General features: G+C 43.9%; 44 protein-coding genes (1 of these 44 cut by a window edge). 7 read left to right on the top strand and 37 right to left on the bottom strand.

The features are described 5' to 3' along the window. A protein-coding gene (locus tag HMPREF9625_RS05355; protein ID WP_009534935.1) for a phosphotransferase enzyme family protein crosses the window boundary here: on the top strand, positions 1-566 show its 3' portion. Its footprint begins 532 nt before the window's first position; only the last 566 of its 1,098 coding nucleotides appear in the window; its start codon lies off the left edge, out of view; the stop codon is at positions 564-566. Positions 567-718: 152 nt separating this feature from the next. Then, positions 719-1,762 carry a threonine aldolase family protein gene (locus HMPREF9625_RS05350; RefSeq protein ID WP_009534936.1) on the top strand — a complete coding sequence of 348 codons (1,044 nt, stop codon included), beginning with the start codon at positions 719-721 and terminating at the stop codon, positions 1,760-1,762. Positions 1,763-1,945: 183 nt separating this feature from the next. On the opposite strand, the gene HMPREF9625_RS05345 is transcribed toward HMPREF9625_RS05350, so the two are convergent. From HMPREF9625_RS05345 to HMPREF9625_RS05320, 6 genes are all read right to left on the bottom strand, one after another. Continuing rightward, positions 1,946-2,767 (bottom strand): flagellin N-terminal helical domain-containing protein, encoded by an 822-nt coding sequence (locus HMPREF9625_RS05345; RefSeq protein ID WP_009534937.1) that lies wholly within the window; start codon positions 2,765-2,767, stop codon positions 1,946-1,948. A gap of 303 nt (positions 2,768-3,070) precedes the next feature. Further along, positions 3,071-4,351: an ArsB/NhaD family transporter gene (locus HMPREF9625_RS05340; RefSeq protein WP_009534938.1), complete on the bottom strand. Its 1,281-nt coding sequence runs from the start codon at positions 4,349-4,351 to the stop codon at positions 3,071-3,073. A 92-nt stretch (positions 4,352-4,443) separates the two neighbouring features. Next, a complete protein-coding gene (locus tag HMPREF9625_RS05335) occupies positions 4,444-4,899 on the bottom strand; it encodes a NanQ anomerase/TabA/YiaL family protein (RefSeq protein WP_009534939.1) in 456 nt (151 codons plus the stop codon). 96 nt (positions 4,900-4,995) lie between these two features. Continuing rightward, a complete protein-coding gene (locus HMPREF9625_RS05330) occupies positions 4,996-5,250 on the bottom strand; it encodes a Txe/YoeB family addiction module toxin (RefSeq protein ID WP_009534940.1) in 255 nt (84 codons plus the stop codon). Between the two features lies 1 nt (position 5,251). Continuing rightward, on the bottom strand, positions 5,252-5,497 hold the full coding sequence (locus tag HMPREF9625_RS05325) for a type II toxin-antitoxin system Phd/YefM family antitoxin (protein ID WP_009534941.1): 246 nt from the start codon (positions 5,495-5,497) through the stop codon (positions 5,252-5,254). A 138-nt stretch (positions 5,498-5,635) separates the two neighbouring features. After that, positions 5,636-6,313: a cupin domain-containing protein gene (locus HMPREF9625_RS05320; RefSeq protein WP_009534942.1), complete on the bottom strand. Its 678-nt coding sequence runs from the start codon at positions 6,311-6,313 to the stop codon at positions 5,636-5,638. 210 nt (positions 6,314-6,523) lie between these two features. On the opposite strand from HMPREF9625_RS05320, the gene HMPREF9625_RS05315 reads away from it, so the two are divergent. After that, positions 6,524-8,740 carry a methyl-accepting chemotaxis protein gene (locus HMPREF9625_RS05315; RefSeq protein WP_009534943.1) on the top strand — a complete coding sequence of 739 codons (2,217 nt, stop codon included), beginning with the start codon at positions 6,524-6,526 and terminating at the stop codon, positions 8,738-8,740. A 361-nt stretch (positions 8,741-9,101) separates the two neighbouring features. On the opposite strand, the gene HMPREF9625_RS05310 is transcribed toward HMPREF9625_RS05315, so the two are convergent. From HMPREF9625_RS05310 to HMPREF9625_RS05300, 3 genes are all read right to left on the bottom strand, one after another. Next, a complete protein-coding gene (locus HMPREF9625_RS05310; protein ID WP_009534944.1) occupies positions 9,102-10,736 on the bottom strand; it encodes a hypothetical protein in 1,635 nt (544 codons plus the stop codon). Positions 10,737-11,037: 301 nt separating this feature from the next. Next, entirely contained in the window at positions 11,038-11,844 is an 807-nt protein-coding gene (locus HMPREF9625_RS05305; RefSeq protein ID WP_009534945.1) for a nitroreductase family protein, read from the bottom strand. Between the two features lie 39 nt (positions 11,845-11,883). After that, positions 11,884-12,753, bottom strand: a complete 870-nt coding sequence (locus tag HMPREF9625_RS05300; protein WP_009534946.1) for a DMT family transporter — start codon at positions 12,751-12,753, stop codon at positions 11,884-11,886. 173 nt (positions 12,754-12,926) lie between these two features. Between HMPREF9625_RS05300 and HMPREF9625_RS05295 the strand changes: the two genes are divergently transcribed. After that, positions 12,927-14,603 (top strand): peptide ABC transporter substrate-binding protein, encoded by a 1,677-nt coding sequence (locus HMPREF9625_RS05295; protein ID WP_009534947.1) that lies wholly within the window; start codon positions 12,927-12,929, stop codon positions 14,601-14,603. Positions 14,604-14,608: 5 nt separating this feature from the next. On the opposite strand, the gene HMPREF9625_RS05290 is transcribed toward HMPREF9625_RS05295, so the two are convergent. The 9 genes from HMPREF9625_RS05290 to HMPREF9625_RS05250 all read right to left on the bottom strand — a co-directional run bounded on the left by HMPREF9625_RS05290 (position 14,609) and on the right by HMPREF9625_RS05250 (position 25,331). Then, positions 14,609-15,805: a Gfo/Idh/MocA family protein gene (locus HMPREF9625_RS05290; RefSeq protein ID WP_009534948.1), complete on the bottom strand. Its 1,197-nt coding sequence runs from the start codon at positions 15,803-15,805 to the stop codon at positions 14,609-14,611. A 167-nt stretch (positions 15,806-15,972) separates the two neighbouring features. After that, positions 15,973-16,860 carry a proline iminopeptidase gene (gene pepI, locus HMPREF9625_RS05285; protein ID WP_009534949.1) on the bottom strand — a complete coding sequence of 296 codons (888 nt, stop codon included), beginning with the start codon at positions 16,858-16,860 and terminating at the stop codon, positions 15,973-15,975. A gap of 245 nt (positions 16,861-17,105) precedes the next feature. After that, a complete protein-coding gene (locus HMPREF9625_RS05280) occupies positions 17,106-18,212 on the bottom strand; it encodes a M24 family metallopeptidase (RefSeq protein ID WP_009534950.1) in 1,107 nt (368 codons plus the stop codon). 227 nt (positions 18,213-18,439) lie between these two features. Continuing rightward, positions 18,440-19,462, bottom strand: a complete 1,023-nt coding sequence (locus HMPREF9625_RS05275; RefSeq protein ID WP_009534951.1) for a sugar kinase — start codon at positions 19,460-19,462, stop codon at positions 18,440-18,442. Positions 19,463-19,545: 83 nt separating this feature from the next. Beyond that, positions 19,546-20,193: a bifunctional 4-hydroxy-2-oxoglutarate aldolase/2-dehydro-3-deoxy-phosphogluconate aldolase gene (gene eda, locus HMPREF9625_RS05270; RefSeq protein ID WP_009534952.1), complete on the bottom strand. Its 648-nt coding sequence runs from the start codon at positions 20,191-20,193 to the stop codon at positions 19,546-19,548. A 383-nt stretch (positions 20,194-20,576) separates the two neighbouring features. Then, complete coding sequence (gene ygeW, locus HMPREF9625_RS05265; protein WP_009534953.1) at positions 20,577-21,788, bottom strand: knotted carbamoyltransferase YgeW; 1,212 nt, start codon at positions 21,786-21,788, stop codon at positions 20,577-20,579. 113 nt (positions 21,789-21,901) lie between these two features. Then, positions 21,902-23,230: a YgeY family selenium metabolism-linked hydrolase gene (locus HMPREF9625_RS05260; RefSeq protein ID WP_009534954.1), complete on the bottom strand. Its 1,329-nt coding sequence runs from the start codon at positions 23,228-23,230 to the stop codon at positions 21,902-21,904. A 188-nt stretch (positions 23,231-23,418) separates the two neighbouring features. Continuing rightward, complete coding sequence (dpaL, locus tag HMPREF9625_RS05255) at positions 23,419-24,612, bottom strand: diaminopropionate ammonia-lyase (protein ID WP_009534955.1); 1,194 nt, start codon at positions 24,610-24,612, stop codon at positions 23,419-23,421. 95 nt (positions 24,613-24,707) lie between these two features. Next, the gene (locus tag HMPREF9625_RS05250) at positions 24,708-25,331 is read right to left on the bottom strand and encodes a helix-turn-helix transcriptional regulator (protein WP_051019846.1); all 624 of its coding nucleotides are present in this window, start codon (positions 25,329-25,331) and stop codon (positions 24,708-24,710) included. 272 nt (positions 25,332-25,603) lie between these two features. Between HMPREF9625_RS05250 and ssnA the strand changes: the two genes are divergently transcribed. After that, positions 25,604-26,935: a putative aminohydrolase SsnA gene (gene ssnA, locus HMPREF9625_RS05245; RefSeq protein WP_009534957.1), complete on the top strand. Its 1,332-nt coding sequence runs from the start codon at positions 25,604-25,606 to the stop codon at positions 26,933-26,935. A gap of 209 nt (positions 26,936-27,144) precedes the next feature. After that, positions 27,145-30,138 carry a putative selenate reductase subunit YgfK gene (ygfK, locus tag HMPREF9625_RS05240; RefSeq protein WP_009534958.1) on the top strand — a complete coding sequence of 998 codons (2,994 nt, stop codon included), beginning with the start codon at positions 27,145-27,147 and terminating at the stop codon, positions 30,136-30,138. Between the two features lie 109 nt (positions 30,139-30,247). On the opposite strand, the gene HMPREF9625_RS05235 is transcribed toward ygfK, so the two are convergent. The 18 genes from HMPREF9625_RS05235 to HMPREF9625_RS05150 all read right to left on the bottom strand — a co-directional run bounded on the left by HMPREF9625_RS05235 (position 30,248) and on the right by HMPREF9625_RS05150 (position 54,430). Next, positions 30,248-31,123: a BRO family protein gene (locus HMPREF9625_RS05235; protein WP_009534959.1), complete on the bottom strand. Its 876-nt coding sequence runs from the start codon at positions 31,121-31,123 to the stop codon at positions 30,248-30,250. A gap of 111 nt (positions 31,124-31,234) precedes the next feature. Further along, complete coding sequence (locus HMPREF9625_RS05230; protein ID WP_009534960.1) at positions 31,235-32,518, bottom strand: polysaccharide deacetylase family protein; 1,284 nt, start codon at positions 32,516-32,518, stop codon at positions 31,235-31,237. An 827-nt stretch (positions 32,519-33,345) separates the two neighbouring features. Next, positions 33,346-34,374, bottom strand: coding sequence for an ABC transporter ATP-binding protein (locus HMPREF9625_RS05225; RefSeq protein WP_009538451.1), 1,029 nt, complete (start codon positions 34,372-34,374; stop codon positions 33,346-33,348). Between the two features lie 143 nt (positions 34,375-34,517). Next, the gene (locus tag HMPREF9625_RS05220; RefSeq protein WP_009534962.1) at positions 34,518-35,666 is read right to left on the bottom strand and encodes an ABC transporter ATP-binding protein; all 1,149 of its coding nucleotides are present in this window, start codon (positions 35,664-35,666) and stop codon (positions 34,518-34,520) included. 16 nt (positions 35,667-35,682) lie between these two features. Beyond that, on the bottom strand, positions 35,683-37,362 hold the full coding sequence (locus HMPREF9625_RS05215) for an ABC transporter permease (protein WP_009534963.1): 1,680 nt from the start codon (positions 37,360-37,362) through the stop codon (positions 35,683-35,685). Positions 37,363-37,376: 14 nt separating this feature from the next. Then, positions 37,377-38,363, bottom strand: coding sequence for an ABC transporter permease (locus HMPREF9625_RS05210; RefSeq protein ID WP_036569847.1), 987 nt, complete (start codon positions 38,361-38,363; stop codon positions 37,377-37,379). Positions 38,364-38,502: 139 nt separating this feature from the next. Further along, a complete protein-coding gene (locus tag HMPREF9625_RS05205; RefSeq protein ID WP_009534965.1) occupies positions 38,503-40,812 on the bottom strand; it encodes an ABC transporter substrate-binding protein in 2,310 nt (769 codons plus the stop codon). A gap of 137 nt (positions 40,813-40,949) precedes the next feature. Then, on the bottom strand, positions 40,950-41,516 hold the full coding sequence (locus HMPREF9625_RS05200; protein WP_009534966.1) for a hypothetical protein: 567 nt from the start codon (positions 41,514-41,516) through the stop codon (positions 40,950-40,952). Further along, a complete protein-coding gene (locus HMPREF9625_RS05195) occupies positions 41,516-43,219 on the bottom strand; it encodes a M3 family oligoendopeptidase (RefSeq protein ID WP_009534967.1) in 1,704 nt (567 codons plus the stop codon). The genes HMPREF9625_RS05200 and HMPREF9625_RS05195 overlap by 1 nt, the downstream gene beginning before the upstream one ends. A 209-nt stretch (positions 43,220-43,428) precedes the next feature. After that, positions 43,429-44,457, bottom strand: a complete 1,029-nt coding sequence (locus tag HMPREF9625_RS05190) for an ABC transporter permease subunit (protein ID WP_009534968.1) — start codon at positions 44,455-44,457, stop codon at positions 43,429-43,431. Between the two features lie 12 nt (positions 44,458-44,469). Further along, the gene (locus HMPREF9625_RS05185; RefSeq protein WP_009534969.1) at positions 44,470-45,978 is read right to left on the bottom strand and encodes a sugar ABC transporter ATP-binding protein; all 1,509 of its coding nucleotides are present in this window, start codon (positions 45,976-45,978) and stop codon (positions 44,470-44,472) included. Positions 45,979-46,400: 422 nt separating this feature from the next. Further along, positions 46,401-47,507: a galactose ABC transporter substrate-binding protein gene (locus HMPREF9625_RS05180; RefSeq protein WP_009534970.1), complete on the bottom strand. Its 1,107-nt coding sequence runs from the start codon at positions 47,505-47,507 to the stop codon at positions 46,401-46,403. 248 nt (positions 47,508-47,755) lie between these two features. Continuing rightward, the gene (locus tag HMPREF9625_RS05175) at positions 47,756-48,724 is read right to left on the bottom strand and encodes a glycosyltransferase family 2 protein (RefSeq protein ID WP_036569843.1); all 969 of its coding nucleotides are present in this window, start codon (positions 48,722-48,724) and stop codon (positions 47,756-47,758) included. A 29-nt stretch (positions 48,725-48,753) separates the two neighbouring features. Next, on the bottom strand, positions 48,754-49,575 hold the full coding sequence (locus HMPREF9625_RS05170; RefSeq protein ID WP_009534972.1) for a LicD family protein: 822 nt from the start codon (positions 49,573-49,575) through the stop codon (positions 48,754-48,756). 3 nt (positions 49,576-49,578) lie between these two features. Beyond that, the gene (gene rfbG / locus HMPREF9625_RS05165; RefSeq protein WP_009534973.1) at positions 49,579-50,808 is read right to left on the bottom strand and encodes a CDP-glucose 4,6-dehydratase; all 1,230 of its coding nucleotides are present in this window, start codon (positions 50,806-50,808) and stop codon (positions 49,579-49,581) included. A 2-nt stretch (positions 50,809-50,810) separates the two neighbouring features. Then, positions 50,811-51,581 (bottom strand): glucose-1-phosphate cytidylyltransferase, encoded by a 771-nt coding sequence (rfbF, locus tag HMPREF9625_RS05160; RefSeq protein ID WP_009534974.1) that lies wholly within the window; start codon positions 51,579-51,581, stop codon positions 50,811-50,813. 119 nt (positions 51,582-51,700) lie between these two features. After that, entirely contained in the window at positions 51,701-53,089 is a 1,389-nt protein-coding gene (gene brnQ, locus HMPREF9625_RS05155) for a branched-chain amino acid transport system II carrier protein (protein WP_036569840.1), read from the bottom strand. Positions 53,090-53,308: 219 nt separating this feature from the next. Then, positions 53,309-54,430 carry a transglutaminase-like domain-containing protein gene (locus HMPREF9625_RS05150; RefSeq protein WP_009534976.1) on the bottom strand — a complete coding sequence of 374 codons (1,122 nt, stop codon included), beginning with the start codon at positions 54,428-54,430 and terminating at the stop codon, positions 53,309-53,311. 210 nt (positions 54,431-54,640) lie between these two features. Between HMPREF9625_RS05150 and HMPREF9625_RS05145 the strand changes: the two genes are divergently transcribed. After that, complete coding sequence (locus HMPREF9625_RS05145) at positions 54,641-56,860, top strand: methyl-accepting chemotaxis protein (RefSeq protein ID WP_009534977.1); 2,220 nt, start codon at positions 54,641-54,643, stop codon at positions 56,858-56,860. A 415-nt stretch (positions 56,861-57,275) separates the two neighbouring features. Here the strand turns inward: HMPREF9625_RS05145 and HMPREF9625_RS11370 are convergent. Continuing rightward, positions 57,276-57,671: methyl-accepting chemotaxis protein (locus HMPREF9625_RS11370; RefSeq protein WP_016361591.1), on the bottom strand; the 396-nt coding region annotated here is incomplete at its 5' end.

The raw sequence follows: 57,671 nt of genomic DNA, 5'->3' as shown, positions 1-57,671 counted from the left end.
TCGGAAGAAGGAAGGACTGCGAAGAAGAGGTACAGTTCTTTTTAAATCATGAGAAAGACCTCTCCTATGCTATGGATCTTCTCGCAAAAAAAGAGCTCCCACTTCGTGTCAGCCACAACGATACCAAGTTAAACAATGTCCTTTTTGATGCGGAAACGGAAAAGGCACTTTGCATCATTGACTTAGATACCGTGATGCCCGGTCTTTCCATCTTCGACTTCGGGGATGCCATTCGCTTCGGCGCAAATACTGCAGAAGAGGATGAAAAAGATCTTTCCAAGGTTTCTCTTTCTCTTCCCCTTTTCTCCACCTATGTAAAAGGATTTTTAGAGGGAGCAGGAGGAAAGCTTACAAAAAAAGAAATCGAATCTCTTCCGGAGGGTGCGAAGATTATGACCTTGGAATGCGGTATGCGCTTCTTAACGGACTATCTTGAGGGAGATGTTTATTTCCATACAGCGCGTCCCGGGCATAATCTGGACCGCGCAAGAACCCAGATTGCCTTAGTAAAGGACATGGAAACGAAATGGGATGAGATGAAGAAGGAAGTAAAGAAGTATCTCTAAAAAATAAAATAATTTCATTTATAAAGAGAGATAATCATTCCATTTATAAGGAAAGAAAATAGAAGTCTAGACCATAAACAAAGATAATTTATAGTAAGAAAAGACAGATTGTTAAAATCAAGTAATAAGAGATGATGAAGGAGAAAACGGCAATGGAAGAAAGAGAGGATAAACTCTATTTTAATTCTGATTATTTGGCAGGCTGTCATGAAAAAATATTAAATAGACTTTATGAAACAAACCTCATCAAAGCACCGGGATACGGAACAGACTCATTTACCTTATCTGCCAAAAAGAAGGTTTTAGAAGCCTGCGGACTCACGGAAGGGGATGTCTATTTTCTTGTCGGAGGAACCCAGACGAACGACACCGTCATTTCTACAATATTACGCCCGTATGAAGGAGTAATTGCAGCCGATACCGCGCACATTGCTACCCACGAGGCGGGAATTATCGAAGTACATGGCCACAAGGTTCTGACTCTTCCCCATATCGAGGGAAAGATTTATCCCGCACAGATTCGCGAGTATATGGTGCACTTCCATGCCGACGGAAACAACGCACACATGGTGCAACCAAGGCTCGTTTACCTCTCTCAGCCCACGGAATTCGGCACGCTCTATTCTTTGGAAGAACTGGAGGATATTCGGGATATTTGCAATGAATATAAGCTTTCTCTTTATATCGACGGAGCACGCCTTGCCTATGCCCTCGCCTGTCCCAAAAACGATGTCAGCCTTTCCGATCTTGCAAGACTCTGTGATGTCTTTTATATCGGCGGAACAAAGTGCGGTGCCCTGTTCGGAGAAGCGGTAGTCATCCCGCAAAAGGGAAACTTTTCTTTCTCTCCGACAATCATAAAACAGCATGGCGCACTACTTGCCAAGGGGAAAGCGCTCGGTGTACAATTTGATACACTTTTCACGGATGATTTATACTTTCAAATCGGAGAACACGGGATAAAGATGGCGGAGAAAATCCGCTCCGGCTTAAAGGAAAAGGGCTATCCCTTTGCAATCGGCTCTCCGACAAATCAGATTTTTATCTTAATGAAAAAAGAGGATGTGGAACGAATCCAAGACAGAGTGGAGCTCACACACTGGGATAATCCTGATGAAACCCACTCCATTATGCGAATCTGTACCGGTTGGGCAACCACGGAAGAAGACGTAAAAAAGCTTCTTATGATTCTATAAGCATAAAAAGTTGCCGGGCCCCTACCTAGCCCGGCAACTTTTCATTTTTAACGGGTATGCTCGCATAACGCGCAGCATCTCGTTTCGTTCATTTCACGTTCGTTTACAGAACCTGCAATATACCATCGAGACTCCATAAACCGCATAACAGGTTAAATCAACGATTTACTCCATGCGATAAGATTATCTGAGTAACTGTAAGATACCCTGCGGAGTCTGGTTAGCCTGTGCAAGCATAGCCTGAGAAGCCTGAACAAGAATATTGTTCTTTGTAAATGCAGACATCTCCTTAGCCATATCTGTATCACGGATTCTGGACTCAGCTGCAGTCATGTTCTCGGAAGTAACCTTTAAGTTGTTAATGGTATGCTCCAAACGGTTCTGTGCTGCACCAAGCTGAGCTCTGTAAGTAGAAACCTTAGTGATGGCAGCATTGATTTTGGTAATTGCACCATTTGCATCATTAATAGACGTTACAGTCAGCGTACCTATAGCTAAACCGGAGTTAGTTGTAGTCATCTGTGCCGGAACAACCCTCAAGGTCTCAGCTGCAGAAGGTCCAATCTGGAATTGCAATGGGGTAGCAGTACTAGCAATTAACGGCTTCACACCATTAAATTCTGTATTATTTGCAATTCTATCGATTTCAGCATTAAGAGCAGAAATCTCAGACTGAATTGCAGTACGTGCAGTGGAATTATAAGTTCCGTTAGCAGACTGTGTAGCCAGAGTTACCATACGCTGTAACATAGCGTGAGTCTCGGTAAGAGCACCTTCAGCGGTCTGGATTAATCCGATTGCATCCTGTGCGTTTACTGTAGCCTGATCAATACCACGGATTCTGGAACGCATATCCTCGGAAATAGCAAGACCTGCTGCATCATCTGCAGAACGGTTGATTCTATAACCGGAAGAAAGCTTCTCAATATTCTTCTGAACTTCCCAGTTGTTATTGAATAAATTTCTGTGTGCGTTGATAGCTCCGATATTGTGTTGAATAATCATAAATAAATTTCCTCCTATTAGGCACTTTTTTTGATACGATTCGTATTGTTTTTGGATTTGGCAATACGCTCTGTATCTGTCCTATTCAGAGAACCTCCCTGTCCTCACTCCATACTCTCCTTTGCCGGCTTTGGAAAGATGAATTTTTTTGCCTATACTATGTTTTCGTCAGGGATAAATTTTATATAAGCTATTTTTATAGAATATTTATTTATGTTTTTAATAAATATATTTTATGTATTGCTCTGTTTCTATATCTCTCTATTTCTATAAATGCGATAGCTCTTTCTCTAACCGTCCATTTTAATGCCAAGTAAACCAAATGAAGAGATACCCTGCCATCACGGCCACAAGGGTAAAGGGGAGGCCAATCTTCATAAAGTCGGAAAACTTTACGGTATAACCGTTTTGCTTAAGCATCCCTACTGCGGTAATATTCGCGCTGGCACCGATTGGAGTGATATTCCCCCCAAGGGTCGCACCGCTTAAGAGCCCGAAATAAAGAAGATAAGGTTCCATCCCCAGTAACTGTGAGATTCCCGTAATAATCGGAAGCATAGTCGCCACATAGGGGATATTATCGACAAAAGCCGAGAAAAGCACGGAACCCCAAACAATAATTGTATAAAGAAGGAAAATGTTTTTCCCGCCGACCTTCGCAATTCCATTTGCCACCATATCAATGATGCCGACATCGGTAATGCCTTGAATAACCAAGAATAAGCCGGTTAAGATACAAAGTGTTTCAAAGTCTATAGAGAGAATCGCCTTCCTGATGTTTTCCGGCATTTTCTTCATTTTAAAATCAACTGCCATGCAAAGTAGAGCAATCACAACGCAGATAATACCGTTAATCGTACTCGGCGTATTCGGAATAAAGGACGCGATAATCAAGCATACTACAACTCCGCAAAGTGCAATCGTCGGGAAAATGCCTTCCACCTTCGTCTTTTCCTCCGCTTCCACGGGCTGGTTTAAATCATGGAAGAGAAAGAGCATAACCGGAACCGTAAGGAGAGCCCCAAGTTCTACCGCAAAGAATATACCGGGCTTTCCATGCATAAAGAAGAACTGCATAAAGTTCATATTCGCATAGGCACCGAGCATGATAGAGGTCGTGTCTCCCACCAAGGTTGCCGCTCCCTGTAAATTAGAAGAAACCGCTATCGCAAGGAGCATCGGTACCGGACTGATTTTCAGTTTCTTGCATATCGCAAGCCCTACAGGTGCAATCATAAGCACGGTCGCTACATTGTCAATAAAAGCGGAAACTGCACCGGCAAAGAGAGACATCAGGATAATCACCCACATCACCGTAGGACATTTTTCCAAAATAATCTCCGCTAAGCGATTCGGCATCTTAGACTCAATAAAGTAGTAGACGATAACCATGGTGCCCCCGATCATCATGATAACGTTCCAGTTGATAACCGAAAGCCAGTAAAGCGGATTTCTCTGTAAAATGCCAAAAAGCACAAAGAGCACGGCTACGCCCCAAATCGCATACAGCCTCCACTCTGTCTTCACAATCATCACAACGTACATAAGAATAAAGAGGATTATCGCAATCACTTGTAAATTCATAGCGCATCCTCCTTATTCTCGATTCTTACTTTCTTTTTATTCATTTTCTCACCATCTTCTACTCTATTTTACAAAAAATCTCATTCCCAAGATTATGCCTTAAACGGAAGCTTCAAAATAATCTTTGTATAGTTCTGCTCCTCTTTCGAGTGAGCGCCCGGTCTGTGACCGTCCCACGGAAAAGCCGCCCAGAACATCCCCTTCGTAATCTTAATCTGATGGGCAAAGTCCCCTGTATAGCGAGCTGCATCCTTTTCTTCATTATAAGAAATGCTTTCCGTAAGCTCCTCTAAAGTATCCCAAGCGATTTCTTCCGAACCCTCTTCAATAATCTGCACATCGATATACTTCTTATGAGCTTCATACGTTCCTTCCTCGAAGGACTTCGTAGTCCCATTTTCCACCTTAAAAAATCCTCCGTCAAAATCATATCTTCCCGGTGCAAACTCGCCTTTTTTCTTTAAATTGGAAATCGCTTCCAAGCCCTTCTCCAGATTCGGAAGAAGCGGTGCATAATAATGAATATTCTCCATACGATCGATAAGCATAAAAGTACCTCCTTATTTTTCAAAAATCTCTTTAATAAACTGCTTCTTAATTTCAAATCTTTGTATGCTGTTCCGAACTATAATACCACAGGAACATCATTTTTCATAATGCCCTCTACAGGAAACAATCAGCAACTCTCCTGAGACAATGGTAAAAACAAGCCTATTTTCTTTATCAATTCTTCTGCTCCAGCCATCGCGATATCTTAAGGGTTCAGATTTTCCGATTCCTTGTAAACCATTTCTCTCTATATCCTTTATTAAGGAATTAATCCTCTTTAATGTCTTTTTATCCTGTCCCTGCCAATACAGGTAATCCTCCCATGCTTCATCGGACCATATCTTTCTCATCTTAATCCTCAATTAATTCGTGTACAGTTCCTTTACCTTCCAGCAATTGTTTAAATCCTCTCTCCAGTTTATCTAAATACCGTGCATTTCGTAATTCCTTTTCCATCTCATTGAACTGTTCCAGGCTTAAAACAACTACATTTTTATCTTCTTTTCGAGTAATGATGATCGTTTCTCCATTGTCCGTAGCCAAATCGCAGTATTCCTTCAAATTATTTCTCATTGTTGTATAGTTTACCGCTATCATAAAAGCACCTCCATTTCTGTACAGTCTATTGTACAGAAATGGAGGTGCCTTATCAAGTCTTCTTTTGTGTTTTCAGAATTTTACTTGTGCAATTTGCTTTTTCAAATTAGCTTTCAGTATTGTACTCTTAGAATCAAATTATTCCAAAGTAATCAAAAGTGCCATCTTAAACTTTCCGAGTGCCTTCACACTGTGTCTTCCGCCTTTAGCAAAATGGAACTGCTCTCCGGCATGGATGGTATGATCCGTTCCTTCATAATTAATGATAGCCTCCCCTTCAAGTGCAAAGAAAATCGCCTCTCCGGGAGCTGCATGCTCACTTAAGCCCGTCCCCTCGTCAAAAGCCATCAGCACAAACTTCATTTTCTCGTTGTGCGCAACATCCATGTTGACAATCTTTCCGTCTCCGTATGGCAGCAAATCCTTTAATTGAAAAACCTCACCTGCCTTAATTACTTCATTCATGATATCTTCCCTCCTTAAATTAATTTCTGTATACACTGCACCTAACTTTGTGCACATCCCTACCGGCTCATCAATCCTACAAAGAATGGATTCCCCGGAAGACAAAACTGTCCGCCCTTTTAGATCTTCTCTCTTTTTTTCTTCTTCCCTTCCATAAATCTCCAAGTCTCCCTCATGGAGAAGCAGAAATTTATGTTCCGAGAAAATCTCCGGACTGATGTCTGTATTCTTATCCAAGGAAAAGACGATAATCGGATTGCTTCCGCCTTCTATCTCCTTAGACACCGTGCATCCTCTAAGAGGACAATTTTCTTTTGCTATGGAAAATACTTTTCCTGCATCCAGCTTCATCTTCCCTCCTTTCTTCTTGCAAGGATACTGTAACATGAAGCCAAACACAGTAGTGTTGCAAAAGTCACAGTTCTCATTTTCTTGATAAATATTTTTTATTCTTTCTTTTCTATATTTTATCTTCCGGTTGGACTTATTTTTAATAATCTCCCTTTTCTCGGACGATATAAATAAGCATTCAGATTTTGTTCGTGTGAGAGGAAGTTAAAAATGAAGAATAAAGCAGACAGCAAGCCGATTTTCCGCTGGAAAAAGATGAAGTTAAGCTCCCGGATGTCTATCATGACCGGTATATTAAGCATTCTTGTTCTGTCCGCCATCAGCATTTCCATTATCTATATGGGAAAAAATGCTCTCTACCAATCCCTGCTTGGCAATATGAACGATAAGATCAGTCTGGGCATTGCCGATCTGGAAAATGTCGTTACCCGGGAAGAAACCATAGGAAACACCATCAAAGAGGGGATGATGTATATTTTTGAGCAAAACGATCTCCCCGGCGGAATTCCCGCAAATCCATGGACCATCTATGACGACTATGGAAAGCTCTTGGAAACAGAGGATATGAGCGGCACCATGTTTCATTCCCGCATTATCAGTACTGCCATTCCTGCAAGTCGATATAATGCGGAAACCACCATTCTGGATTCTCTGTATTCCGCAATCAAGAATAACGAAGCACTCCTCGGTGCAGGAGTATTTTTGGAGCCGGAAGCTTTTTATAAGGGCGTACAAGAATATGCCCCCTATATGACAAGGGAGCAGGTCGAGAAGCGAGAAGTCACAAATGCCGCCTATGTCAACTACAAGGATCAGGACTACTATATCCGTGCCCGGGAAAATAAGGGGCTGGTACTCACGAACGCCTACCCGAACTACGGCACGAACGAATATGTTGTGTCCGTAGTTGTTCCCATATTCTATGCAGATGAGTTTAAAGGTGTGGTCATCCTGGACATGGACACATCCGCCTTCGGTATCGTAAAACAGGAGGATCAGCGTTTTAAAACCCTTTACAGCAGTGTCATCGATACGAGTGGACGAATCATGTACAGCATGAACGAGGAAGAAAATGAAAAAACCATACAGGAGGTCCTTCCGGAGAAGAGCGCAAAACTTTTAGAATCCCTATTTGCCAAAAATGAAGCCTTCTCTACCTATATTCGAAATGCAAAAGGAGAGTTGATTCAATACAATGCAAGACCGATTCGGGTGGAGGGCGTAACCTGGTGGGTTTCTATCGCTGTTTCCGAAAAAGAATATACCTCTGCCATTTCCAGTATGGTTATGGTTGCCGTCCCTCTCGCCCTTTTGGGAATCCTTGTCTTGGTTTTTGCCGGCTATTTCTTTATTCGAAAGAGTCTGGCTCCTCTACAGAAAATTGTACTTGCAGGAGACTCCCTTGCGCAGGGAGATTTTTCCCATGATATACACTATCCCTATCAGGACGAGATCGGAAGCATTTTCCTAAGTATAGAGAAGGTAGTGGAAAGAATACAAAGCATCATTCAAGACTTATCGGAAAAGCTTTCTCAGATTGCAAGAGGAAATCTCTCCGAGGACTTTCGGAATACAGAGCTCTATATCGGAGAATATGCACCCATATTGCAAAACCTGCAGGACATCTTAGCCGATTTAAACGGCACTATGGGCGAAATCAAGGGGAGCTCTTTCTCGGTCAATACCGCTGCCGGTAAGGTAAATACCTTTGCCGACTCCCTTTCTACAGGCGCTTCCAATCAGGCAAATGCCGTTCAAGAACTGAGCCTGACCATGAACGATATGTCCATAAACATAAAAGAAACGGCAGAAATGACCTTAAACGCACTTAGTCTTTCGCAGGAAGCAGAGAAAGCGGTCGGAAACAGCAATGAAAAAATGGAAGAAATGAACTCTGCTATGCTGGATATTACGGAAAAATCACATGAAATCCATAAGATCATCAAAACCATTGACGATATTGCATTTCAAACCAATATCTTATCTCTAAATGCCGCAATCGAAGCGGCAAAAGCGGGGATAGCGGGAAAGGGCTTTGCCGTCGTTGCGGATGAGGTTGGAAATTTAGCGCAAAGATCGGCAAAGGCCGCCAAAAATACTGCCTTTCTGATTGAGGAAACGATTGATGCCGTTAACAAGGGAGCACGGATTTCCGAAGAAACGAAGGAATCTTTGTCTATCGTTTCCGGGCAATCACAAAAAATCAACAATATCATTTCCTCTATATCCCTTGCCTCGGAAAAAGAAGCAAAGGGCATTGATCAGTTAAATGAGGGCTTAAACCGCATTTCCTCTGTCGTACAGAGCAACACGGAAACTGCAGAAGAATCTGCCGCAGCCTCAAAGGAGCTCTCCAAACAGTCTGAAAAAATGAATGGTCTTGTCGGAAAGTTCAGTTTGAAAGAGAAGGATAGAGAACTCAGATAGAGCTTATGTAATCTGAAGGGCTTATTTCTATACATACAAAAAAGGCTATAAAAAATCAAAACTGATTTATGCTGTGTCGACCCTTCTCGGGGCACGCTCTCGCTAACCTCGCCACGTAGGGGATACTAAGCGAAAAACTGCATTTCATTTGTTTTTCGCAAGTACCCACGGGCTCAGATTACCCCTCAAAAGGTCGGCACAGCAATAAATACGTCAGCTCTAATTTTTTTACAGCCTTTTTTGTAAGATATGCGATAGCCTACGATTCATAAGTGTTACTCTTTAATAATTAAAAAGCTTGTCCGCATCAAACAGACAAGCTTTTTTATAAGAGTTATTTTTCTTAAAGAAACTCCATTTTTTAGTTCTGCTCCTTCTTACGAAGTACTACAAATCCTGCAAGAGATGCTAAGGACAATCCGAAAAGGGAAGCCCAAAGAGCGGAGTAATTGTTGTCTCCTGTAGAAACCGTTGCACGGGTAGCTACTGCCTTAGTACTCGGACGAGTTGCACCAAGCACCTCTCCCTTTTTCTCCTCAACGCTTACTGCATTGTCAACCGAAACCGGACGGTCTACACCAAGAACCTGTCCCGGATCAGCAGGAGTATTCTCATTCGGTGTTACAACAGGAGTCACGGTTGGAATAATCGGGGTTCTGTCTCCACCACCATTTCCGCCATTGCCACCGTTACCGCCGTTTCCTCCATTGCCCGGGTTAACAGGCTGTACGGGATTAACCGGTTGTACCTTATTCTCTGTTGTCGTCATCTTTACAGTAAGATCCACGGTGTTAATGCCGTTTTTTGCGCCTGCAACTCTATCACGACCTACTACAAAATCACGGCCATCAGCATTCTGAATAGCGCCCCAAGTATAGGAGGCTTTACCACTTATCCCTAAGAAGCTTACATCCGCCTTCATATAGCCCACTAAGGTTCCGCGGATTGCTCCCTCTGCAGTTGTGGTCTTTTCCGTAGGCGTCTCGTTTACTTCTGCATTAGCGGATGCGGAATTAAACTTAATCCCCTTCATAATGAGCTGAATCTTTTTAGCGGAGTTGTTAATCAGGTTGTTTAGGCTTCCAAAGGTACTGATCTGGTCCTGCGGATTGGGATATTTGCTCAAATCCAAATCCATAGCGAGTTCAACCTTGTCCTTTGCAAAATTGGAATTGCCATAGTTAATGCGATAAATCATAGGATTACCATCGTCAGATTTTAACTCATAATGCTTCTTGGCATCCTCAAGGTCCGTCGGAAGATGGAAGCTTCCATCAAGATTGTTTGCCATCTCAAATTTTGCACGAAGCCCTGTTTCCATCTTGTCTACATTCACATAGGGCATAAGAGGATGAAATTTTGCAGATGCATTAATTGCGTTGTTTACTGCATTCACATCCAATTTCGCCTTTAAAGAGTAAGTATCCTCTTTATTAACTTCATAAAGATCTGTAGTGGTTGTATCATAGTCCGTACTTCCGTCCTTTGCAATGGAAAGATCTCCTTGCATTACAACATCTTTATTTTTTAAATTAGCAATGTCAGGAATTACATTTAAAGACGGATTCTTTCCGGAAATTGGGTCCTCGCCATTTTCGTTAGCATCCGAAGCGGATATCTTTGCTTCCAGCTTTCGATTACGAATTTGAAGGCCGATATCTGTTCCTTGCTTATCATCATCAGAAACAACGGTATTCACATTATTCGGTACTGTCGTACTCGAATCTACAGGCGTCTCCTCCACGGTTACCGGTGCCGGTGCAGTTGTCGTACCCGCAGTAGCTCCTGTACCGCTTTCAGTTGTTCCGCTTACAGTTGCGCTGCTTTCTGCTGCTGCCGTGTTTGCTGCAGTCGAATTTGTTGTTTCCGTTGTCTCTGTACTTGTTGTTGCAGGTGCTACTGCGGCTTCTTCTGCTCTAACGGTCATCGGAGCCATAGCAAGGGTTCCGGACATTGCAAGTGCCGCTACTTTTACACTAAGATTCTTCTTTCTCATTTGTATTCTCCCTTTTTCATGAATTCTCCTTCATAGCAGCGCTACTCTTTTTCCTCTTCGCACTATGAAGTGTAATACGTTCATTTCTCTCGATTTCCGGAGTCCTCAAATCCTTCTGAACAACCCCTACTGAATTGTGTACAATTAAGTTGCCTTTTCACACAACGAGCTTAATCATACTACTTGGATAGAGAAAAGCAAGAAAAAAATAAAAAATAATTATAAAAACAATATAAAATCCTTGACAAATTTTGTAAGACTTCATTCGCTTCGGCTCTTTTTGCTGTCTTTTATGATGCTATCAGCCCTCCGGAGCGAACTCTGCACCGTTTCCCAGAACAAAGTGTCCGCTTCCCACACCAAGCTCAAAGTGCAGCTTGGCAATGCCTAAATCCACCATATCCATCTCAAAGTCATTTTTCACTGTCGCAGTCAAGATTCCATTATGATAATGAAAGAAGGGCTTTTGTTTGTTTAAGGCACTCGGCGCAAGAGCAACCGCCTCCATTCCCTCTTTTACCCACTTCGGATAGGGGCTGTCTCCTTCTATACAGGCTTCCCAGGGTTTCTTCTTATGAAGAAGGGATGAGAGAAGTTTTTCCCGAATTCCTCCGTCTCCGGCATAGCCGAGTAGAATCACAGCCTGTATATGCTCTTCCTCTGGATAAGAGAAGCTTTCCCGGTCGAAGGTTCCGCCCACCCAGCAGGTATCGAGGCCCAAGCTCTCCGCGAAAAGAAGAAGCTTTTCTCCATAATAGCCCATTTTCTCCCGAAAGTGGCGCATTCCCGGATTCCCTTTCAATAGGATAAGACTCCGCACATTTTTAAACAGCCCGTAGCTCTTTCCAAAGCTTGCAAAGGCTTTACTTCCGTCTTCTATGAGTTCAATATTGACATCATACTTTACATCAATCTTTCTGATTTTTTCTTCTATCTTTTGTAAAAGCGCTTCACTCAGTTGTTTTTTAGAAAATACGCGCCTCGATTTCCTCTTCTGTATCGTTTCATTCATTAAATTCTGTTTCACTTCATTTAATTGATTCTGTTTCACTTCATTTAATTGATTCTGTTTTACTTCGTTTAATTGATTCTGTTTTACTTCCTTCATTTTACTTCCTCATAGTACATGCTGTATTGTATTTCTTCCCTATCCCTTTTTCCACTTCCAAAGGGCAACGCCAAAAATTAGGGCATAGCCGATAAAGCTGAAAAGGTCCGGTACTTCCTGCAGGATAAAAAATCCCAAAAGGGCGGAAAAGAGTACCTGACTATAATCATAGACCGAGATTTCCTTTGCCGGGGCATAGGCATAAGCTTTCGTAACAAAAATCTGCCCCATAGCGGCACATATTCCGGCGCCCAGTAAAAAAAGAAGCTCTCTTCCGCTCATAGCCCTACCTTGCAGTATGCAAAAGGGCAAAACCGCAATGAGAGAGAAAAGCGAAAAATAAAAAACAATCTGCGGTCCCTTGACTCCTCTTAAGCCCAATCTTCGCACAAAGGTGTATGCCGTTCCGGCACAAAATCCGCCAAGAAGTCCTATCAAAGCCGGAATCCCGAGAAGCCCCTGACCGGGTTTTACCACAAAGGCCGCACCGCACAGGGCAAGGATTACGGAAAGAATCGCAATCTTATTCGGCCTCTCTCCTAATATGAAGATGGACATAATAATGGAAAAAAACGGAGCCATTTTCTGTAGTATACTGGCATCTCCCAGCTTAAGATAGGAAAGTGCCCAGAAATTACAAAGCAAACCGCTCGTTCCAAAGAAGCAACGCAGGAAGAGACTGCTCCTGTTTTCCTTTTCTACATAAAAGGACACCCTGCCCTGTTTCATCATAAGGAGCGCGATTATCGCGGCTACCGCATTTCTAAACATGGCTTTTTCCATAACCGGCACGTTTCCTGCCATCTTTACGAAAAATCCCATTCCTGCAAAACCGGCAGCGGAAAGAATAATAGAGAGGATTCCTTTTATGCGATTTCTGCTCTTCTCTTGATTCTCCTCTTCTCTCATCCGTATAAACCTTCATTCTTCTTTAATTTCATATAATTATTTTGTGATTTTTCGCCGAAATTGGTAGTACATCCTTAGCGATTATACAGCGTCTAAGGAAATACCGCTACAATTCTTATCAGGAAATCATCTTTGCATTTTTATAAGGAAGGAAACGATACAAGGAGGTTTATATGAAAAAAGTACTGGCGAAGATTCTCTGCCTGAGTATGATTGCTCTTTCTCTCGCATCCTGCGGCGGGAAGAAAAATAAAAGCAAGGCTTCCGCCACGGCAGAAGGAGAACAGAACTTAAACGCCGGAGAGGGGGATCCGATTGCAAAGCTCGATGTCTGCATCGGTCCGTCGCCGGAAACCATGGATCCGCAGCGTAATTCCACCTTAGATGGCGGAACGATGATTATGCACTGTTTTGAAGGTCTGGTAAAATACGGTGAAGACGGAAGCATTCTTCCCGCCATGGCGGAAAGCTGGGAAGTTTCCAAGGATAAGGTAACTTGGATCTTCACTCTTAGAGAGGGACTGAAATGGTCTGACGGAAAGGATCTCACGAGCGAAGATTTTGTTTATGCCTTTAAAAGACTGGCAGACCCGAAGACGGCAGCGCCCTATAGTTACGATATGTTAAATATGGTTGCCGGATACGAAGAAGCCAGCCATGGAAATCTCGAAGCGCTCCAAGTCAAGGCAACGGATGAAAAAACGCTGGTCATTCAACTCTACAGTCCTGTTGCTTATTTTGATAAAGTTGCCGCTTTCACTGCTCTGGTTCCTCTTAGGAAGGATATCATCGAGGAAAAGGGGGAATCTTGGTGCACAGACCCTTCCTCCTACATCTCTAACGGTGCATATCAGATGAGTGAATACGTAAACGGGGACTATATCTCTCTAAAGAAAAATCCCTACTACTACGATGCGGATAGGGTAACGGTAGAAGAGCTGGTCTTCCATCTTACGGGCGACGATAATTTCGCTTACAATGCCTATCTGGAGGGAAGTCTGGATGTTACGAACCGTATTCCGTCTGAGGAAATGGCAAATCTCCGAAACTCCGACGCTTTTAAGGCTTATCCTCTCCTGGGAACCTCCGGGATAGTCTTTAATACGGAAAAGCCTCCCTTTAATGATGTGAAGATACGGAAAGCCTTTGCTCTTGCTATTGATAAAAAGCATATCGCGGATACTATTTTTGAAGGATACCGGAGCCCTGCTGCAAGCCTTGTCTGTGAAGGTGTAAGCGATCCTGCTAACGGCAGCTCCTTTATGGAAAAGAGCTTAAAAGAATATAAGAGCCCCTTCCATATTGATGAGTATGAAAAGGATCTGGAAGAGGCAAAAAAACTCATGAAGGAAGCAGGATATCCCGGCGGAGTGGGATTTCCGCAGGTAAAATATCTGAACAACGCCGGAGGAGCCAACGACAGTATTGCGGAATACCTGCAAAGTACATTTAAAGAGCTCGGGGTTATGATGGAAATCGATACCCGAGACTGGAAGGCCGTTTCCGAAGCCCAGAAAACAGGAGACTTTGAGCTTAGCCGTTTTGCATGGGTCTATGACTACGACGAGCCTCTGCAACTACTGAACCTCTTCCGTTCCGAAGATCCAAACAACTGCGCTCATTATCATAATGATAAATATGATTCTCTCATAGAAACCGCCACAAAAGAAACGGACGGGAAGAAGCGCTCCAAAGCATTGCATAAAGCAGAGCATCTCCTCCTAAAGGACCTGCCTATGGTTCCGTTGGTATTTCCCAAGGATAACTACTTAATCCGCCCGAACCTGCGAGGAGTTCAACATCTCTCCAGTGGACATTGCTACTTTATGTATTGCACCAGGGTGGAGTAAAGCACTTATTTAATCCATTTCCCATTTGTAAAATCGGGAATAGCGACCGGCTGTCCCCCGAGGGCAATGGATTCTTCCGCAAGGGCGGAAATGCTCATCCAGCTCACCATATCATACACATCCACGGGCATCGGGCTACCTTCCTGTATTCCCTTTATAAAATCGGAAAAGACCAGATAGTCCATGCCGCCGTGTCCTTTTTTCACACCCGCCTTGAGGTAGTCCCTCCAGAGCGGGTGTTCGTATTTTTCACGAAAACGCTCCACGTTGCCCCACTGCTTTTTCCATTCAAAGTGGTCTTTCGCCCCCTCGTCATTATCTAGGAAAATAGAGGCATTGTCCTCCATATACATCCCCTTCGTGCCTTGCACGGTAAAGCCTCGGGAATAGTAGCGGGGAAGGGTGGTGTCCAAAGTCAGAAGAATCGTTTCTCCATTTGCACAGCGAATCATGGTATTGACCACATCTCCCTGCTGAAAAACCGTATTCCGAAGAACTTGGTCCTCCGGTTTTTTATCCCGGATATACTCTCGCAAGCCGCAAGCCTTGGATGCCATGGAGCTCAGAGTCAACATTCGGTTTCCTTTATTGATATGCAGGATTTTTGCGATAGGTCCAAGCTCATGCGTCGGATAATTTTCCGTATTTCGATGAATGTAGTTATCCAGGCGGTAGTGGCGCTTCTCCCGCCCGAAAGAGATCTCCTCTCTCAGATCATGGCGATAGCCTCCCTCACAATGCACAATTTCCCCAAGAACGCCTTCCTCTGCCATACGAAGAACCATCAACTCATCTCTTCCGTACACGCAGTTTTCCATAAACATCAGCGGTGTTTTCGTCTCTTCATGGCACTCCACGAGCTTCCAGCACTCCTGCAGGGAATAGGCACCGCCTACCTCACAGGCTACCGCCTTTCCTGCGCGCATGCAGTCCTTTGCCATTTCACTGTGCATTTCCCATGAGGCACAGATAAGCACTGCGTCCAATTCGGGCATCTTCAGCATCTCCCGATAGTCGGAAAACTTTTTCGGCTCTACCCTTCCCATCTCCTTTAACACCCGGGCAGTCTCCTCCACCCGGTCTTCATATACATCGCAGAGCGCAATAAACTCCACATCCGGGTGCTCCGTATAGACATTTTTCAAAAGCTCGGCGCCCCTTTGTCCTAACCCGATTACAGCAAGATTGACTTTTTTCCCCATTTTGCTTCCTTTCCGACTTTATGCCATTCCAAATTCTTTACTCTATTTTAGTCGCTTCCGATGGAGTACGAATATTATTTTATAGAAAAAAGAGAAGTCACCCGCTTTTAACAGGCAACTTCTCTATATCAACGCACTGTATCATCGGCACCTTATCTTTTTAGCGCTTAGTCGTTCTCATTTAACCACTTTAAGAGAATCTCCTTGTACTTTGGACCCTCGTCCACAAAGCACATATGTCTGGAGTAAGCAAAAAGCTCCCACTTTGCATTCGGAATCGCATCATACATCATCTTAGCGATATAGGGAGAGCAGAGGTCTTCCGCACCGTCACAGATTAAGGTCGGATAAGCAAAGCTGTGCAGCTTCTCCATGTAGTTATAATCCTTAAGCGTTCCTGTCGGTGTAAATTCATTCGGTCCCCAGCCTACTACATAAGGCTCAACTCCGGCCTTCTTCTTTCTGGTTAAGCACTCCGGAGAATCTTCGTTGATTACGCCGTAGCAATATTTCTCCATGAAAACATTGATTGCTGCAAGGTAGTCGGGATCGTCGTAATTTCCTGTATCCTCCGCCTTCTTAATAGCAGCCTGCTGCTCCGCGGTCATATAGCTAACACGACGCTTCTGCTCACTTTCCCAGATTGCATTGTAGGGAAGGGTGGAAGAAAGCACGATACTCTTTACGCCCTTCGGTGCATAGTCGCAGCCATAGATGATAGCCAGCATACCGCCCCAAGACTGTCCGAGAAGATGCACCTTATCGAGTCCCAAATGCTCACGAAGAGCCACAAGCTCATTTGCCCAAGTTTCCTTCGTCCAAAGTTCCGGATGTCCGTCTACGAAGGAGTTTCCGCATCCGATCTGGTCGTACATGATAATCTGTCTGTTATCTCTGTCGGCAAGATCATCTAACACCTCAAAATAGTTGTGTGTGGATCCCGGTCCACCATGTAATAAAAGTAAAGGTGCCTTATTCGGGTTCTTCTCTCCTACAATTCTGTAATATGTCTCATATCCCAAATAGGGCATTGTTCCTTCAGTAATTTTAGCCATTGTCTCTCTCCCTCTTATGACAAAATCTCTTTTCTATAGCATTTTGTCAAGTTTGTTAATTTTTTATCATAGATGTGACTATAGCTCCGCCTCTGCAAGTATAGTCTACTTGCTTTCCGCATCAGCTATAGTCACGCTATCCTTTTATTCTGTTTTAATCGCTTTCCAGTATACAGATTGAATCTTCCCTGACGAGTTCAATCTGTCGAATGCAATCTGTCAAGCTCATTTAAGCTCTACAGATTTTACTCTGCAACTACAAGGCTTCCGTCTTCCTTCACTACAAGAAGGTCCTTGGTGTAGTGGTTTAAAATCTTGCATCCGTCTTCTGTAATGATTACCAGGTCTTCTACACGAACACCGATATTCTCCTCCGGAATATAGATACCCGGCTCTACGGAGAAGCACTGTCCAACTTCGATGATTTCTTCATTTACGGAAGAAACGTCTCCAACTTCATGGTCTTCGATTCCTGCGGAGTGTCCGGTTCTATGCGTAAAATACTGTCCGTAACCCTTCTCTTCGATATAGTTACGGCAAGCAAGGTCTACATCGCACATTCTGTTTCCGGGCTTTGCCATAGCGATACCCTTTAAGTTCGCATCACGAACAATCTGGTAAATCTCCTTATGTCTTTCGCTAACTTCACCGATAAATACGGTTCTGGTCATATCGGAGATATAATCGTTTAACACGCCGCCGATATCAAGGATTACGCAATCTCCCTTCTTTCCCTTGCTGTCATCCGTTACATGGTGCGGATCTGCGGCACCGTGTCCATATGCGGTAATCGGGTCAAAGGATACACCGGAGCAACCGTGCTTCTTAAAGAGATCTCTGGTAACGGCATTTAATTCCTTCTCGGAAAGTCCCTTCACAACATAAGGAACAAGCTCTTCCATAACCTTATCGTTTACAAGAGAGGACTCAATCATCAGCTCCTGCTCTTTCTTACTCTTAATCTGACGAACCTTATCTACGATAACGGAACCGTTCACGAAAGAGCTTCCTGCCTTTAATTCCTGGAGGCGTAAAAGGAAACGGGACGGCCAAGTCTTATCGATACCGATCGGCTTATCCTTCTCAATCACGCCGGAGAGGATCGCTACAGGATCTTCCGTGTCGTCAAAATAAGTAATCTCAACGCCTAAGTCCTTCTCCTGCGGAAGCATACGATTTACGAAAAGGTGCTTCACGCCCTTCGTATTAATATATAAAGCGAGCATTCTTTCTCCCGGAATAATCCACTTTCCTGTTAAGTAGAAAATTGCAGGAGGGTCTGTAATAATCATCTGTGATAAATCACGCTCTTCCATCTTCTTTAAAATGCGCTGTAACTTTTCCTGATCCATAGCTTTTCCCTATTCCTTTCCTTAATATGCTTCCATCTCTTCCACGGTGCGGACAATTCGGATTTTTTAATCTTTCATGTCTCTTAGCATCAAAAAAAATGCCGCCGCACAGCTACTATGTAGAATTTTACGCCATTTTTTTCACAAAGTATAGTGCTTATTCCAAAAGCAACTATAAAAATATTAGCAAATGCTAAATACCGCCTTTTATAGTTCAAAATATCAGCTTATCTCTGTACTCTTCCGGAACTGTCTCCGCCGGCAAGCTTCTCCACTTCGGGAACCGTGACCATATTGTAGTCCCCCTCAATACTGTGCTTTAGTGCGGAAGCCGCCACGGCAAACTCGAGTGCTTTTCTGCCGGTATCTCCTTTTAAGAGAGAGTAAATAAGTCCTGCCGCAAAGCTGTCTCCTCCGCCGATACGGTCTACGATATGCACCGGATAAACCTTCGAGAAGAGACATTCCTTTCCGTCATAAAGAAGACCGGACCAATCATTGTCCGAGGCACTCTTACTCTCTCTAAGCGTAATAGCCACTTCGGAGAATCGGAACTGCTCCATGAGCTTCCGGGCTACCTCCTCGTAGCCTTCCTTGTTTAACTTTCCGGTATTGACATCCGTTTTATCCGCTTCGATTCCGAAAACAATCTTCGCATCCTCTTCATTTATAATAATCATGTCAATGTATTCGCTAAGAGCCGTCATAGCCTCTCTTGCCGCTTCTTTTGTCCACAACTTACTGCGATAATTGACGTCACAGGAAATCTTTACACCCTTTTTCTTTGCCACCTGACAGGCTTCTTTACAGATTTCCAGTACATTTTCGGAAAGGGCGGGGGTGATGCCGGTAAAATGGAACCACTCCGCACCGCTAAAGATGCTTTCCCAATCAAAATCCTCTTTCTTTGCTTCGGAAATAGCGGAATGCGCTCTGTCATAAGTACAGATGCTGGGACGCTGGGAAGCGCCCTTCTCATTGAAATAGATCCCTACTCTGTCCCCTCCACGCACAACCTTCGAGGTATCCACCCCGTATCTTCTAAGAGAGTTGATTGCCGCCTGTCCGACCATGTGAGAGGGAAGCTTCGTAACATAAGCAATATCCACTCCGAAATTCGCAAGAGAAACCGCTACATTCGCTTCCGCTCCGCCGAAGCTGAACTGCACTCTTTCCGCCTGAATAAAACGCTCATAATTATAGGGCTGCAGACGCAGCATAATTTCTCCAAAACAGACTACCTTTGACATGAATACCTCCAACTATTCTCTATCTGATTTTTCTTTAAAACTATCTAATTGCATTGAAAATGTAATACTCACCCTATATCTATTCATCTATGCATTCTTGCTTCTTTGATAATGGCAACGGATTCCTCACAAAGTCTCGTGATTTCCTCCCATTCTCCGTCTTCAATCAGTTTGTCATTTACCATATAGCTTCCGCCGCAAGCGGCAATAAGAGGAGAAGCCATATATTCTCCAAGGTTCTTCAGAGAAATACCTCCTGTGGGCATAATCTTAAACATAGGGAAGGGACCTGCAAGAGCTTTAATCATCGGAAGCCCGCCAAGCTGTTCTGCAGGGAAGAATTTCAAGAGCTTTAAATCATACTTTAAAGCCTTGTGATACTCACTTGCAGAGCTTACTCCGGGATAAATCGGAATGTTCTTCTCCTGTGCGTAACGAATCAAATCCTCATCAAAACCGGGAGATACCACGAATTTTGCACCGGCGTCTATGGCTCTGTCTATCTGCTCCGTCGTGGTAACCGTACCGGCTCCAAGGAGCATTTCCGGAACCGCCGTACTCATAAGTCGAAGCGCCGTGTCGGCTCCCTCCGCACGAAATGTTACTTCTCCAATCGGAATCCCTCCCTTACAAAGGCTCTTCGCTAAATTCACGGCATCTCTTTCCGGATTCTTCAGCTTGATTACCGGAACAATTCCGACCTCGCTGATTCTCTCTGCAATACTGTCCATTTCTACTTCTCCTTTCAACACCTATAACTATTACGAAAGGCATTGCAAAAAGCTTTTTTACAAGCCACTTCAAAAGCCATTTCAAAGCCACTTCAAAAGCCATTCCAAATAACAATACAAAGCCATCCGCAAGCTATCTCAAAGATATCCTTGATTGTACCATTTAAACAAAAAAACTTCTATTCAAATCTGAAAAAGAGAAATTATTTTCCTATTTATTTTCACAAACAAGCTGTCTCAGACTTCGCTTCGCCACTTGTTAAAAACTAAAGAAAAACAGAGCATTCCGATTACTCGGAGCGCTCTGTCTTTAATTCATCATCTCGCAATGCTTGCAATTTCTTGTTTGTAATGTGCATTGCGCTTAAAGCGTTGCTATCTTCTTACTTCTCGATATCCATGATACGATCCTGTCCGCGCTTCTCCAGCTCTTCCAGAACCTTTGCAGGATTCTTGAACTTCTCTAAAAGAATCATAGCTGCAATAACATACGGCTTGAAGGAAGCTTCCTTGTAAAGAGGATCTCTGTAACGATCGAATACGGAAGCATCTACTTCCCCTTCCTTGCAGGAAACGCCGGTGATGTCAGCCGGTAAGCAGTGCATGTAGAGAGCCTTTCCACCCTTGGTCAGTTTCATCATCTCTTCTGTACAAGCCCAATCCTTGTGCTGAGCGTTCTGTGCAAGAAGCTCCTTCTCCAGAGCCTTGATGCCCTCTGTATCGCCCTCTCCGTAGAGGTTGGTTCTCTTCTCCATCGCTGCGAACGGAGCCCAAGACTTCGGATAAACGATATCCGCATCCTTAAATGCTTCCTTCATATCGTTGGTTACCTTGAAGGAACCGCCGGACTCCTTGGCATTCTTCTTAGCAACATCCACAACATCACCCATTACATCATATCCTTCCGGATGAGCAAGAACAACTTCCATGCCGAGTCTTGTGAAAAGACCGATTACACCCTGCGGAACGGAAAGCGGCTTTCCGTAAGAGGGAGAGTAAGCCCATGTCATAGCGAGCTTCTTACCCTTTAAGTTCTCAATTCCGCCAAGCTCGTGAATCACATGTAAAGCGTCTGCCATACACTGTGTCGGGTGGTCGATATCACACTGTAAGTTAACAAGAGTCGGTCTCTGCTCGAGAACGCCGTCCTTGTTTCCTGCCTCAACAGCTTCAGCAACTTCGTGCATGTAAGCATTTCCCTTACCAATATACATATCATCACGAATACCGATCACGTCAGCCATGAAAGAAATCATGTTAGCAGTCTCTCTAACGGTCTCACCGTGCGCAACCTGAGACTTTCCTTCATCCAAGTCCTGAACCTCTAATCCGAGAAGGTTACAAGCGGAAGCGAAGGAGAAACGAGTTCTTGTGGAGTTATCACGGAATAAGGAAATGCCAAGTCCGGAATCAAAAACCTTCGTAGAGATATTTCTCTCTCTTAAGTTTCTGAGTGCGTCTGCTACATCCCATACTGCCTTTAACTCATCATCGGACTTTTCCCATGTCAGAAAGAAGTCGTTTAAGTACATGTCGTCCGTCTTCAATCCCTTAATCTCTTTTACCAGCTCTTCAAATGCTTTTTTCTTATCCATTTTTTCTCCTTTAAGGCTCAGCCTTGTTTTAGTTTTTATGATTTGGCGGGCTTTTACACCCACCATAATTACCTACTACCTACGCTCTACAATTATTTTCCTTTAGGAAAATATTAGTCACAGTAATACTGTGGAAGTGCTGCGTAGAATGCTGCACAGGTTACGAGATCCTTCTTCCAAGTAATCTCGTTCGGTGCGTGTGCCTGAGCCTCAGCTCCCGGTCCGAATCCGATAACAGGAATACCGTTTCTTCCCATGATGGAAACACCGTTTGTGGAGAAAGTCCACTTGTCAAGAAGAGGTCTCGGCTCTCTCTCTGCCACTGTGTCCACTTCACCGATTCTCTTCTCACCGAAAAGATCCTTGTATGCGGAAACGGAAGCCTTACATAACTTGTGATCCTCCGGAAGTACCCATGTCGGGAAGTAGCACTCGATCGGGTATACACATCCTGTGAAGGAGGGACGATCATAGTTGTACATGGAAACCACTACATCCTCGCCGTACTTCTTTACAGCAGGAAGCTGTCTGATTTCCTCAAGGCAAGACTCCCAAGTCTCTCCTGCGGTCATTCTTCTGTCAAGAGATACAGCGCAGCTATCCGCTACTGCACAACGAGAAGGAGAAGTGAAGAAGATCTCGGACGCGGTAACCGTTCCTCTTCCTAAGAAACGAGCCTCTTTCCACTGCTCATTGTACTTCGGATTTAACATCTTAACCAATCCGCGGATAGATGTAGACTCAGCATCGCCGTTGTTGTTTAATGCACGAACATCGGAAAGGATATCAGCCATCTTGTAGATTGCATTGTCTCCTCTTTCCGGAGCGGAACCGTGGCAGGAAACACCCTTCACGTCAATGCGAATCTCCATACGTCCTCTCTGTCCTCTATATAATCCGCCGTCTGTAGGCTCGGAAGATACAACGAACTCCGGACGAATCTTGTCTTCATTGATGATGTACTGCCAGCAAAGACCGTCACAGTCCTCTTCCTGTACTGTTCCGACTACCATAACGCGGTACTTATCGTTCAGAAGTCCCATGTCCTTCATGATTTTTGCAGCATATACTGCAGAAACGGTTCCGCCAAGCTGGTCGGAAACACCTCTTCCACCAATCTTGGTGTCATCCTCGTATCCGTCGTACGGATCGAATGTCCAGTTTGCTCTGTTACCGATTCCTACGGTATCGATATGTCCGTCGAAGCAGATCAGGGTCTTTCCGGATCCCATGAATCCCATTACGTTACCCTGCGGATCAACCTTAACCTCATCAAAGCCAACCTTCTCCATCTCATTCTTGATAGTCTCAACGTGCTTTGCCTCGTCTGCAGACTCTCCGGGGTTCTTTACGATTGCTCTTAAGAAAGCACTCATGTCCGCCTTATAGCCTTCTGCTCTCTTCTTAATCTCCTCCAATACATCCTTACTTAACTGTCCCATTTTTTTCCTCCTTATTTTTAAAAATGAACCATCTCTTTACAGGAGTCATCGTGCAATCATGCACGTTACTCGTTATGAATGCGGCATCGTGGCTTATCCACGCTACTCACTATGAATGTGGCATCATGGCCTATCCATGCTACTCGTCCTGAATAGCAACTTTACTTTCGAAAAGCCCAAACGAAAACTTATTTTTCCTTTGCCTCCCAGATGATATTCTTCCAACGTTCGGGATCCGTATCCCCCTCTGTATTGAAGCAAAGAACTTTACTGTTCTCATTCAGCTGTAACTTTTCTCTTAAATCCTTGAACTCATCTTCCAGCATGATTGCCGCCAATGCACCGAAGCCTGCTGCTCCGGACTCTCCGGAGTAGACCTGATCGTCTCCCTTTAGCGGAGCGTTCAGCATTCTCATTCCTCTTGCAGCAACGATATCTTCTGCAGAGATAAAGGCCTTTGCATGGTTCTTTAAGATATCCCAAGACGTGATGTTCGGCTCTCCACAAGCAAGACCGGCCATAATGGTAATCATATCGCCGTCAACAATGCGGATATCTCCGTCATTTGCCACAGCACCCTTGTAAAGGCAATCCGCAACAGAAGCCTCAACCACAACCATGATGGGAGGATTCTCCTTATAACGGTTAGCAAAATATCCTACAACTGCGCCGGCCAAGGAACCGACACCGGCCTGTACGAAGACGTGTGTGGGTCTTTCTCCCAGCTGATCAGCCGCCTCATCCGCCATGGTTCCGTATCCTTCCATAATCCATGCCGGAATCTTCTCGTAGCCTTCCCAAGCGGTATCCTGCACCACGATTCCGTGCTCTTCCTTCTCGGCAAGAGCCGCCGCCTGTCTTACACACTCATCATAGTTCACATCGGAGATCCATGCTTTGGCATTCTCCGCCTTAATATGATTCAGACGAGTCTCGGTGGAACCCTTCGGCATAATGATAACGCAGTTCTGCTTTAACTTGTTTGCAGCCCAAGCCACTCCTCTTCCGTGGTTTCCGTCGGTAGCGGAGAAGAAGGTTGCTGTTCCGAACTCTTCCTTCAGCTTGTCGGATGTTAAAACACTATAGGGAAGCTCGGAAATATCCTTTCCTGTTTCCTCTGCAATGTAACGCGCAATGGCATAAGAACCGCCAAGTACCTTGAAGGCATTTAAGCCGAAACGGTAAGACTCGTCCTTTACATAAACATTGCCCAATCCCAGATACTTCGCCATATGGGGAAGCTTGCACAACGGGGTCTGCGTGTACTGCGGGAAACTCTCATGGAAGGTTCTTGCCTTCTTTACTTCTTCCATCGACATAAGGGGAAGATTCTTATCCTCTGTCTTTGGCATTTCATTGATTTTCCACTTTAACTCCTGCATCTTTTTCCTCCTAAAACTACGTTAACCTTACTCTTTATGTTTATTTCTCCTCGAAAATGGATGGAGAAGAATGCTCTAAACAACTCTTTTGTGAATTAGCGCTTACTTTGGTCTATATAGCTGTACAAAGTGAATTTACTGATTCCGAAAAAACTGGAAACCTTATCCCCGGATCTTGTAATCAGAAACGCTCCTGCGTCCCGCAAAAAGTGTATTGCCTTAATCTTTTCTTCTTTATTCATGAGGGCAGGCGGTTTTCCTATTTTTTTCACACTCTCATTGATAAGATTGTCCAGAAGGTCGTTCACATTGTGCGGAATCCTGCCTTCGTTCTGCTTTTCATCCTTTTCCACTGTGGTGATGGACTGCAGGGCTGCGTCTATATTAATCAGGGCAGTTACATCGTAATTAATACCCAAAATCCAGCGATATTTCCCACTGTCATCCTTTAAAAAAATAGAAGAAGATTTCAGAATCCTACCGTCCTGTGTCTGAATCCGGTATCCCAAATGATCCACGATGCACTCGCCCTTTTCCAAAGCTTCCAAAGTTTCCAACACCACTTTGGATGCTCCGTCTCCCACACTCCGTCCTGTAACATGACCGTTAAGGATAAAGACAATCGTATGCTCTAAATCTTTTTTACTGATATCATGGATGCAAACCTCACAGTCCCTTCCAAAATGACGGGCAATTCCATGTGCAGTCGTTACCAGCATTTCCAAGCTGTTTTCCTGTTCCAATCTTCTCCTCCTTCCCTTCGTTTTTTTGATGAAGTAGACATCTCTTCATTTGTCAAGCTAAATAATTTTCATATTTATCTTAACACTTATTTTCTTCTTTGCAATGCTTTTTCCAAAATTTTTTTTAGTTTAATAAAAAATTTTCTGAATCGTCTTGCACTTGTCTAAAGTGAATGATAAAATCGCTTTATATATATAATTTCTATATAAACTGTATACAATTTATGTAGTCAAGGAGGTTTTATTCTATGCTTTTACTGGGAAATGGTCGTGTTTTTACCCGAGACGGGAACAGTTCTTCTTATGAGAACGGAGCTGTAGTGACAGAAGGAAATACCATACTGGAGGTCGGGGATTTCCATGAACTTCGAAACAAGTATAAAGATGCTGAGTTTATTGATGCAAAAGGGGGACTGATTCTTCCCGCATTCATCAATACCCATGAGCATATCTATTCCGCTTTGGCAAGAGGTCTTTCCATAAAAGGCTATAATCCGAACGGATTCTTAGAGATTTTAGATGGACTTTGGTGGACCATCGACCGGAATCTGGACAATGAACTCACCAAGATTTCCGCAGAAGCTACCTATTTAGAGTGTATTAAGAACGGAGTAACCACCATTTTCGATCACCACGCTTCCTTTGGCGAAATCAAGGGCTCTCTCTTTGCCATTGAAGAAGCCGCAAGAGAGTTCGGCGTGCGTTCCGTTCTTTGCTATGAGATTTCCGATCGTGACGGAAAAGAGAAGGCGGATGCCGCAATTAAGGAAAATGTTGATTTTGCCCGTCATGCTCTCTCCCAAACCGACGATTTCATTGCCGGCATGATGGGAATGCACGCAAGCTTTACCATATCCGATGAAACCATGGAAAAATGCCGCGCGGAGAAACCGAAGGAAATCGGCTATCACATCCATGTGGCAGAAGATATCCTGGATCTTCATCGTTGCTTAAAGGAGCACGGAAAGCGTATTGTAGATCGCCTTTATGACTGGGACGTTCTCGGCGAGAAAACGCTCCTTGCACACTGCATTTATGTCAATCCGCACGAGATGGATTTGATTCGGGATACCAACACCATGGTGGTTCATAACCCGGAATCCAATATGGGAAATGCCTGCGGTTGCCCTCCCACCATGGAGATTGTACATAAAGGAATACTTACCGGTTTAGGTACAGACGGATACACCCATGATATGGTAGAGTCTTGGAAGGTTGCAAATATCCTTCACAAGCATCATCTTTGTGATCCGGGCGCTGCTTGGGGCGAGGTTCCCGAGATGCTCTTTAACGGCAATGCCAAGATTGCAAACCGTTATTTCAAGAAGAAGCTGGGTGTTTTAGAAAAAGGAGCTTCCGCCGATGTTATCATTATGGACTACATCCCGAACACACCACTGGATAGCAGCAACTTGAACGGCCACATGCTTTTCGGAACAAACGGTCGTTTTGTAACCACCACGGTTGGAAACGGAAAAGTACTCATGAAGGACAGAGAAGTCCTCTGTGTGGATGAAGAAAAGGTACTTGCACGTAGTAGAGAAGGCGCGGCAAGACTGGCAAAGAAAATTAACGGATAAAAACTTCAAAAACAACAAAGTTATTCTATAGAAGAAAAGGGTAGCTGAGAACCCTTTTCCTTCTGGGAACTTTGTTCGCAACATTCATGGGCCATTCCCGGTCAGGCGGGAATACCCCATCAGGGAAAAGCCTTCCTGCAAAAGAAAAGATCGGGCAAAGAGGAATGCCCGACTTCCTTAGGAAGGCAGATTCCCGTAAAGGAGATTTTATGAGCGATATTATGACCCCGATTCCCTTTGACAGGCTGATGAACCGTATTTTAACGGAGCATCAGGAGGGAGCTGTTTTTGGTATGCAGAAATGCTACCAGGCAAAAAACCTTCAGCCAAACACTCTTTTTGGCAGAAAATTAGAAGGACAGATTGGACCCGCTGCAGGACCTAACACCCAGCTTGCCCAGAACATCGTAGCTTCCTACTACGGCGGAGCTCGTTTCTTCGAGTTAAAGACCGTACAGAAGATGGATGGTAGAGAGCTGGCAGCTTGTGTAGCTAAGCCCTGTATCACAGCAGAGGACGAGTGTTACAACTGTGAGTGGTCCACAGAGTTGGAAGTACCGCAGGCCTATGCAGAATATGTAAAGGCTTGGTTTGCTTGTAAGGTTATGGCGAAGGAGTACGATTTAGGAGATCCCGATGCTTTCCAGTTCAACATTTCCGTAGGATATGATCTGGAAGGAATCAAGCTTCCCAAGGTTGACCGCTTTATCAACGAAATGAAGGACGCTAAGGATACCGAAATCTTTAAGGAGTGTAAGGCATGGCTTCTTGCAAACCTTGACCGTTTTAAGAAGGTGACGAAGGAAGATGTAGAGGCGATTCAGTCTGAAATCATCAACAGCGTAACCGTTTCCACGCTTCACGGCTGTCCTCCTTCCGAGATTGAGGCGATTGCTTCTTACCTGATTCAGGAAAAGCATTTGCATACCTTCGTAAAGTGTAACCCTACTCTTTTAGGCTATGAAACCGCTCGTGCAATTCTGGATGAAATGGGCTACGATTACATCGCTTTCACAGACTTCCACTTTAAGGATGATCTTCAGTACAGCGACGCCGTACCGATGTTACAGCGTTTGCAGGAATTGGCAAAGGGCTTAAACTTAAACTTCGGTGTAAAGATTACCAACACTTTCCCGGTAGATGTGAAGAACAACGAACTTCCTTCTCAGGAAATGTACATGTCCGGAAAGTCCCTCTTTGCACTTTCCATGTCCGTAGCAAAGATGCTGACCAGAGACTTTAACGGAAGCCTTCGTATCTCCTTCTCCGGCGGTGCGGATTACTTCAATATTGAACGTATTGTAGAAGCCGGAATCTGGCCTGTAACCATGGCAACCACCCTCTTAAAGACCGGCGGGTATCTCCGCTTTATCCAGATGGCTGAGCTCTTGGAGAAAGACCTTGCAAAGCCTTGGGAAAAGGTAGACCTCTCCTTAGTAGAGAAAATGATTGCAGATGCTAAGAGAGATAAGCACATGGTTAAGCCTGTGAAGCCGCTTCCGAACAGAAAGTCCGAGAAGAAGGTTCCTTTGGTAGATTGCTTCACCATGCCTTGCCGTGACCGTTGTCCGATTCATCAGGATATCACAAGCTATGGCCGCTTGGTCAATGAAGGCAAGTTCAAGGAAGCTTTAGAGGTTATCTTAGACAAGAACCCGCTTCCTTTCATGACCGGAAACATCTGTACCCACACCTGTCAGTCTGCTTGTACCAGAAATCACTATGAAACAGATGTGCAGATTCGTAGCAACAAGTTAATCGCCGCAAGAGGCGGATATGACACGGTTCTTCCCGGATTAAAGCAGGAAGGTGCAGTGCAGAAGAAGGTTGGTGTTATCGGAGCAGGACCTGCAGGTATCTCTGCCGCTTTCTTCCTGGCAAGAGCAGGCGTAGAAGTTCATGTATACGATAAAGATGCTGTAGCCGGCGGTGTAGTAGCGAATGTTATTCCGGGCTTCCGTATCCCTGCTGAAGAGATTCAGAAGGACGTAAACCTCGCTAAGCAGTACGGCGCTCAGTTCCACCTTGGACAGGAAGTGAACGATATTGATGCTTTCCGTAAGGAAAATAACTTTGACGCTGTAATCGTTGCTATCGGTGCCCACAAGGAAGCTCCCCTTGTTCTAGAAAAGGGAGAGGCTTACAATGCCCTTCACTTCCTTGCTGACTTCAAGGCACAGGACGGCAAGGTAAACTTAGGAAAGAACGTTGTTGTAGTAGGTGCAGGAAACACCGCTATGGACGTTGCAAGAGCCGCTAAGAGAAATGCAGGTGTAGAAAATGTTTACCTGGTTTACAGAAGAACAAAGCGCTACATGCCTGCGGATCAGGAAGAATTGGAAGAGGCTATCGAAGAAGGCGTAAACTTCCAGGAGCTCCTTGCTCCATTTACTCACGAAAACGGTAAGTTGCTTTGCCACCGCATGGTACTTTCCGATGTGGATGCTTCCGGAAGACGTTCCGTTAAGGAAAGCGACGAAGTGGTTGAAATTCCCTGCGATACCGTAATCGCATCCATCGGTGAGAAGGTAGACGGTTCTTTCTATGAGAAGAACGGTATTGCCGTTACCGAGAAGGGACTTCCTGTATTAAAGAAGGAAACGAATGAGACTTCCGTTTCAGGCGTTTACGTTGCAGGAGACGGTGCTTTCGGCGCTTCCGTAATCGTAAAGGCTATTGCCGATGCGAAGCTTGCTTGCGAAGCAATCTTAAACAAGACCATCGGAACCGACCGTCCTTCCGAGACTACAGACGAGAAAATCTATGCTAAGAAGGGTAATCTTCAAGAGCCTGAGAAAGGACTTAATCCCGATAAGCGTTGTCTTGCCTGTGACCACATCTGTGAGAACTGTTGCGATGTATGTCCTAACCGTGCAAACTTCGCGATTAAGGTTCCCGGCGTAGAGATGCACCAGATCATCCACGTGGATTACATGTGTAACGAGTGCGGTAACTGTGAAACCTTCTGCCCATACAACTCCGCTCCTTACAAGGAGAAGTTCACCCTCTTCCACAGAGCCGAGGAAATGGAAGACTCCAAAAACGACGGATTTGCATTCGTTGACAATGATGGAAATGCCATTGTACGCGTAGGCGGCGAGAAGATGAACTACAAGGTAGGCGATAAGAATACAAAGCTCTTCTATCGTCTAGCAGAAATTGTGGATACCGTTTACAACGATTATTCCTACCTTTTGATTTAATAGTCAGAGAAAGATTTCAAAACAAAAGATTCTACAAAGGTACGCTGTATTCCTCGGTCACTAGAAAAAAAACGCTCAGATCTAACGATCTGGGCGCTTTCTTTCTTACTCACTGCAATTCTCCATCATTCCTTTCTCCTTCTTCTACTATTTTTGTAACATTATCCATTAACTTTCCAAAATCAATGGCATTTTTTGATGTAATGACAGGCTTGCCTGTTTCTACTTCTATTTCTTTTCTTGCATTTCCCGCAATATTCCCACCACGCCTTGCTATCTTTTTATTTTCTTCCAAACCTTTGGGATTAGCAGACTCTGCTATATCTTTTGTAGCTGTTTCCGCAAGCATATTTAATATAAGTTCAGTCGTTGACATATTGTCTCTTAGATTTTCCTTTTTTAAGCCTTTAAAGTCTTTATACTTTCTTGTGGTCATTCCAGACCAAGCCTTTGAGATTTCATTGGTAAGAATGGCATACTCCTTCCCTTCCGTAACCCCGTGTTCTTGCCATGTATCTGTCAGTTCTTTTCTTACTTGGATAGATTGTAACCTTTGATTAATCCATTCTCTTGTGTAGCCTTTTTTTAGGTAGGTCTCTAGGGCTCTATCTATTGTAATCTCGGGATCTATGGTCTCATCAATTCTTTCTTTTCCTACTTCAGCAAGCCACATTTTAAATGGCTCCGCCTTAGGCGATGGAACAGATTGGATAATACGAAAGACTCCTTGCATATCAGCAGCATCTGTTTCACGCATTTTTCCATCCGGCGCTTTTAATTTCAACTGTACGATATTTTCGTACAGTTGATCTGCTCCTTCTTCCTCTTTCATTTTTCTTTTAAGATCACTCCAATATCTTCTTGGATTTTTACTTTCGGTAAGAACCTCGATGATATCAACTATACTAAAATACCATTCTTCTTGTTTTTCATTCCAAGAAGATCGTATTTGCTTACCCTCAAATATTCTAATTTCATTACTCATAATTGCCATCTCCTTCATTGGAAATATATCAATTACATCCTATTTTTATAGATTTTATCCATGAAATTGTTTTAATGAAACTTGCGGAAATAGGCGAAAGTCTTTTTACTATTATTTCTTCGGACGGAAAGAACTGTAATTCTTCCCTGCCTCCATGGTAATCCCCCTTGCTTTTGCCAGTTCCGATACGGTCACAAGCTGGTATCCTCTCTCTTTCAACGCAGGAATAATCAGCTCTGCAGCTTCTGCACTTTGCCTGTAGATAGAATGCATCAGAACAATATCTCCATCCTTTACCTGATTCAAGACTACATTCACTGTATTTTTTGTATTCTTTGTCTTCCAATCCAAGGTGTCAATGGTCCATAAGATAGAAGGCTGTCCCGTTGCTCGTAAAGCAGGCTTTACACTCCCTGCCGTTGCACCATAGGGCGGACGAACCAAGCTTACAGACTGACCGGATTGATTTCTTAAAATCTCATTGGTCTTATTAATGGAGCTTTCTATTGCCGCCTGAGACAGCTTCGGAAGATTTTCATGCTTATAGCTGTGATTTCCAATTTCATTTCCGGCATCTGCCACACGCTTTACCGTAGACGGAAATTTCGTTGCCTGTGTACCTACATAAAAGAAAGTTGCTTTGGAATTGTATTTTTGCAAGGCTGCAACGATTCTATCCTCATAGTTTCCCGGACCGTCATCAAAGGTCAATGCCACCATCGGCTTAGCCGGATCAATCTGACTGTTTCCCACATTTGCTGCAGCTTTTTCTTCTACAGGAGCTTTCTCTTCAACCGGAGCTTCCCCCTTACTGACTACAGTAATCAGGATGCCATCGATATGCTTTCCCACTCCGACAGGATTACTGTCTTCCCCGTTCTTTGCCCATGGCTGCCACTCGCCAAGAATCAATGTACTGTAGTAAACATCATACTTATCCTTTAAGTCGCCGTTTAAGAATACACGAATCCCTTCCAGTGGCATATCCTGTCCTTCTCCAATCGACTGCCCATTTTCATAAGTATCGGACCAACCGGTTCCTGAAATATTTGCCTGATACTGAATGGTACCGGTCATCCCTTCCGGTTGATGCTTTAGACAGATCTTAATGCCCGTCGGATAGGCATCATTTCTGCTATGGCGCTGTGCGTCGTTGCTGTAATTTTGAAAACCGCTATCTCTATAATATAAGCTGTAATAGCTCTTTAATCTATGCACATTTTCTCTTGCATAGACGATTTTTCCAAAGAAAAATAGGCCAAGAACACATACAAGCAAAGATATAATAATCGGTCTTAATCTATTCCGATATAACGGATACTGTGCTGTTAAGCCGTTCCTTTCCTTTATACTTCCGGAAATATTCCGAAGGATTTCATTTCTTGTACTCTTCATTTCATTACTCCTTTGTATTGTTGTATTGCTTTAACAATCTTTCACTTTTTCAATATGGTTTCTTTTTTCTCCTATTTTCCCCTCTGCCGTTTTCTCCTACTGATTTCTTCTATTATCTTCTTCTACTTTCTCACTCTTCATCCGGCATTATCTTAATCCGAAGCCTTCGATAAAAATCAGTCATACCCTTATCAGGCACTTAATATTATAGACAAGCTTCCTTCTTTATAGGTTACATCTTTATGTCTATATTCTTTAAGATTCATTTATTTCTTTGCTCCTTATTCTCCTTTTTCATATGTAAATCATTACTGCAACTTTAAAAAAAGATGTATAATCAACGCTAAGGTTTTCGAATCTCGGCTCTGATACCGGCCAAAGTCTATGAACAAAAAAAGGGGCTGTAAAAAATCAAAATAACAAAAGAATTCTTTGCAATATAGGTCTGAATGCGGGGGTAGTCTGAGCCCGTCGGTACTTGCGAAAAACAAGAGAAACGCAGTTTTTCACTTAGTATCCGTTACGTAAGGACAAACTTTTCATCAGAAAAGTTGTTCTGTACGAGACCAACTTCCGAAGGAAGTTGCTTTGCGAAGCAAAGTGAGCAGTGGTTAACAAAACCACTGCTCAGTCAGGCGAAGCTAGCGAGAGCGTGCCCCAAGTTTAGACCTATATTGCTTAGAAAATTATTTTGATTTTTTACAGCCTCTTTTCCAATTCATAACAAGTGTTGCTCACAAAGTGTGGAAATCTTCTTTTTGAGAAGTTTCATAGGAAAACATACAAACTCGTTCATCACACAAAGCTGCAAACTCAATTTTATTTCTTTAAGCTTTTACATCATCATAAAGGTGGCAGTATACAATATGACCATTCCCCATATCCTTTTTTTTCGGAACCTGTGTCTTACAGATCTCCATACATTCCTTACAACGGGTATGGAACTTACAGCCGGAAGGGGGATTTGCCGGAGAAGGAATACTTCCTTCCAGAATAATACGGCTCATCTTCGCCTCCGGATCCGGGATCGGAATCGCGGAGAAAAGGGCCTTCGTATAAGGATGAAGCGGATTGGCAAAGAGATCCTTTGTATCGCCGAACTCCACAATATTTCCAAGATACATAACACCAACCGTATCGGAAATATGTTCCACTACGGACAGGTCATGGGAGATGAAGAGATAAGTCAGGTTAAATTTCTCCTGTAAATCCTCCAAAAGGTTAATAACCTGTGCCTGAATCGATACGTCAAGAGCAGATACCGGCTCGTCGCAGACTACGAACTCCGGATTCAGTGCCAAAGCTCTTGCAATGCAGATTCTCTGCCTCTGTCCGCCGGAAAACTCATGCGGATACCTTCCCTTATGGAAGGGCTGAAGACCGCATTCATCCATGATTTTATCGATATATTCTTCATACTCGTTCATCGGAACGAGCTTATGCTCCTTTACTGCTTCTCCGATGATTTCGCCAACCGGAAGTCTCGGAGAAAGAGAGGAGAAGGGATCCTGGAAAATGATCTGCATCTTGGTACGCATTTCATTCATCTCTTTTTTAGAGATGTCATAGACCTCTCTTCCGTTAAAAAGAACTTGCCCTGCAGTCTTTTCTCCACTAAGACGTAAAATCGTTCTACCCGTTGTAGTCTTTCCGCAGCCCGACTCTCCTACAAGTCCCATCGTGGTTCCCCTCTTAATATGGAAGGAGATTCCGTCGATAGCCTTTACCTGCCCGACAACGGTGTTGAAAAAACCTCCCTTAATCGGGAAGTATTTTTTTAATCCGTTTACTTCCAGAATATTCTCTTCGTTATGAACAATAGGCGTGAAGTCTTTCATTTCGCTTTTTTCCATCATTTCCTCGATTTCTTCTTTACATTCTCTACAATTGAATTCGAATTACTTCTGTGCTTAACAAAGCATACAGTACCGACTCCCTTACAAAGCAGTTTTGACATAATCAAACATACACAAAAATTCTCTCAGCTTTATAGTATCGTTCATTCTGCTTTTGCTTCACAATTTTCATCATAGAGATAGCAGCTGACTCTGTGTGTCTCGGATAACCAAATCTCACTCGGATACAGTCCGTCACAGCAAGGCTTCCGCTTATCACAACGGTCTCTAAAATAGCAATAGTTTGGCATATTAATCGGGTTTGGTACCTTACCGGGAATGGAATAGAGCTTATCCACTTCTCTTCCGACTACCGGCTTCGAAGCCATGAGTCCGATGGTATAAGGGTGTGCAGGATTCGCAAAAATTTCCTTTGCAGTACCGGCTTCCACTACTCGACCGGAGTACATAACCACTACATAATCGGCCATCTCCGCAATGACACCGAGGTCATGCGTAATCAGCATGATAGAGGAATTAATCTTATCCTTTAGCCCCCTTAAAAGATCCAGAATCTGCGCCTGAATTGTTACATCAAGGGCTGTGGTCGGCTCATCGGCAATAATCAGCTTCGGATTGCAGGCGAGTGCCATCGCAATCATAACACGCTGCCGCATACCGCCGGATAACTCATGAGGATACATATTGTAGACACCCTCACTATTGGCTATACCAACCATCTCTAAAAGCTCTATTGTTCTTTTCTTAATCTCTTCCTTCGTCTTATAGATATTCTCGTGGAAGAAAAGTACCTCATCCACCTGATCTCCAATCTTGAAAACCGGATTCAGAGAGGTCATAGGCTCCTGGAAAATCATGGACATGAAGTTTCCGCGAAGATGCTGCATAACATGCTCCGGGGTCTTCGTAATCTCATAGACCTTTTCCCCTGTATTTAAGCGAATGGAGCCTTCTACAACCTGTCCCTGCGGACGCTGCAACAGCTGCATAAGAGAAAGACTGGTTACGGATTTACCGCAACCGGACTCTCCTACTACACCGACTGTCTTTCCTAAGGGAACATCAAAGCTTACAGAGTCCACACTCTTTACGGTTCCCGCATCGGTGAAGAAGAAGGTATGGAGGTTTTCAAACTCTACCGCATTATTCGGATCCTTCATTTCCGTAAGATATTCACTTTCCGGAACATTTCTCCGTCTGCGCTTCTTTTCCAGCTTGGATGTGATTGCTTTATTTTCTTTCGATATCCTCCGCGATTCTTTTGCGGAAAGATAACCGTCATTTCTTGCCATAGTTTTTTCCTCGATTCTATCGTTTCATCTTCGGGTCAAAGGCATCTCTTAAGCCATCGCCCACCAAGTTGAATGCAAGTACTGTTAAGAGTAAGCAAACTCCGGCCGGAACCCAAATAAATAGATAGTTACTCAGTACATACGTGTTATTTACATCGTTAATGATATTGCCCCAAGAAGCAAAGGGGAACTTTACTCCGAGTCCCAGGAAAGACAGAACCGCCTCTGTCAGGATTACACCGCCAAGACTCATAGTACAGGTTACGATAAGCTGCGGAATAACGTTCGGAAGCAAATGTCTAAAAATGCGGTGCACCGGCTTAATACCCGTAGCCTCTGTCGCGGTCATGAACTCCTGCTCACGGAGAGTCAAAATCTGTCCGCGAACAAGTCTGGTGATAGACGGCCAACCGAAGAAACCGAGTATCAGCATCAGATAGAACATTCGAAGCTTCGGATCCACACGCAACGCATCCATTGCCGCACCGATGATAATATAGATAGGAATCGTCGGAATACAGTAGAATACATCCACTATTCTCATAATCAGATTATCAACCCATCCGCCGAAGTATCCGGAAATTCCACCCATAATCATACCGATTAAGGTCTCAATGATAACTACGACAAAACCGATATAGAGAGATACTCTTCCGCCGTACATCAGTCTTGTCAGCATATCCATACCGTTCTTATCGGTTCCGAGAGGATGTGCCTTACTCGGTGCGGAATAGGTGTCATAGACCATCTGCTCTCTGGTTTGTCTGATGTTATATGCTTTTGACGGAGCATCATATTCAATGTTGTATACGGATTCTTTACCGTCAGCATCTTGATAGGTAAAGCTCTTACTGTCCGCTTGAATCTCCGACAGCAATTTCTCTTTGAATTCCTCAGATAGTTTTACGTCACTCATAATCGTATTGATAACGTAACGCCCTGCCGTTGCATACTCCTTCCCGTCTTTTTCCACGGTGCCGTCCTCTGCAATGGTATAGTTTGCGCCGTCCAAGCTAAAGGAACTTTCTTTATTGCTATACGCCTTTAAGATATTTAACTGCTCGGCAAAGCTCGGTGTTTCCGCACCGGTCGCTGTCACTAAGTCAATAGCGGCAAATGCAACAGGGTCCGAAGTACCTTTTACACTTATAATATAGAAGTCTTTTCCCGCTTCTTCATAGGTAAATTCTTTATCCCCCGCCTTAAACTCGGTCTCTTTCTTTCCTCTTGCCAAGACAAACTGCGCCTGTGCCAGTGCCGGAAAAGCATCCTTTTCAGCCTGCTGATAACGAAGCTCCGTATTCACCTTTACACCGGCATATTTCTGGCTCTGCACGTCCTTTCGATAAAAGAGCTGGGACTCCTTATAAGGAGAAATCGCACCGCCCAGAAAGGAAAATAAAAACATGGCAAGCAAAACCACCATTCCAAGTACGGCAATACTGTTTCTGAAGAAACGCTTGGCTACCATCGCACCGGGAGAAAGGGTCTTAACACGTCGATCATCATTCAGGGAGTATTCAGCATTTGTATCCTCTTGTTCCTTTTCTGCAGTAGAGTCCTCTATCCTGCTATCCGAAGCAACAGCTTCTTCCACTCTTTGTTCTACTACAGCCTTTTCCGTCATGGTATTTTCTTCTACCGTATTTTCCGGCACGGCATTTTCTACTACTGTATTTTTTTCCATCTCAGACATCTTTACCCCCCTTCCTACGCAATACGAACACGAGGGTCAACTACCGCATATAAAATATCGGTGATTAAGTTACCGATCAGAGTCAATGCGGCAATAAATACCAGGTAAAACATGGAGAACGGAATATCCCCGGAAATCATGGCTTGGTAAGAAATATAGCCAATGCCGGGAATAGAGAAAAGCTGCTCTGTAATCATCGCTCCGGAAAAAAGAGCCGGAAGGGAAGTTCCCCAGATGGTTACTAAGGTAATCAAGGTATTTCTAAAAGCATGATGATACACAACACGACGCTCGGAAAGTCCCTTCGCTCTTGCCGTACGAATGTAATCGGAACTTAAAACCTCAAGCATATTTGTTCGAATATATCGCATATATCCACCGATACTCGCAATCAATAGGGTAATAATCGGAAGCACAAGGTGCAGGGCAATATCCCCTCTCTTTCCCATAGGGGAAAGGAAATCATAGTTCCTCCCTACCAGTCCGTTTAAATCAAACCAGCCCAGTTTAACGGAAAAAATGAGCTTCAGTAAAGACGCCGTAAAAAAGGTGGGAAGAGAGATTCCCGCCAGAGCAACGACAGAAATAGCATTGTCTGCTGCAGAATACTGCTTTGTAGCTGCAATGATTCCGAGAGGAATCGAAATCAGCATCTCGAGAACCATCACAATAAGGCCCATCCAGAAGGAAACGCCCACTACCTCCGCAAACTTCTGGGTTACCGGAACAGTATACTTCCAGCTGTCTCCGAAGTCTCCGCGAATAGCCTTGGAAAGCCACGCAAAGAAGCCCGGAACAATCCCCTTATCCATTCCGTAGGTTGCTTCGAGCTGCTGCATCCACTCCTCAAAGGTCTTGGAACCCGGCTGCTGTGACTTCTGTCTGGCAATCTGCTCCAAATAAGAGGTAGGAAGACTTCTCATCAAAATATAAAGTAAAAAGGCCACGATGAATAAAATCAACACAGACCACAATAATCGTTTGATAATATACTTTTTCACTACAAACCTGCTCTTCCAAATGGCGGTAAAAGCCCGCATTATATCTGCTCAGTATCGGGAAAAACCGCATTCCTTTTTCTTCAGGAACGCGGTTAAAGCCCGAAACAAGATTTACGTACAAAACTAAGTTTTGTTCATTTTACTTCGACAGCTGTAAATTCTGAATCTCAAAATACCACTTATAGAAGGATGTCATATCCGGTGTAATGGTATCCACATTGATTCTCTCCGAGGAGAAAGTAGTCACTTCCTGTCTCTGGTAAATGGGAACTTCACAAGCCCAGTCAATGATGTTATCTAAGCAAGCCTTATACATGGTCTTACGATACTCCTGGTCAGTTGACTCTCTTGCCTGTAAAATCATCTCATCGAGCTTCGGATCTTCAATCTGATACATATAGTTGGATCCGCCGGGCTCTTTTCCGCCGTTTGCAATGTCGGAATAGTAAATCTGGAACATATCGGGATCCGGTGTAGCCTGCCATGCAGCACACCACATCTCAGCCTGCTTAGCCTGTAACTTGTTCCACATATCGGAAGAGTTGGAGAGGTCGTTTACAGTAAGGGTCATGCCGATATCAGCAAGGGCCTTCTTTGCCTCGGTTAAAATCATGAAGGAGGGATGGTCACCGTTTCCGCCACCGCCAATCATAACCTCATATTCCATCTTTGCGCCTGCCGGTGCTGCAGTAATCTTTCCGTTTTCTACAGTGTAGCCTGCCGCCTCGAAGAATCCGAGTGCCGCCTGCTTCGCTGCTGCGTACTTATCTTCATCCTTCATATCGGAGGTATAAATCGGGTTCCCCTGAGCATCCTTGGAGAAGGCAATCTCATAGCCGTCATCGGTAGGCTGCGGAGCCGCCCAGGAGGTGTTGCTGATCGGGTAGTTGATTACACTTGCTCTATCTCCGTAATAAGTACTGATGGCAAGATCTCTATATGCAGAGAAAATGGTTGCAAACGCACGACGGAGGTTCTTCGATGCATCGCTTCCCGGTTCCTTATTAACAGAAACATTGTGGGTGTTGATACCGATATAGCCATATCCTAAAGCATCTACCGCTACTGTATGAACCTTATCTCCGGAAAGCTCTCCGTTACTGTTTGCCTTCTTGATGGCATCTGCCACTTCTGTCGTGAAAGAAGGTGCTGCAATATCCACTGTACCCGCCAAAATGGAGTTCAGTCTGTCCGCCTCACTTACGTAATTAACTCTAAAGTTCTTTACCTTCGGTGCACCGTCGAAGTATTTGTCATTTGCAGTAAAAGAAACTACACCGTTCTCATACTTTTCAAAAATATAAGTACCTGCACCAAGCGGCTTGGATGTCTTCTCCCTTATAGAAGAAAGATCGCCCTTCGGGAAGCCGAACTGATTCTTATCATAGTCGAACTTTGCCTTATCACCATAGTAATGAAGAGGTGCCACAAGAATAGCCAACTGATAAATCATCTGCGCATCAACCTTGGTAGCCACAATACGAAGCGTATTCTCTCCGGTCTTCTGGATACCGCTGATATTCGGAGCGGACTCACCGGTCTCTACGCCGACAGCATAGTCCTTGTAGCTTGGCATAAGTTCCGCAAACTGGGTTCCGGCGCTCTCTGCCGCACTCATCTTTGTTACGCTTCCGTCATACTTCTCGAGCATAGCATTAAAGAAGTCCATAGCCGTAGCATCATCCTTTAAGCCTTCATAGCCGTAGTTTGCCGCACAAGCCGCAATGGAATCGCCTTCCTTGTTCAGTCCGTTTGCTACACAAAGGTCTACGATTTCCTTTACAAAAGCATCAACCGCGGTCTTATAGTCCGCCCAGAAGGTCTTCTGCTGCTCTTCCGTCCACTTGGAGAAGTCGGTATTCTCTTCTCCTGCCGCAAGAATAAGATTAAAAAGTGTATCTACACCGCTTCTGTATTCCTTCATACCTTGAATCGGAGTAGAGAAAACGGTAGCATTTCCGTCATAGGTGGGGTCTGACAGTACGTAGAAAGAGAAGATAACATCATCTACAGTAAGAGGCTCTCCGTCGGAGAAAGTCACGCCGTCCTTCATCTTAATATCATAGTAAACGGTTCCGTCAGCGTTTTCTGTGACTTCAAGGTCTGCAATACCGTTGTAGGTATATTCCTGTCCGTTATACTCCCTCTTTTCGCCTTCGATGCCCTTGTAAACAATAGCACCGTTTCTATCCGTCGGAAACAATGGGACATTGACAATGTTGGTAATGTCCTGATCCGGAACGGTATCTGCAAAGAACGGAGAGAACTTTGCGTTAAAGTCGTCCGAAGCATATACCATAGCCTTGGAATCTCCGGAAGCCTCGGTTGTGGTGTTTCCGGTCTGATCGTCTCCCTTCTTTTCCGCTGTACCCTGGGAACAGCTTGCAAGAAGAGAAGCTGCCATCACTGCCGCAAGTAAGGAAGCGATGACTTTTTTGTTCTTTTTCATACTACAATCTCCCTTCTGAAAATGAAACGCTTTAGAATCTTTCTCCATTTAGACAAGATATCATGCGTCTTGTACACAACATCCATTAAAGAATGAAAGCGAAATATTTGAACCATTATAAAGTAAAAATAAATTTTTCACAATCTCCAATTGCAAATTACTTGCTTTGTTTTTAAGTAAAAACCTCGGGAACACGCGAAAAAACCCATCTGGACTAAAAGAATTACGCCTTCTATCAAAAAATTTTTATCCTCTTTTGCAAGGAGCAAATAGAGGATTTCTATAAATACAAAGGAAATCCCGAGGAAGCAAGAAATCGCCGCCCTTCCGATCAGACCTTGAAAATATTTCCTGTAGCTTCCTCCATCTATTGCATGCTCTACCACAGAACCATCTTCTCTATGCAGTGTTTTCCCCTTTGACTCATAGAGAAAGCTTCCCAGGCAGACTGCGCTAAGAAGCACCGCAATGGCTTCCAAGGCATAGGGAATCATCAGATATGCCGTTCGAGAAAGACCTGCCTTAGGGAAGAAGCCGGGAAGGAGCATCAGAGGAATCATAGGAAGGAAAAAGAGAACGAGTAATCTATTCTCCTTTTTCCTTTCTTCCGGACTTCTCTCATCACGATAGATCTTCTTTCGTTCCGCTATGGCTTCCTTGGAAAGAACACCGCCCCTATCATAGGGGGATTGAAACATCCCCATTATTCTATCCCCGTAAGGTCATAGTCGGAAAGGTACTTGGCCGCCGTTTCGCAGATTCCTCTTAAGCAGCTTTCCTCAAAGGGGCTCTCCATGCCGGCATTCTTCAACAGCTCTGTAAATACGACCGAACCGCCCTGTTTGGTGTAATCCATATAGTGTTTCCAAGCATCCTTCTGATCCTTCTGAATCTTATTCCAGAACTCCAGTGCCACAGTCTGGGCAAGGCAGTAATCAATATAGTAGAAAGGCATGGAGTAGATATGATGCTGTCTCTGCCATCCCTCTCCCTCACTATAGAACGGAATCTCTCCGTCGAGCTTTAACCACGGCTGATAAATCTGCACCAGCTTTTTCCACTCGGCGTGTCTCTCTGTTGGACTCAAATCCGGATTCTCATAGACGATATGCTGAAAATGGTCCACCATGGTGCCGTACGGGATAAAGGTTAAAGCCCCTGCAAGGTGAGAATAATTGTACTTCCTTGCATCCTTTCCAAAGAACGCTTCCGAAAAAGCCTCTCCAAAAAATTCCATAGACATGGAATGCACTTCACAGGCTTCCATTCCCGGCCATATCGTCGCAAAGGGAACACGGTCCCGATTCAAATAAGCCGCAAAAGCATGTCCGGCCTCATGCGTTATGACATCAATATCGTGCATGGTGCCATTAAAGTTCGCAAAAATGAAAGGTGTCTTATAATCCGGGATTGATGTGCAATAGCCGCCCCCCTGCTTTCCCTTTGTGGAAAGCAGGTCCATCAGCTCATCCTGAATCATATGATTAAAGAACTCGGAAGTTTCCGGAGAAAGCCAATCATAAAACTTCTTTCCGGCTGCAACAATCTCATCCGGCGTTCCCGCAGGCTTCGGATTTCCGGAGCGGAACTCCATTGCCGCATCCGAAAAACTCAAGGGATAAGACTTCCCGAGTCTCTTCGCCTGCTTTTCATAAACCTTTGCCGCAAGCGGAACAAGATATTTCTGTACCGCCTCACGGAACTTTTCTACATCTTTTTTGTCATAGCAGTTTCTCTGCATCCGGTAGTATCCAAGCTCTGTAAAATCCTTGTATCCAAGCTTCTTTCCCATCTTGGTACGAAGCGCTACCAGCTGATCGTATAGACTGTCTAGCTCCTTTTGATTCTCCTTATACCACTGCCCCTCCGCCTTCCATGCGGAAAGTCTTCTGCTATCGTCCCTATCATTCTTAAAGGGAGAGATTTGGGAAATGGTATAGCTTTTTCCCTCAAAAGAAATCTGCGCGCTCGCAAGAAGCTTCTCATAGGCGGTAACCAGTTCATTTTCCTTCTGTAAATCCGGAATGATTTCCGGAGAAAAAGTCTTTAAATCCATCTCGGCATTGATAAAGACGATACTTCCATATTTCTTTTCAAAATCTTCCTTAAAAGGAGAAAGAAGCAAAGTCTTAATCCATTCCTGCTTATACTCCTGAATCTTCGGAGCCGCATTGTTCCAATAGTTTTCTTCTTCGTCATAAAAGCGGTCTTCCGTATTGATGGAGTGACGTATATGGGTAAGATTCGCCATGGTTTCAACATGCTTCTGCAAGTTTTCGTTCTTTATAAACGTCGCATCCGCATCGGAAAAGTTCTTCGCATCTTTAAGCTCTTTTATGAGCGCTGTTGCCTCTTCCGCTATCTTTTCTACAGGAATACGCTCATATTGCATATCTTTAAATTTCATTTTTCCCTCCATCAATCCGCTCTGTTTATCCTCAAAAAATACAAATACACTCCGATAATAAGACCATTTTTTAGGAAGGTCAAGAAAGTCTTGTAAAAGAAAAAAGCTCCGCCGGGCGAAGGGCGAAGCTCTTTTTTGCTTCCGCAGAATTTCGTTTATGCATTGCACTTGGAAATCCCGAGAGGCATGGTATGAAAATGTAGAAGATTTTACTTCTTGGTAAGGTATTTCCGGATATCGAGAGATGCCGCAATAAAGATAACGATACCGATTGCAATGTACTGTGCGTTTGCATTCACACCGAGATACTGTAGCGCCGTCTTCAAAAGCTCAAGCACCGCTACTCCGATAAATGCACTGGATACCTTTCCACGTCCACCGGTTACCGATACACCGCCGAGTGCACAGGCAGCGATCGCCTCCATCTCATAGCCGAGACCGGTATTTACGGAAGCACCGCCGGCTTTTGCACCAAGCATATAGCCTGCCATTCCGTAGAATGCGGCAGCCTTGGCATAAATCATAACGAGAGTCATGTTCACCGGTACACCGGCAACCTCGGCAGCCTGTGCATTTCCACCGATAGCATACATATATTTTCCGTGACGAGTCATGTTAAAAATGAACCAAGTGATGCCTGCCATAAGGAGAGCCATCCAGATCAAGAAGCTTAAGCCCAAGAACTTTCCTCTGGAGAACAGGGTGTAGGACTCAACATATCCGCCTAGCGGAGTTGCGTTCGTGAACAAAAGTCCCAAACCGTAGATGATTTCCATCATAGCCAGAGTGGCAATGAAAGGCGGTACAGAGAGATAAGCGATGAACCAACCGGTTATCGTTCCGAAAATCGCGCAAACCACCATAACAAGCAGTAAAACCACGAAAGGATTTAACGGAGTAATCTTTAAAAGGAAGCCGTTTCCAAGGGAAGCCCAAGGCTCCTGCTGGAAGAATCTTCCGGAGTAATCCACCTGCTGCAGTAGGGTACCGGCAAGGCAAGCACCGAAACCAATCATACGACCTGCGGAAAGGTCACAACCTGCCGTAATAACGCAACCTGCAATACCGAGTGCGATAACCAAACGGTAGGACATATTGGCAAGCAGGTTCATGCCGTTATCCGGAGTCAAAAAGTTCTTTGTGGTCAGTCCTGTATAGATTACCAGGATAAACATAACGATAATGACACCGTTATTGATTAAAAAATCTGTAATTTTTTGTTTTTGTGTCTTTTGCATTTTCCCTCTCCCCTAGAACATAGTTGCAAAGTTCATGACATTTTCCTGTGTCATTTCTTCCTTATTATTAAGCTCACCTGTGAGCTTTCCGTTACACATTACGCAGATTCTGTCCGCCATACCGAGAAGCTCGGGCATCTCGGAAGAAATCATGATGATGGCCTTTCCCTGTTTTGCAAGTTCTTCCATGATCTCATAAATTTCATGCTTTGCACCGATATCGATTCCTCGAGTCGGTTCATCCATAATCAGAATATCCGGATCCTTTGCAAGCCATCTGGAAATGATAACCTTCTGCTGGTTTCCTCCGGAGAGGTTCCCAATCTGTTCTTTCATGCTGGGTGTCTTAATGGACAGTCTTTTAATATTGTCATCCACAATCTTGTTGATAGACGGATGATCCAGCATCACTCCGGCTCTTAAGTATTTGTTGTAAATAGAAACACCGACATTGTCCTTTATGGAAAGGCAACCGAAGATTCCGTTTCCTCTACGGTCCTCGGTAATCATACCGATACCTGCTTCCATCGCATCCTTCGGTCTTTTGATGCTGACTTCCTTACCGTGCACCTTCACCTTACCCTTAGCAATATGGCGAATACCGAAGATTCCCTCCATAAGCTCCGTTCTCTGCGCTCCGACAAGACCGCCGAATCCGAGGATTTCTCCCTTTCTTATGGAAAAGCTTATTCCGCGGAAGGATTTCTCATGGATAGAGGTATAATCCTCTACTTCCATAATGGTATCCCCAATTTCGTGATGGTGTTCCGGATAAATATTGTTTAACTCACGTCCTACCATCCTTGCGATAATCTGATCCGTCGTCATGTCTTCCGCACGCCAGGTTCCCACGTAGGTACCGTCTCGCATGATGGTGATGTCATCGGAAATTCTCTTGATTTCATCCATCTTATGGGAAATATAAATCATGGATACGCCTTTTTTCTTTAAGTCTCCCATAACCTTAAAGAGGAACTCCACTTCCTTATCGGAAAGAGAAGAGGTCGGCTCGTCGAAGATAATTACCTTCGCATCATGAGAAACCGCCTTGGCAATCTCCACCATCTGCATCTGTCCGATGGAGAGAGAAGAAAGGGGCGCCTTTACATTGTAATCCAATCCAAGCTCCGACAACCACTTCTCGGTTTCCTTATGCATTTTATTATGGTCAATGACCTGTAGAGGACCGAGCTTATGCACCGGAAATCTTCCAAGATACATATTTTCTGCGACGGAACGGGCAAGCACAGGCTGTAACTCCTGATGCACCATTGCCACTCCGTGCTCCATAGCCTCATCCGGGTTGTTGATTTCTACTTTTTCTCCATCCAGAAGAATTTCTCCCTGATCCATCTTGTAAATGCCGAAAAGGCACTTCATCAAAGTAGATTTTCCTGCACCGTTTTCCCCCATGAGGGCATGAACAGTTCCCGGACGGACAGAAAGCTGTACATTATCCAGCGCTTTAACACCCGGAAATGATTTTGATACATTTTTCATTTCCAACTTAAAATCTGCCATCTAGTCCTCCATTTCTATTAGGTCTTATTCTCTTGTTTTGCTGTCTGTCTTTTCTAAGATTTAAATCCTTTTAAGACGTAAGGCATCTTCCATAAAGGCTTTTCCGCCTGCTTCTTTTCAGGAAAATGTCTTCCTTCTACTCTATCTATAGATTAAAAATATACGATTCTTTCATTCCTCAGAAAAAATACACGATTTATTCGTTTTTAATACACGATTTATCCGTTCTTTTAGAAATATATGATTGATTCACTCTTTAGAAAAAGAAATGAAGGAGAGATGCCGGGCACCTTCACTCCTTCATTTCCAATAGCTCATCCCCATCGCCGGGTGAACTATAGATAAGTCTTGATTCTGCAGTTCATAGCTTTACCGACGAAGTTAATCCCAAAATAAATGAGCGAAAACTAAAACTTATTATATTACTTTAAGAGTGCCAAAATATCCTTAGCGTTGTCCTTGGTAACCTTTACATAGTCACAACCGATGTAGTGGTCATTTCCTGCGCCTGTAAGGTAGTTGATAGCTGCATCAGCCGCTGTGTGAGACTGTGTAAGGAAGTCGTTGAATACGGTTCCTGTCTGTGTGCCGGAAAGTACGTTCTGGCAAGCCTCTTCAAGTGCGTCTACACCAACTAAGTAGATATCCTCACCAACTGTTCTTCCTGCTGCCTGGATAGCCTGTAAAGCACCAAGAGCCATAGCATCGTTGTTACAGAATACAACTTCGATGTCCTTACCGTTCTTAGCTAAAGCGTTAGCAACTAAGGACTGTGCCTGTGCCTGATCCCAGTTACCAACCTGCTCGTCAAGCTTGTTCACTTGCATGCCGGCATCCTCTAAAGCCTTTACGGAGAACTCTGTTCTGTACTGTGCGTCGATGTTCTCGGGGTCACCCTTAATCATGATATAGTCAACCTTGCCGTTACCGTTCATATCAAGCTTGTCCATACCGATGTCTGCAATGATTTCACCCTGGAAAGTTCCGGACTGGCGAGCATCACATCCTACATAAGTTACATCCCAGTTCTTCTCTTCCCATCTCTTCTCTTCATCCTGATCCGGCTCTCTGTTGATGTAAACAAGAGGGATGCCTGCAGCCTGAACCATATCTGTGATGGTTGCTGCGGAAGAAGAGTTAACCGGGTTAACGATGAGTACATCTACCTTATCGGTAATGAAGTTCTGGATCTGGTTAGTCTGTGTAGCCTGATCGTTAGCGCCATCCATAACCTTGATGTTCTCTTTCTTGAATCCCTTGGAGATGAGATAGTTCTCAAGCTCTGTACGGAATAAAGTCATGAAGTTATCAGAGAACTGATAAATGCAGATTCCAACTTTCTTGTCTGCAAGGTCGCCGCTCATCGCTTCAACAGCTGCCTTGGTTCCTTCCATAGCCTTCTCGGTTTCTGATGCTGCAGCGGTTGTCTCAGCTGCCTTGGTTGTCTCAGTCTTTGCTGCACCTCCGCAAGCTGCTAATGTAGAAGCTGCCATAGCGGAAATAGTTAACATGCTTAAAATCTTTTTCATTTTTTCCTCCTCATGAAAACGAATTTTAGAATTCTTAAGGGATTATAAACTGCTGTCTCCTAAAAAAAAATAGAGATTTCTTTTGTAAATCTTGGAAATTCTTTTCTAAAAAAATCTTTCCGGAGGATAAAAAATTTCTATATCAAATATCTTATTTTCGTGCTGTTCTTCCTATCTCTATACACTCTACATATCTCTTTTTCTGCGAATTTAACTTCATCCCTCCTATTCTTCAGAGTTGAATCCGGCTATACTTTTTCTTCTTCCATTCCTTTTCTGTCTCTCTTCTCCAGATTCTTCGTTTCTGAAACGATATAAATCGGCCTGTCCTTTATTTCCTCAAAAAGCAGGGAAATATACTCCCCGATGATTCCCACCACAAAAAAGAGAACGGCGAACATAAAGCAAAGAAGAACCACGATGGTCGCATAACCGGATGGAGCGCCTTTTCTGGTAAAGAGGGTGTACAAAAGCAGAAGAACCCCCAAGAACATACTGCAGGCGGAAGCAAAAATCCCAAGCCTTAGCGGTAGATTTGAAAAGGAGAGCAAAGTATTCTTTGAAAAAACCAAAAGTTTACGTATGGAATAGTGACTCTTCCCTCCCTGTCTTACTCCCGCTTCATATTCTATGGTTGTTTTACGAAAGCCCACAGACTGCACATAGCCTCTTAAGTAGCGAACCTTCTCACGATAATACTTCTTCAGTACCGCTTGTACCTCTGCGGAAATCCCGAAAAAATCGGAGGCATTTGCCTCAAAGTGCAAGGGAGACAAATGATTTAAAATCCAATAAAATGCCGCTGAACTGATGTTTTTGATAAGCCCCGCAGAGCTGTTTTTTGTCCGCACCATGGAGACGACCTGAAAGCCCTCCCGGTACTTTTTCAGCATGTCCGGAATCAGTTCCGGAGAATGTTGCAGATCCGCATCCATAAAAATCAGAAAGTCTCCTCCGGCATAGTCCAAACCTGCCGTCATGGCAGCTTCGTGTCCAAAATTTCTGGAAAAATGAATTACACGAACCCAATCCGGATGCTCTGCCGCAATTTGGTCCAGTATAAGAGGACTTTTATCTACCGAACCGTCATCCACAAAAAGAAGCTCCAAATTATATTCTCCGCCGATTCTTTCATAAACCGAAGAGCAAGCCTCGAAAAATTTCTCCAGGCTTGCTTCCTCATTGTATACCGAAACGATAAGACTACATTTTTTCAATTCTTTTTCTCCATGTTCCGTTATATTCACTAAATCATTTCTTCATGACTTGGTACTCTTTTTTCTTCTTTGGGCAGAATTTCATACTTTCCGTAAAGCATACGGAGAATCGCATCATAGCCTTTGGGGATCGGTAGCTTGTATCCCTGAAAGTCCGCCTCAATGAGAGGCTCTTCCCACTCCCTTTTAGAACTGCAATACTGAAAATCCGGCTGATAATTGGAAAAATAATAACTACAGGGATTTCCGGGTGAATGATCCGCCTTCGCCCATTTCTCCTGTAAGGAAAAAAGAAAGGGCATAGGGATAAGGTAGCCGATCTTCGACAGAATGGAAACAAAAAGTCGCGAAATGCCCCTATATTTTCTTAAATGGACAACACGTCTATGCCCCATGGCAAGTCCGAAGATCATCTGCTGTCGAAAACGATAAAATCGGGCAAAAAGAGGACTCTTCGGCAGGGTATCCGCAATAAAGCAGTCCACCCAAAGATGATTCAATTTCCCTTCGTAAAAAGCATCTCCTTCCGTTTCCGCCTCTCTTCGTTTTGTACTACAATCCACTACTCTTGGGACAAAGTCGTAAAAGGCTTTTCCGTTACGATATTCGCTCGGTAAAACCAGTCTATAAGGTTCCGGCAATTCTTCCTTTGCAACTTTTGCAAATTTCTCCCACTCCGCACGAAGAAAACAGAGATCCACATCATCATCCCATGGAATAAATCCCTTATGGCGCACTGCCCCGAGGAGCGTTCCCGAATCCAGACGATAACGGATATTGTGCTTTTTACATACTGCATCGATTGCCAAAAGAATCTGCAGTCCCTTTTCCTGTTTTTCTTGAAGATTCATTACTCACCCTTGTATTCTATCAAAGAAGGTCTCGATTTGCTTAATCGAAAAAGCTCGCATATCCTCTCCATTTGCCCATGCCTTATACCAGGAGACCGTCTCTTTCACTGCTTCTTTCACCGTGTATCGAGGCTCCCACTGAAAGGTTCTTCTTAGTTTATTGGTATTGAGTTGCAAATAACCCGCTTCATGCGGAGCATCTTTCTCGGCCATGTTTTTCCAACGGGCTCTTCCGCCCCAAAATTCCACAAAAAGCCCCGCAAGCTCTCCGGTCGTAATGGCATCCTCCCGATCCGGTCCTACATTGTAATAACCTGCAAAGTCCTTTCCTTTTTCCAAAGAAAAATCCTCCGGACAAAGCCCCTTCACAAAGCCCGCCTGCCTTGCCGCAATTTCCAAGTACACCGCCAAGGGCTCCAGAACATGCTCATAGGGGCGAACAGAATAAGGATTTCTTATCCCAATCGGCTTTGCATCTACACTTGCCCTTACGCAATCCGGGATAATCCGGTCCTTCGCAAAATCTCCGCCACCGATTACATTTCCCGCTCTGGCAGTGGAAATACGCGGCAATATTGCTCCCTTCTTTCGCTTTCCGTCCGCTTCGGTAAAGAAAGATTTCTTATAGCTGTGTGTCAGAATTTCGGAGCAGGACTTGGAATTGGAGTACGGATCAAAGCCGTCCAGCTTTTCCTCCTCCGTAAAAGCATGGTGTTCCATATCATGGTTCTCATAGACCTTATCTGTCGTTACATTTAAAACGGATTGAACGGAAGGCGTAAAGCGCACGGCTTCCAAAAGATTTACCGTCCCCATGACATTGGTCTCATAGGTTTCTCTGGGATAGAGATAGGATTCCCGAACCAAAGGTTGCGCTGCAAGGTGAAAGACTATTTCCGGCTTAGCCCACTGTAAAATAGAACGAAGTTGCTCATAATTTCGTACATCTCCCGTAAAGGACTGAATCCTTTCTTCCTCTTCCGCCAAGGACTTATCTTTTTTACTGTCGTTTCCCTTTTTACGTTTGGAATCTTCCTCCGCAGAAGAAAAAGTTGTCAAGTTCGGATAAAGTATGGAAAATAGTTCTCCTTCCTCCGCATCCAAAGCGTAACCGTAAACCTTTGCTCCCAAAAGTTCTAAAAGAAGGCACAGCCAAGATCCTTTAAAGCCGGTATGTCCTGTAACAAAAACCCTCTTTCCGGCATAAAATTCCTTCAAGTCCTGAAAATTCATCCTTACCACCTCTTCCATGGTGCCTTTCCGCTAGCCCAAAGCTCCTCCAGAAGCTTCTTCTCTCTCTGTGTATCCATACACTGCCAAAAGCCCTCATGATAATAGCCCGAAAGCTTCCCTTCCGTTGCCAATCTCTGCATGGGGCTCTGCTCCAAAATCGTCTCATCTCCATCAAGATAGGAAAAAATCTCCGGCTCAAAAACCATGAAACCGCCATTGATTACAGCACCGTCTTTTTCTTCCTTTTCCCGAAAAGAATGGATATTTCCCTCCGTATCTACATCCAAAACACCCTTTTGTTGCGTAAGATTGACCATAGTAATCGTAGCAGGCTTTCCTTTTTTCTTATGAAAATCAAGAAGAGCGTTCAAATCCACATCGGAAACGCCGTCTCCATAGGTCAACATGAAAGGCTCATCCTTCAAGTACTTTTCCACTCGCTTTATGCGTCCTCCGGTCATGGTATGAAGTCCTGTATCTACCACTGTTACCTTCCAGTTCTCCGCCTCGCTGTTATGCACCTCCATGGTATTTTTCTTCATATCAAAGGTGATATCGGCGTTATGCAGGAAGTAATTTGCAAAATACTCTTTAATCACATACTGCTTATACCCTGCCAAAATAATAAATTCATTAAAGCCAAAAGAAGAATAATACTTCATAATATGCCATAAAATCGGCATCTCTCCTACTTCGATCATAGGCTTCGGCTTAAGATGCGACTCTTCGGAAATCCTGGTTCCCAGTCCCCCCGCTAAAATCAACACTTTCATGATTTTTCTCCTCTATCCTTGCAGTCAATTCCGGTTTTTTCTTTTACCTTGCTCTCTTTTTTGTTTTTACTTTTAGTTCTTCTCTTGTTTTTTGTCTCTTGTTTTTTTGTCTCTTGTTTTTAGTCTGCTTCTTTTCCTTGAACCTTATCAGTATAACACAAAACCACGCCCAGCAATACGCCCGCAATCGATGGAAAAATCCATGCGAGTCCTATGGAAAATAAGGGAATATGCTTTAGTGCGGAAAGCAGATTCTCACTAAAGGGTAAGCCCTTCAATGCGCCCCCATCCAAAAGGATTTTCAGGGCGTCCAAAAGGGCGAAGGGAATCGTCAAATATATACAAGCTTGAAATACTTTTCTCTGATAGCCGAAAAAACGTCCAAAAAGGCAAAGGAGAATCAGTACCATGCTTATCGGGTATATAAAGAAAAGAGCCGGTATACTATAGAAAATAATTTTACTTAAGCCCACATTGGAAATGGCAAAGGAACAGAAAGTAAAGATACAGACATAAACCTTATACGGCAGACTCTTCGGAAACATTTCCACAAAGGCCATAGAAGCGGAAGTAATGAGTCCCACAGCCGTTTTTAAGCAGGAAAAGAAGATGATGATTCCAATCAGAATGCCGCCAAAGCTATGAAAATAATAGGTGGAAATCGAGTGTAGAACATCCCCTCCATTTTTCTGAACGGAAAAGGCAATACGACTCTGCGCACCGGCATAGGTCAAGGCAAAGTAAATGAGGATCATCATGAATGCCGCAATGGATCCCGATAAAATGGTCATAAGAGATACGCTTCCATTCTCCGTACTTTCCTCCTTATCGCCTTGATTCTCCATTAAATTTCGAATCGTCTGAATCAAAATATTTCCAAAAGCAAGCGCCCCAAGAACGTCCATCGTATTATAGCCTTCGAAGATACCCTTTAGAAAGCTCCCCTCATCGTATCCACCGGTTGCAGGAAGTGTTTTTAAGCTTCCTATCGGAAAGATGAGTGCCGTAAGCAATAAAACGCCTAAGAAAATAAGAAAAATCGGATTCAAAACTTTTCCCACATAAGTCAAAAGTTTTCCCGGCTTTAAGGATAAAACTAAGGCAATGGAGAAAAAGAGAAGGCTGAAACAAAATAGTCCGAGTGTAATCTTATCTTCCGGAAGAAAGGGAACGATCCCAACCTGGAAGGGAACCGTAGCCGTTCTGGGAATGGCAAAAAGAGGACCGATACAGAGATATAAGATTGTAGTGAAAAATATGGAAAAGCGCTTTCCGACAAAGCTTGCCATATCGGTCAAACTCGATGTTTTACTGACTGACATCGCCACAACGGATAGAAGAGGGAGGCCTACTCCGGTGATACAAAATCCCCAAGCGGCGCTAACCATCTCTATACCCGCTTTTTGTCCCATGGATACGGGAAATATCAGATTTCCCGCGCCAAAAAGCATCCCGAAGAACATGGATGCCACAACGATAATTTCTCTCAAACTTATTTTCTTTTCCATTATACAGTCCTTAATCTGATTTTTTAGGAAATCCAAGATCCGCTCATCCGACCGCAGGAACGCACGACCATACAGGCATCCTACCGTACAATATAAAAAAAGCATCTGATTCCTATATTTCTTTAAGAGTATAACATGGAAAAAAACATTTGCCTATTTGCAAAAAATGAAGGATTTATTATAGAAAGATAGAGAGGCAAGTACTGAGCTAAAAGCACATCAGCTCTTTTTAGCAAAGCTATAGGTATAAACAAACTGATCCGGAGTATAGTTATCCAGTTTCTGCCCATCGATTTCCGCATAAGGATATCCGAAATCATTTAGCACCTCTCCCGCCTGTGCAGGGTTTAACTTCAGGTCTCTTCCGTCCGAAAGAATGATTCTTTCCGCATCCAGATTCCCCCAGTAATATTCCTGTTTTTCTTTTGTTTCTTCCTGTTCTTTTGTCCAATTGTTCTTCAGGACAGCCTTTAATACATCTGCAGGATCGGCAGATACCCAGCCTGTTCCCTTTAAATAAAACTCTGCCCAGCAGTGCTGGTTCTTCGTGATGTCCTCCGCATTAATGCGAATGCCGAAATGCTCTCTTGCAGGGATTCCGGACGCACGACAAAGAGCCACAAACATAGAGTTAATATCCGTACACTTTCCGGACATAGTAGTATCTAAAAGAGCACAGACATCTCCCTCTCCGCAACCTTTCACATCTTCGTTTCGGTTCATATTGGCAATGACCCAGTCATAGATTGCTCTAGCCTTCTCCAAGTCCGTCGTTTTTCCCTCTGTAACTTCCATAGCCTTTGCCTTGACTTGATCGTTTAAAGGAAGATTTTTGGAGGGTTCAAGATATTTTTTTACCTCCTCAGGCAAAGCTTCCGTATCCTCTTCCTTTAATTCCGGACGAAGCACCTCTTCTCTCTTTACATCAAAATGGATGCTAACGACTCTGTCTGCAGGATCCGCATTCTCATCCCACTCTACATAGAGCATCTGATTTTCCCAATCATCTCCGCTGATTACCGAGGATGTATTTCCCGCATCATACTCAATACCGTCAACCGTTTGGTACTCACTGTCATGCGGAAGCGGAACCCAGAGGCGAATCTTCTTCCCTTTTTCATACTTCGTCATATCTATTGTATTACTGACTGTGCCTTCCACTACTTGTTTCTCCGGCTTTTCCGCTGCCGCTTTCTCTGTTCCCTTTTCCGTAGCCCCCTCGCTTACCGCATTCGTAGTGCCTTGCACTTCCGTTTCGCTCTTTTTGCCCTGCTTTCCGCAAGCGGTAAGAACGCTAAGTGCAAGCCCCAGAAGCAATGCTTTCTTCTTGATTTTTTTCATCTTTTCCTCCTTCAAGCTACTCTTTATGAGAATGTTGTAACTTTAGCATTATATCTCTAAAAACACAAAATTTCTTTTCATCTACGCAAAATATGATTTATTTTTTTCCTTTTTTTACCGATGATTAAATAGAGATAAGCCTTCGCAGGTCAAGGAATTCGCGAGGTTTTAAGGATGGGAGAGTTCGTTTTCAAGGAGGAATAAGGGACAATGAAAGAACAAAGAAACGGGAAAGGCATTTCTTTTTTAAGAAGGATGAAGTTAGGCACCAGGATGTCTATTTTTCTGGGCATCTTTTCCTTTTGTATTTTGGCAGGACTTTTATATTTTTTGATTCATTCGTTTGAAATTGCCATCGATAAAAGAATTGATGACAATATGAACGATAAAGCTGCTGCGGCCAGTTCGGATTTTGAATCCGTGATGACAAAAGCGGAAGGGATATCCGACAATATTGCACAGGGCTTACAACTCATTTATTCCCACTCAAAAGGAGAAAAAATCGGAGACAGACCGGAAAATCTCTGGCAGATTATAAGCGGAGATTATGATACACCAAAGCCCACGGAATCCATGGAGCCCGTTGTCTTTAAAAGTCAGATTGTGAATCGGGATATTACCTATTCGCAGTATATCGGAGAGAGCTATATTTTGAATTCTCTCTATGCCACACTGCAAGGAAATGATCAGCTTATCGGTGCAGGGATTCTTTTTGAACCGAATGCCTTTCTTCCCGGCGTAAAGGACTATTCCCCTTATATTTCACAAATCAGCAAAAAAGATATGACTGTTTCCAATTTTCAATACGATGATATATGCAACGAAGATTACTATGCAAAAGTAAAAGAAACGAAGGAAAAGTATATCACTGACCTCTATGTCGAAGAAGAAGACGGCGTAACACATAGCGAGATTACCTTCAGTAATCCGATTATTTTAGATGGAGAGTTTAAGGGCACCATTATCACAGATGTGGACGCCTCAGTCATAGACAGTATTCAAAAAGTAGATGACAGCTTCCCCAGTATGTTTACAAATGTACTGGACAGCCACGGTGTGATTCACAGTGAAAATCCGGATTATGACGGAAAGCTCTTAAAGGACATTTTACCCGAAAAGGCACTGAGTCAACTGCAGGAAGGCTTTGACAGCAAGGAGGCATTTAGCAGGAAGATTACGAATGAACTCGGGGTCGACCGCAGGGAGTACTTCAGCCCCATCAATCTCCACGGAAATCTCTGGTGGGTTCGCCTTTCCATAACAGAAACCGACTATGATAAAGAGGTCGACAGACTGGTATTTTTAGGCACCCTCTTCGGTGTTTTATCTGTAATCCTCATGGCACTTGTCATGGTTGTAATCATAAGAAAGAGCCTAAAACCCTTAAAGGTTGTAGCAGATGCCGGAAAGAAAATGGCGGAAGGCGATTTCGACATCCATATAAGCTATCACAATCAGGATGAAATCGGAGATCTGATGCAATCCATGCAAAGTGTTATCGGACGCATCCGTGCCATCATCTCCGACTTGTCAGAGAAATTAGCGGAACTGTCCCGCGGGAACTTCGCTATGAACTTGGAAGATGAGCACGGATATTACCAAGGCGCATACAAGCCGCTCCTTAGCACTATTGTGGAAATCACAACGGATTTATCCAAGACTGTTTCGGAAATTTCCACTTCGGCAGAAGAAGTAAACAGTGGAGCCGAGCAGGTCAGCAGTGCTTCTCAGACCTTGTCTCAAGGTGCTTCCGAGCAGGCTTCTTCTATTGAAGAGTTGAGTGCCACCATGAATGACATCTCCAATACCATCAAGGAGACTGCCGTTATGGCAGAGAAGGCTTCTTCTATGAGTAAGGATGCCGGAGATGCAGTCACTGAAAGTAACGACAAGATGAACGAGCTCTCTCGTGCTATGCAGGATATCACGGAGAAATCCAACGAGATTAGTAAAATCATTAAGACCATTGATGATATCGCTTTCCAGACCAATATTCTTTCTCTAAATGCCGCAATTGAAGCCGCAAGAGCCGGATCAGCCGGAAAAGGCTTTGCCGTTGTAGCCGATGAGGTCGGAAACCTTGCACAGAAATCCGCTAAAGCGGCACAAAACACGGGAGTATTAATTGAAGAGACCATCGATGCCGTTGCAAAAGGAGCAAAGATTTCCGAAGAAACCGCTGACTCCCTGAAAAATGTATCCGAAAGAACAAAGACAATCAGTCAGATTATCAAGGATATCAATTTTGCATCGGAGTCCGAAGCGGAGAATATCAGCCAGATTAATATCGGAATGAACCAGATTTCCTCTGTAGTACAGAACAACTCTGCCACCGCTGAAGAAAGTGCCGCAGCATCCGAAGAACTATCCGGACAGGCTGCAATCCTGAATAACCTGATGACGAGATTTACTTTAAAGGAAGAGAAGTAAATGTGAATACGATATTTGCCTTGAAGGAACACGCATAAGAAGTCGAAGACGTAAGGGGCTGTAAAAAATCAAAATAATTTTCTAAGCAATATAGGTCTGAACTTGGGGCACGCTCTCGCTAGCTTCGCCTGACTGAGCAGTAGTCTTGTTGACTACTGCTCACTTTGCTTTGCAAAGCAACTTCCTTCGGAAGTTGGTCTGTTACAGGACAACTTTTCTGATGAAAAGTTTGTCCTTACGTAACGGATACTAAGCGAAAAACTGCGTTTCTCCTGTTTTTCGCAAGTACCGACGGGCTCAGACTACCCCCGCATTCAGACCTATATTGCAAAGAATTCCTTTATTATTTTGATTTTTTACAGCCCCTTCTTTTATTCTTAATGCGTATCGCTCGCAAAGCATTCAATATCCCGTTTTACTTTCCTTTCGTTCTGTCATAAGGTTCTGATTTGAGTTGAAATTTATCCAAAAGACGATTCAGAAGTTCCGACTGACCGGATAGTTCTTCAGATGCAGCCGCTGATTCCTCTGCAGTAGAAGTATTGTTCTGCACTACTGTGGATATCTGCTCCAACCCGTTACTTAACTGCTTAATGCCCTCTGCCTCATCTTCCGAGGTGGAAGAAATGGAAGAAATAATTCTGTTAATTTTTTCGGTTTTCTGCGATACCACGGAAAGAGACTCTGCCGTTTCCGCTGTAATCTTTGCTCCCTTATCAACGGCTTCAATGGTTTCTTCGATGAGACCGGCTGTATTTTGTGCCGCTTTAGCGGACTTCTGTGCAAGGTTTCCGACCTCATCCGCCACAAC

The sequence above is a fragment of the Oribacterium parvum ACB1 genome (assembly GCF_000238055.2).
Classification (GTDB): domain Bacteria; phylum Bacillota; class Clostridia; order Lachnospirales; family Lachnospiraceae; genus Oribacterium; species Oribacterium parvum.
This window is presented reverse-complemented; position numbering and strand designations above follow the sequence as displayed.

Excerpts from the sequence above, each read along its gene's own strand:
- HMPREF9625_RS05325 (WP_009534941.1), bottom strand. The coding sequence starts at position 5,497 with ATGATAGCGGTAAACTATACAACAATGAGAAATAATTTGAAGGAATAC.
- HMPREF9625_RS05350 (WP_009534936.1), top strand. The coding sequence starts at position 719 with ATGGAAGAAAGAGAGGATAAACTCTATTTTAATTCTGATTATTTGGCA.
- HMPREF9625_RS05205 (WP_009534965.1), bottom strand. The coding sequence starts at position 40,812 with ATGAAAAAGAACAAAAAAGTCATCGCTTCCTTACTTGCGGCAGTGATG.
- HMPREF9625_RS05280 (WP_009534950.1), bottom strand. The coding sequence starts at position 18,212 with ATGGATCAGGAAAAGTTACAGCGCATTTTAAAGAAGATGGAAGAGCGT.
- eda (WP_009534952.1), bottom strand. The coding sequence starts at position 20,193 with ATGGACAGTATTGCAGAGAGAATCAGCGAGGTCGGAATTGTTCCGGTA.
- HMPREF9625_RS05260 (WP_009534954.1), bottom strand. The coding sequence starts at position 23,230 with ATGGGACAGTTAAGTAAGGATGTATTGGAGGAGATTAAGAAGAGAGCA.
- HMPREF9625_RS05310 (WP_009534944.1), bottom strand. The coding sequence starts at position 10,736 with ATGAGAAAGAAGAATCTTAGTGTAAAAGTAGCGGCACTTGCAATGTCC.
- pepI (WP_009534949.1), bottom strand. The coding sequence starts at position 16,860 with ATGGCTAAAATTACTGAAGGAACAATGCCCTATTTGGGATATGAGACA.
- HMPREF9625_RS05295 (WP_009534947.1), top strand. The coding sequence starts at position 12,927 with ATGAAAAAAGTACTGGCGAAGATTCTCTGCCTGAGTATGATTGCTCTT.
- HMPREF9625_RS05305 (WP_009534945.1), bottom strand. The coding sequence starts at position 11,844 with ATGAAGGAAGTAAAACAGAATCAATTAAACGAAGTAAAACAGAATCAA.
- HMPREF9625_RS05315 (WP_009534943.1), top strand. The coding sequence starts at position 6,524 with ATGAAGAATAAAGCAGACAGCAAGCCGATTTTCCGCTGGAAAAAGATG.
- ssnA (WP_009534957.1), top strand. The coding sequence starts at position 25,604 with ATGCTTTTACTGGGAAATGGTCGTGTTTTTACCCGAGACGGGAACAGT.
- HMPREF9625_RS05335 (WP_009534939.1), bottom strand. The coding sequence starts at position 4,899 with ATGCTTATCGATCGTATGGAGAATATTCATTATTATGCACCGCTTCTT.
- HMPREF9625_RS05195 (WP_009534967.1), bottom strand. The coding sequence starts at position 43,219 with ATGAAATTTAAAGATATGCAATATGAGCGTATTCCTGTAGAAAAGATA.
- HMPREF9625_RS05180 (WP_009534970.1), bottom strand. The coding sequence starts at position 47,507 with ATGAAAAAGATTTTAAGCATGTTAACTATTTCCGCTATGGCAGCTTCT.
- rfbG (WP_009534973.1), bottom strand. The coding sequence starts at position 50,808 with ATGAATTTTCAGGACTTGAAGGAATTTTATGCCGGAAAGAGGGTTTTT.
- HMPREF9625_RS05150 (WP_009534976.1), bottom strand. The coding sequence starts at position 54,430 with ATGAAAAAAATCAAGAAGAAAGCATTGCTTCTGGGGCTTGCACTTAGC.
- HMPREF9625_RS05235 (WP_009534959.1), bottom strand. The coding sequence starts at position 31,123 with ATGAGTAATGAAATTAGAATATTTGAGGGTAAGCAAATACGATCTTCT.
- HMPREF9625_RS05225 (WP_009538451.1), bottom strand. The coding sequence starts at position 34,374 with ATGATGGAAAAAAGCGAAATGAAAGACTTCACGCCTATTGTTCATAAC.
- HMPREF9625_RS05230 (WP_009534960.1), bottom strand. The coding sequence starts at position 32,518 with ATGAAGAGTACAAGAAATGAAATCCTTCGGAATATTTCCGGAAGTATA.
- HMPREF9625_RS05220 (WP_009534962.1), bottom strand. The coding sequence starts at position 35,666 with ATGGCAAGAAATGACGGTTATCTTTCCGCAAAAGAATCGCGGAGGATA.
- ygfK (WP_009534958.1), top strand. The coding sequence starts at position 27,145 with ATGAGCGATATTATGACCCCGATTCCCTTTGACAGGCTGATGAACCGT.
- HMPREF9625_RS05300 (WP_009534946.1), bottom strand. The coding sequence starts at position 12,753 with ATGAGAGAAGAGGAGAATCAAGAGAAGAGCAGAAATCGCATAAAAGGA.
- HMPREF9625_RS05250 (WP_051019846.1), bottom strand. The coding sequence starts at position 25,331 with ATGCTGGTAACGACTGCACATGGAATTGCCCGTCATTTTGGAAGGGAC.
- HMPREF9625_RS05200 (WP_009534966.1), bottom strand. The coding sequence starts at position 41,516 with ATGGGGATGTTTCAATCCCCCTATGATAGGGGCGGTGTTCTTTCCAAG.
- HMPREF9625_RS05170 (WP_009534972.1), bottom strand. The coding sequence starts at position 49,575 with ATGAATCTTCAAGAAAAACAGGAAAAGGGACTGCAGATTCTTTTGGCA.
- ygeW (WP_009534953.1), bottom strand. The coding sequence starts at position 21,788 with ATGGATAAGAAAAAAGCATTTGAAGAGCTGGTAAAAGAGATTAAGGGA.
- dpaL (WP_009534955.1), bottom strand. The coding sequence starts at position 24,612 with ATGCAGGAGTTAAAGTGGAAAATCAATGAAATGCCAAAGACAGAGGAT.
- HMPREF9625_RS05190 (WP_009534968.1), bottom strand. The coding sequence starts at position 44,457 with ATGCAAAAGACACAAAAACAAAAAATTACAGATTTTTTAATCAATAAC.
- HMPREF9625_RS05340 (WP_009534938.1), bottom strand. The coding sequence starts at position 4,351 with ATGAATTTACAAGTGATTGCGATAATCCTCTTTATTCTTATGTACGTT.
- HMPREF9625_RS05320 (WP_009534942.1), bottom strand. The coding sequence starts at position 6,313 with ATGAAGCTGGATGCAGGAAAAGTATTTTCCATAGCAAAAGAAAATTGT.
- HMPREF9625_RS05275 (WP_009534951.1), bottom strand. The coding sequence starts at position 19,462 with ATGTCAAAGGTAGTCTGTTTTGGAGAAATTATGCTGCGTCTGCAGCCC.
- HMPREF9625_RS05215 (WP_009534963.1), bottom strand. The coding sequence starts at position 37,362 with ATGTCTGAGATGGAAAAAAATACAGTAGTAGAAAATGCCGTGCCGGAA.
- HMPREF9625_RS05185 (WP_009534969.1), bottom strand. The coding sequence starts at position 45,978 with ATGGCAGATTTTAAGTTGGAAATGAAAAATGTATCAAAATCATTTCCG.
- brnQ (WP_036569840.1), bottom strand. The coding sequence starts at position 53,089 with ATGGAAAAGAAAATAAGTTTGAGAGAAATTATCGTTGTGGCATCCATG.
- HMPREF9625_RS05345 (WP_009534937.1), bottom strand. The coding sequence starts at position 2,767 with ATGATTATTCAACACAATATCGGAGCTATCAACGCACACAGAAATTTA.
- HMPREF9625_RS05145 (WP_009534977.1), top strand. The coding sequence starts at position 54,641 with ATGAAAGAACAAAGAAACGGGAAAGGCATTTCTTTTTTAAGAAGGATG.
- rfbF (WP_009534974.1), bottom strand. The coding sequence starts at position 51,581 with ATGAAAGTGTTGATTTTAGCGGGGGGACTGGGAACCAGGATTTCCGAA.
- HMPREF9625_RS05330 (WP_009534940.1), bottom strand. The coding sequence starts at position 5,250 with ATGAGAAAGATATGGTCCGATGAAGCATGGGAGGATTACCTGTATTGG.
- HMPREF9625_RS05290 (WP_009534948.1), bottom strand. The coding sequence starts at position 15,805 with ATGGGGAAAAAAGTCAATCTTGCTGTAATCGGGTTAGGACAAAGGGGC.